The sequence below is a fragment of the Paraburkholderia sp. MM5477-R1 genome (assembly GCF_050436385.1).
GTDB lineage: Bacteria > Pseudomonadota > Gammaproteobacteria > Burkholderiales > Burkholderiaceae > Paraburkholderia > Paraburkholderia tuberum.
Genome location: NZ_JBNDMC010000006.1, coordinates 172,838 through 229,107, shown reverse-complemented (window position 1 = coordinate 229,107; position 56,270 = coordinate 172,838). Strand labels below are relative to the sequence as shown.

51 protein-coding genes and 4 pseudogenes (2 of these 55 running past the window's edge) are annotated in these 56,270 nt (G+C 64.8%); 40 read left to right on the top strand and 15 right to left on the bottom strand.

The window, feature by feature from the left end:
• From OKW35_RS19350 to OKW35_RS19290, 13 genes are all read left to right on the top strand, one after another.
• Positions 1-435 carry the 3' portion of a DUF1348 family protein gene (locus OKW35_RS19350; protein ID WP_184057675.1) on the top strand. 45 nt of this gene lie to the left of the window's left edge, so 435 of the gene's 480 nt are visible here — the last part of the coding sequence; the start codon falls outside the window, past its left edge; its stop codon occupies positions 433-435.
• A gap of 249 nt (positions 436-684) precedes the next feature.
• The gene (locus OKW35_RS19345; protein ID WP_090808157.1) at positions 685-1,203 is read left to right on the top strand and encodes a hypothetical protein; all 519 of its coding nucleotides are present in this window, start codon (positions 685-687) and stop codon (positions 1,201-1,203) included.
• Between the two features lie 634 nt (positions 1,204-1,837).
• Positions 1,838-3,193 carry an MFS transporter gene (locus OKW35_RS19340; protein WP_429552889.1) on the top strand — a complete coding sequence of 452 codons (1,356 nt, stop codon included), beginning with the start codon at positions 1,838-1,840 and terminating at the stop codon, positions 3,191-3,193.
• Between the two features lie 35 nt (positions 3,194-3,228).
• The gene (locus OKW35_RS19335; RefSeq protein ID WP_429552888.1) at positions 3,229-4,446 is read left to right on the top strand and encodes an acyl-CoA dehydrogenase family protein; all 1,218 of its coding nucleotides are present in this window, start codon (positions 3,229-3,231) and stop codon (positions 4,444-4,446) included.
• A gap of 20 nt (positions 4,447-4,466) precedes the next feature.
• Positions 4,467-4,988: a 4-hydroxyphenylacetate 3-monooxygenase, reductase component gene (hpaC, locus tag OKW35_RS19330; RefSeq protein WP_429403879.1), complete on the top strand. Its 522-nt coding sequence runs from the start codon at positions 4,467-4,469 to the stop codon at positions 4,986-4,988.
• A gap of 2 nt (positions 4,989-4,990) precedes the next feature.
• On the top strand, positions 4,991-5,695 hold the full coding sequence (locus tag OKW35_RS19325) for an EthD family reductase (protein WP_429404395.1): 705 nt from the start codon (positions 4,991-4,993) through the stop codon (positions 5,693-5,695).
• Positions 5,696-5,746: 51 nt separating this feature from the next.
• Positions 5,747-6,667 (top strand): LysR family transcriptional regulator, encoded by a 921-nt coding sequence (locus OKW35_RS19320; RefSeq protein WP_184057664.1) that lies wholly within the window; start codon positions 5,747-5,749, stop codon positions 6,665-6,667.
• A gap of 171 nt (positions 6,668-6,838) precedes the next feature.
• Positions 6,839-8,146 (top strand): MFS transporter, encoded by a 1,308-nt coding sequence (locus tag OKW35_RS19315; RefSeq protein WP_184057662.1) that lies wholly within the window; start codon positions 6,839-6,841, stop codon positions 8,144-8,146.
• Between the two features lie 136 nt (positions 8,147-8,282).
• Positions 8,283-9,185: a LysR family transcriptional regulator gene (locus tag OKW35_RS19310; protein ID WP_090808166.1), complete on the top strand. Its 903-nt coding sequence runs from the start codon at positions 8,283-8,285 to the stop codon at positions 9,183-9,185.
• 206 nt (positions 9,186-9,391) lie between these two features.
• A complete protein-coding gene (locus OKW35_RS19305; protein WP_429552887.1) occupies positions 9,392-10,600 on the top strand; it encodes a CaiB/BaiF CoA transferase family protein in 1,209 nt (402 codons plus the stop codon).
• Positions 10,597-11,373: an enoyl-CoA hydratase gene (locus tag OKW35_RS19300; protein ID WP_184004534.1), complete on the top strand. Its 777-nt coding sequence runs from the start codon at positions 10,597-10,599 to the stop codon at positions 11,371-11,373. Before OKW35_RS19305 ends, OKW35_RS19300 begins: the two co-directional genes overlap by 4 nt.
• A gap of 70 nt (positions 11,374-11,443) precedes the next feature.
• Entirely contained in the window at positions 11,444-11,914 is a 471-nt protein-coding gene (locus tag OKW35_RS19295; RefSeq protein WP_429552886.1) for a hypothetical protein, read from the top strand.
• A 120-nt stretch (positions 11,915-12,034) separates the two neighbouring features.
• The gene (locus OKW35_RS19290; RefSeq protein ID WP_429552885.1) at positions 12,035-13,003 is read left to right on the top strand and encodes a PDR/VanB family oxidoreductase; all 969 of its coding nucleotides are present in this window, start codon (positions 12,035-12,037) and stop codon (positions 13,001-13,003) included.
• 15 nt (positions 13,004-13,018) lie between these two features.
• Here OKW35_RS19290 and OKW35_RS19285 read toward each other — a convergent pair whose 3' ends face one another.
• On the bottom strand, positions 13,019-13,939 hold the full coding sequence (locus OKW35_RS19285) for a LysR family transcriptional regulator (RefSeq protein WP_184057656.1): 921 nt from the start codon (positions 13,937-13,939) through the stop codon (positions 13,019-13,021).
• A gap of 175 nt (positions 13,940-14,114) precedes the next feature.
• Between OKW35_RS19285 and OKW35_RS19280 the strand changes: the two genes are divergently transcribed.
• The 6 genes from OKW35_RS19280 to OKW35_RS19255 are packed head-to-tail and all read left to right on the top strand — an operon-like array spanning position 14,115 to position 18,754.
• Entirely contained in the window at positions 14,115-15,398 is a 1,284-nt protein-coding gene (locus OKW35_RS19280; RefSeq protein WP_429552884.1) for an aromatic ring-hydroxylating oxygenase subunit alpha, read from the top strand.
• Positions 15,395-15,895, top strand: coding sequence for an aromatic-ring-hydroxylating dioxygenase subunit beta (locus tag OKW35_RS19275; RefSeq protein ID WP_026226450.1), 501 nt, complete (start codon positions 15,395-15,397; stop codon positions 15,893-15,895). Before OKW35_RS19280 ends, OKW35_RS19275 begins: the two co-directional genes overlap by 4 nt.
• 53 nt (positions 15,896-15,948) lie before the next feature.
• The gene (locus OKW35_RS19270) at positions 15,949-16,326 is read left to right on the top strand and encodes a hypothetical protein (RefSeq protein ID WP_184073051.1); all 378 of its coding nucleotides are present in this window, start codon (positions 15,949-15,951) and stop codon (positions 16,324-16,326) included.
• A 4-nt stretch (positions 16,327-16,330) separates the two neighbouring features.
• A complete protein-coding gene (locus tag OKW35_RS19265) occupies positions 16,331-16,849 on the top strand; it encodes a nuclear transport factor 2 family protein (protein WP_429552883.1) in 519 nt (172 codons plus the stop codon).
• Complete coding sequence (locus tag OKW35_RS19260) at positions 16,846-17,988, top strand: amidase (protein WP_429552882.1); 1,143 nt, start codon at positions 16,846-16,848, stop codon at positions 17,986-17,988. The genes OKW35_RS19265 and OKW35_RS19260 overlap by 4 nt, the downstream gene beginning before the upstream one ends.
• A gap of 22 nt (positions 17,989-18,010) precedes the next feature.
• Entirely contained in the window at positions 18,011-18,754 is a 744-nt protein-coding gene (locus OKW35_RS19255) for an SDR family NAD(P)-dependent oxidoreductase (RefSeq protein WP_429552881.1), read from the top strand.
• A gap of 28 nt (positions 18,755-18,782) precedes the next feature.
• Here the strand turns inward: OKW35_RS19255 and OKW35_RS19250 are convergent.
• Positions 18,783-19,115, bottom strand: a pseudogene (locus OKW35_RS19250) (response regulator transcription factor); the annotation flags it as partial.
• On the opposite strand from OKW35_RS19250, the pseudogene OKW35_RS19245 reads away from it, so the two are divergent.
• Positions 19,107-19,232 (top strand): annotated as a pseudogene (locus OKW35_RS19245) (4-hydroxyphenylacetate 3-monooxygenase reductase subunit); the annotation flags it as partial. The pseudogenes OKW35_RS19250 and OKW35_RS19245 overlap by 9 nt on opposite strands.
• 119 nt (positions 19,233-19,351) lie before the next feature.
• Here OKW35_RS19245 and OKW35_RS19240 read toward each other — a convergent pair.
• From OKW35_RS19240 to OKW35_RS19230, 3 genes are all read right to left on the bottom strand, one after another.
• On the bottom strand, positions 19,352-20,998 hold the full coding sequence (locus OKW35_RS19240; protein WP_429552880.1) for an NRAMP family divalent metal transporter: 1,647 nt from the start codon (positions 20,996-20,998) through the stop codon (positions 19,352-19,354).
• 46 nt (positions 20,999-21,044) lie between these two features.
• The gene (locus OKW35_RS19235) at positions 21,045-21,179 is read right to left on the bottom strand and encodes a hypothetical protein (RefSeq protein WP_429552879.1); all 135 of its coding nucleotides are present in this window, start codon (positions 21,177-21,179) and stop codon (positions 21,045-21,047) included.
• Between the two features lie 733 nt (positions 21,180-21,912).
• A complete protein-coding gene (locus OKW35_RS19230) occupies positions 21,913-22,293 on the bottom strand; it encodes a BON domain-containing protein (protein ID WP_429552878.1) in 381 nt (126 codons plus the stop codon).
• Between the two features lie 352 nt (positions 22,294-22,645).
• On the opposite strand from OKW35_RS19230, the gene OKW35_RS19225 reads away from it, so the two are divergent.
• On the top strand, positions 22,646-22,921 hold the full coding sequence (locus OKW35_RS19225) for a hypothetical protein (RefSeq protein ID WP_429552877.1): 276 nt from the start codon (positions 22,646-22,648) through the stop codon (positions 22,919-22,921).
• A 543-nt stretch (positions 22,922-23,464) separates the two neighbouring features.
• On the opposite strand, the gene OKW35_RS19220 is transcribed toward OKW35_RS19225, so the two are convergent.
• Together OKW35_RS19220 and OKW35_RS19215 are read right to left on the bottom strand one after the other, a co-directional pair.
• The gene (locus tag OKW35_RS19220; RefSeq protein WP_429552876.1) at positions 23,465-24,223 is read right to left on the bottom strand and encodes an SDR family oxidoreductase; all 759 of its coding nucleotides are present in this window, start codon (positions 24,221-24,223) and stop codon (positions 23,465-23,467) included.
• A gap of 53 nt (positions 24,224-24,276) precedes the next feature.
• Positions 24,277-25,239 carry a GlxA family transcriptional regulator gene (locus tag OKW35_RS19215; protein ID WP_429552875.1) on the bottom strand — a complete coding sequence of 321 codons (963 nt, stop codon included), beginning with the start codon at positions 25,237-25,239 and terminating at the stop codon, positions 24,277-24,279.
• A gap of 263 nt (positions 25,240-25,502) precedes the next feature.
• Between OKW35_RS19215 and OKW35_RS19210 the strand changes: the two genes are divergently transcribed.
• From OKW35_RS19210 to OKW35_RS19190, 5 genes and pseudogenes are all read left to right on the top strand, one after another.
• Entirely contained in the window at positions 25,503-26,144 is a 642-nt protein-coding gene (locus tag OKW35_RS19210; protein WP_429552874.1) for an HD domain-containing protein, read from the top strand.
• Positions 26,145-26,211: 67 nt separating this feature from the next.
• Positions 26,212-26,496 (top strand): YlcI/YnfO family protein, encoded by a 285-nt coding sequence (locus OKW35_RS19205; RefSeq protein ID WP_090808191.1) that lies wholly within the window; start codon positions 26,212-26,214, stop codon positions 26,494-26,496.
• Positions 26,493-26,801, top strand: coding sequence for a type II toxin-antitoxin system RelE/ParE family toxin (locus tag OKW35_RS19200; protein WP_184057637.1), 309 nt, complete (start codon positions 26,493-26,495; stop codon positions 26,799-26,801). Before OKW35_RS19205 ends, OKW35_RS19200 begins: the two co-directional genes overlap by 4 nt.
• A gap of 21 nt (positions 26,802-26,822) precedes the next feature.
• Positions 26,823-27,746: pseudogene (locus OKW35_RS19195) on the top strand (LysR family transcriptional regulator); the annotation flags it as partial.
• Positions 27,724-28,143 (top strand): annotated as a pseudogene (locus OKW35_RS19190) (MFS transporter); the annotation flags it as partial. The pseudogenes OKW35_RS19195 and OKW35_RS19190, both read left to right, overlap by 23 nt.
• Positions 28,144-28,536: 393 nt before the next feature.
• Here OKW35_RS19190 and OKW35_RS19185 read toward each other — a convergent pair.
• Positions 28,537-29,268: a GntR family transcriptional regulator gene (locus OKW35_RS19185; protein ID WP_429403864.1), complete on the bottom strand. Its 732-nt coding sequence runs from the start codon at positions 29,266-29,268 to the stop codon at positions 28,537-28,539.
• Positions 29,269-29,438: 170 nt separating this feature from the next.
• On the opposite strand from OKW35_RS19185, the gene OKW35_RS19180 reads away from it, so the two are divergent.
• The 4 genes from OKW35_RS19180 to OKW35_RS19165 all read left to right on the top strand — a co-directional run bounded on the left by OKW35_RS19180 (position 29,439) and on the right by OKW35_RS19165 (position 35,934).
• Positions 29,439-30,659 carry a pyridoxal-phosphate-dependent aminotransferase family protein gene (locus OKW35_RS19180; RefSeq protein WP_429552873.1) on the top strand — a complete coding sequence of 407 codons (1,221 nt, stop codon included), beginning with the start codon at positions 29,439-29,441 and terminating at the stop codon, positions 30,657-30,659.
• Positions 30,660-30,814: 155 nt separating this feature from the next.
• The gene (locus OKW35_RS19175; RefSeq protein ID WP_429552872.1) at positions 30,815-32,101 is read left to right on the top strand and encodes an MFS transporter; all 1,287 of its coding nucleotides are present in this window, start codon (positions 30,815-30,817) and stop codon (positions 32,099-32,101) included.
• Between the two features lie 3 nt (positions 32,102-32,104).
• Positions 32,105-32,854 carry a 2-keto-4-pentenoate hydratase gene (locus OKW35_RS19170; protein WP_429552871.1) on the top strand — a complete coding sequence of 250 codons (750 nt, stop codon included), beginning with the start codon at positions 32,105-32,107 and terminating at the stop codon, positions 32,852-32,854.
• Positions 32,855-32,901: 47 nt separating this feature from the next.
• On the top strand, positions 32,902-35,934 hold the full coding sequence (locus OKW35_RS19165; RefSeq protein ID WP_429552870.1) for an FAD-binding and (Fe-S)-binding domain-containing protein: 3,033 nt from the start codon (positions 32,902-32,904) through the stop codon (positions 35,932-35,934).
• A gap of 39 nt (positions 35,935-35,973) precedes the next feature.
• Here the strand turns inward: OKW35_RS19165 and OKW35_RS19160 are convergent, their stop codons facing one another.
• Positions 35,974-36,849, bottom strand: coding sequence for a helix-turn-helix domain-containing protein (locus tag OKW35_RS19160; protein WP_429354167.1), 876 nt, complete (start codon positions 36,847-36,849; stop codon positions 35,974-35,976).
• Positions 36,850-37,084: 235 nt separating this feature from the next.
• Between OKW35_RS19160 and OKW35_RS19155 the strand changes: the two genes are divergently transcribed.
• The 3 genes from OKW35_RS19155 (at position 37,085) to OKW35_RS19145 (ending at position 40,786) form a co-directional block, all read left to right on the top strand.
• Positions 37,085-37,987: a DMT family transporter gene (locus OKW35_RS19155; RefSeq protein ID WP_429552869.1), complete on the top strand. Its 903-nt coding sequence runs from the start codon at positions 37,085-37,087 to the stop codon at positions 37,985-37,987.
• Between the two features lie 263 nt (positions 37,988-38,250).
• On the top strand, positions 38,251-40,434 hold the full coding sequence (locus OKW35_RS19150; RefSeq protein WP_429552868.1) for a hypothetical protein: 2,184 nt from the start codon (positions 38,251-38,253) through the stop codon (positions 40,432-40,434).
• 94 nt (positions 40,435-40,528) lie between these two features.
• Positions 40,529-40,786: a hypothetical protein gene (locus OKW35_RS19145; protein ID WP_184057620.1), complete on the top strand. Its 258-nt coding sequence runs from the start codon at positions 40,529-40,531 to the stop codon at positions 40,784-40,786.
• A 108-nt stretch (positions 40,787-40,894) separates the two neighbouring features.
• Here the strand turns inward: OKW35_RS19145 and OKW35_RS19140 are convergent, their stop codons facing one another.
• The 4 genes from OKW35_RS19140 to OKW35_RS19125 all read right to left on the bottom strand — a co-directional run bounded on the left by OKW35_RS19140 (position 40,895) and on the right by OKW35_RS19125 (position 46,251).
• Positions 40,895-42,625 (bottom strand): FAD-dependent oxidoreductase, encoded by a 1,731-nt coding sequence (locus OKW35_RS19140; RefSeq protein WP_184057618.1) that lies wholly within the window; start codon positions 42,623-42,625, stop codon positions 40,895-40,897.
• A 118-nt stretch (positions 42,626-42,743) separates the two neighbouring features.
• Positions 42,744-43,736 carry a DedA family protein/thiosulfate sulfurtransferase GlpE gene (locus OKW35_RS19135; RefSeq protein ID WP_184057616.1) on the bottom strand — a complete coding sequence of 331 codons (993 nt, stop codon included), beginning with the start codon at positions 43,734-43,736 and terminating at the stop codon, positions 42,744-42,746.
• Positions 43,737-44,142: 406 nt separating this feature from the next.
• Positions 44,143-44,394 (bottom strand): hypothetical protein, encoded by a 252-nt coding sequence (locus tag OKW35_RS19130; RefSeq protein ID WP_008921056.1) that lies wholly within the window; start codon positions 44,392-44,394, stop codon positions 44,143-44,145.
• A 456-nt stretch (positions 44,395-44,850) separates the two neighbouring features.
• Complete coding sequence (locus tag OKW35_RS19125) at positions 44,851-46,251, bottom strand: GntP family permease (RefSeq protein WP_018424071.1); 1,401 nt, start codon at positions 46,249-46,251, stop codon at positions 44,851-44,853.
• Between the two features lie 327 nt (positions 46,252-46,578).
• On the opposite strand from OKW35_RS19125, the gene OKW35_RS19120 reads away from it, so the two are divergent.
• Both OKW35_RS19120 and OKW35_RS19115 read left to right on the top strand, forming a co-directional pair.
• Positions 46,579-48,045 carry a sigma-54 interaction domain-containing protein gene (locus OKW35_RS19120; protein ID WP_429552867.1) on the top strand — a complete coding sequence of 489 codons (1,467 nt, stop codon included), beginning with the start codon at positions 46,579-46,581 and terminating at the stop codon, positions 48,043-48,045.
• A 99-nt stretch (positions 48,046-48,144) separates the two neighbouring features.
• On the top strand, positions 48,145-48,408 hold the full coding sequence (locus tag OKW35_RS19115; RefSeq protein WP_184057612.1) for a hypothetical protein: 264 nt from the start codon (positions 48,145-48,147) through the stop codon (positions 48,406-48,408).
• A 258-nt stretch (positions 48,409-48,666) separates the two neighbouring features.
• Here OKW35_RS19115 and OKW35_RS19110 read toward each other — a convergent pair whose 3' ends face one another.
• Positions 48,667-48,918: a hypothetical protein gene (locus OKW35_RS19110; RefSeq protein ID WP_184037928.1), complete on the bottom strand. Its 252-nt coding sequence runs from the start codon at positions 48,916-48,918 to the stop codon at positions 48,667-48,669.
• Between the two features lie 29 nt (positions 48,919-48,947).
• On the opposite strand from OKW35_RS19110, the gene OKW35_RS19105 reads away from it, so the two are divergent.
• From OKW35_RS19105 to OKW35_RS19085, 5 genes are all read left to right on the top strand, one after another.
• Positions 48,948-49,151 carry a hypothetical protein gene (locus tag OKW35_RS19105; protein WP_084754379.1) on the top strand — a complete coding sequence of 68 codons (204 nt, stop codon included), beginning with the start codon at positions 48,948-48,950 and terminating at the stop codon, positions 49,149-49,151.
• A 144-nt stretch (positions 49,152-49,295) separates the two neighbouring features.
• Positions 49,296-50,495 (top strand): serine hydrolase domain-containing protein, encoded by a 1,200-nt coding sequence (locus OKW35_RS19100; protein ID WP_429553808.1) that lies wholly within the window; start codon positions 49,296-49,298, stop codon positions 50,493-50,495.
• Positions 50,496-50,620: 125 nt separating this feature from the next.
• A complete protein-coding gene (locus OKW35_RS19095) occupies positions 50,621-50,923 on the top strand; it encodes an H-NS family nucleoid-associated regulatory protein (RefSeq protein ID WP_184057608.1) in 303 nt (100 codons plus the stop codon).
• Between the two features lie 753 nt (positions 50,924-51,676).
• Positions 51,677-53,278, top strand: a complete 1,602-nt coding sequence (locus tag OKW35_RS19090) for a peptide chain release factor 3 (RefSeq protein ID WP_090808225.1) — start codon at positions 51,677-51,679, stop codon at positions 53,276-53,278.
• Between the two features lie 171 nt (positions 53,279-53,449).
• Positions 53,450-55,885, top strand: a complete 2,436-nt coding sequence (locus tag OKW35_RS19085; protein WP_429552866.1) for a GNAT family N-acetyltransferase — start codon at positions 53,450-53,452, stop codon at positions 55,883-55,885.
• A 42-nt stretch (positions 55,886-55,927) separates the two neighbouring features.
• Here OKW35_RS19085 and OKW35_RS19080 read toward each other — a convergent pair whose 3' ends face one another.
• On the bottom strand, positions 55,928-56,270 hold the 3' portion of the coding sequence (locus OKW35_RS19080; protein ID WP_429403855.1) for a hypothetical protein. The gene runs 203 nt beyond the window's last position; 343 of the gene's 546 nt are visible here — the last part of the coding sequence; its start codon lies beyond the right edge, outside the window — the gene reads right to left on this strand; it ends in the stop codon at positions 55,928-55,930.

Sequence of the window (56,270 nt, the reverse complement as noted above, 5' to 3'; positions counted from 1 at the left end):
CGCGATACCGCGATCCAGAAAGTGCGCGCCGCGGAAGATGCGTGGAACACCCGCGAACCCGAGCGCGTATCGCTCGCGTACACGACGGATAGCGTGTGGCGCAACCGCGCCGAATTCGTGCATGGCCGCGCGGAGATCGTCGGCTTTCTGCGCCGCAAGTGGGCGAAGGAGCTCGACTATCGGTTGATCAAGGAACTGTGGGCGTTCACCGACAACCGCATCGCGGTGCGCTTCGCGTACGAATGGCACGACGATTCGAACAACTGGTTCCGCTCGTATGGCAACGAGAACTGGGAGTTCAACGAGCATGGTCTGATGGCGCATCGTCACGCAAGCATCAATGACCTGCCGATCCGCGAAGCCGACCGCTTGTATCGCTGGCCGCTCGGCCGGCGGCCCGACGATCACCCCAGCCTGTCCGATCTCGGTCTGTAGACGTTCCCACCACATTCATCGCCGGCGGCGCACCTGATGCGCGCCGCGAACTTCTTCACCGCTTGTTCATCACGGCGCCATCGGTTCTCCGTTATCGTGGCGGTTCCGGCTGCGGGGGCACGTCGCGTGCCCGGCCGGCCGAACGAGTCCTCGACATCGACCGCACGGCTTCAGATACAGTGCGCGACGGGCGGCACGCGGATCGCCAGAACACCATGACACCGGCGCTCGACCGGTGACGGAGAAGAAATGCACTTCAGGCAGATGAACAAGAATATCCGGCGCGCCGCGGTGGCGCTTTTCGCCAGCTTCGCGGCGCTCTCCGCGGCGCACGCGGGCAACTGGTGTGACGGCGGTGTATGGGTCGACGCGATGCTCGGCTCGTATCACATCAACCCCGATCCCGATACGCACTTCGAGCAGTTCAATCCCGGGCTTGGCGTCGAATGCTGGCTGAACAACCAGTGGGCGCTGACGGCCGGCGGCTTTCGCAACTCGCTGCGTCGGCCGTCCTACTACGGCGGCGGCGTGTGGGCGCCGGAGTTCGCGCATTGGGGAATCGTGCGGATCGCGGCGATCGGCGGGATCATCTCCGGCTATAACTATGGCAACTGGGGGCTTGGCAGCAATCACACGATCGGCCCGGTGGTCGCGCCGATCGTGATGCTCGAATACAAGCGCGTCGGCGCGAACTTCATCGTCATTCCGCCGATCCCATCGGACAATCTGCCCTTTACGATTGGTTTTCAGCTGAAGGTAAAGTTCTGACGGAGCCGTAAGCAACGTGAGCGATCGCCCCAGGTGAGGTTTTTCGGGAGCCAAAGGCTTCCGTTCTACCCGGATTGAGCAATTACCGCGAGCGCGAGGTCTCGAATGCGGGGCCGACCTCCTGGAACTCCTCACCATGGCGCACAAAGCGTCGTTCTCTCGACTCCTGGAAATCCTCACCATCCTGGAAGACCTCACCTCGACAGGCTCGCTTCAACTTTTAGCCCTGCATTCCAGCGTGTTTTTCGCGCACTGGACACCGACGCGCTCCGCGCTCGCTGGTCCGAAACGCAGTCGTTCACCGCAACGCTGAAGCCAGCGAAGCACGCGCTGCGCACTTCGACGCACCTCATCCCAATCGCCGTTCCGACGCACACCGCGTGAGCCGTCGCGCATCCCGCCCACCGCTCCCGTAAACCCTCACCGTAGCGCCACCTCCTGGAACTCCTCACCATTCGCGCGTCGCCCGACCCGGGCCTCGCCCATGCACGCCATTCATATCGATCATTTTTGGCCCGAATTTGACCGCGTTTATCGCCGCTCATATCGTGCAGCCATGTCGTCCGGATGTGATTCGCCCCGCTGCGTAGAGCCATCGTCATGCGGGAACCTCAATCTTCGTTCTCCCTGAGCCATGAACTCTGACGCCGTGAATTCCGATCTGAGCGCCCCGCTCGCATCACGCCGGTCCGCCGCCGCGACGAGCGGCGTACGACGTGCGGTCACGACCGCCGTGCTGGGTCAAATCCTCGAATGGTATGACTTCTTCCTGTATGGAACGGCCGCGGCGCTGGTATTCGGCAAGCTGTTCTTCCCCGTCGGCAGCGATCCGCTCACCGGCACCATCGCCGCGTTCGGCGGCTTCACGGTCGGCTTCATCGCGCGGCCGATCGGCGGTGTGCTGTGCGGACATCTCGGTGACCGCTACGGGCGCAAGCTCGTGACGATGCTGACGCTGTTCGCGATGGGCACGGCGACTATGTTGATGGGCGTGCTGCCCACCTACCAGCAGATCGGCCTCGCCGCGCCGGCGCTGCTCGTGTGTCTGCGCATCGTGCAGGGGCTCGCCGCGGGCGGCGAATGGAGCGGCAGCATCCTGCTGATCCATGAGAACGCGCCGCAGTCGAAGCGCGGCGCGCTCGCCGCATGGAGTCCGTGCGGCGCGGCGCTCGGCTTCGTGCTGTCGACCGGTGCGTTCCTGCTGGTGCAGAACCTGTCGTCTGCCGATTTCCTGAGCTGGGGCTGGCGCATTCCGTTCCTCTGCAGCGCCGCACTCGTCGCACTGGGCTTGTGGATGCGCCGCTCGGTCGGCGAAAGCGCCGCGTTCGCTCGAGCGAAGGCAACGCGTCGCGACACCCGCATGCCGGTGATCGAAGTGTTGCGCCAATGTCCTCGCGAAGTGCTGACGATCTTCGGTTTGCGCTTCGGCGAAGGCGGTGCGTCGTACATCTTCTTCGCGTTCTCGATCGCGTATGGCCAGTTCCTCGGCATCAAATCGAGCTGGATGCTCGGCGGCCTGACTCTTTCGATGCTGCTGATGATTCCGTTCTCGCTGTTCTTCGGCTACCTGACCGACAAGGTCGGACGCAAGCCCGTGTATCTCGCCGGCGCGATTGCGTTGGTGCTTGTCGCATGGCCGTACTTTGCGCTGCTCGGCTCCGGCGAATACTGGAAAGTGATCACGGCCCTCGTGCTGGCGAACAGCCTCACCCTCGGCATCCTCGAAGGCGCGCAGCCCGCGTTCATCAGCGAACTGTTGCCGGTACATCTGCGCTTCTCGGGGCTTGGCATCGGGCGCGAAATCTCCTCGGTGCTCGGCGGCGGCCTGTCGCCGATGATCGCCACGGCGCTGCTCGCGCACTATCGGAACGCGACGCCGGTCGCTCTGTATCTCGGCGTGCTCGGTCTGATCACCGTCATCGCGACGCTGCTCGCCCGGGAGACCTATCCGAAAGCGATGCGCATCGAAGCGCATCAGGAAACCGAATGACATCGTTCACATCACTGAATCAAGAGGTAACGCGCATGCACGCCGTTCATACCGCCAGCGCCCGCGCTTGCACCGCCGACGCACCCATCATCGACACGCAGGAGGACTACCCCGAATACACGGGCCCGCTGTCGCTCGATGACCTGATCACCGAAGTCGAGCGTCGCCGCGACGAGTTCGATGCGGTTTCACACGTCCCGCGCGACATGATCGTGAAGATGAAGCGCGCGGGCATCTTCCGCGCGAGCACGCCGAAACGCTTCGGTGGCGACGCGCTGCCGCCGCCACAGTTTCTGGCGATGCTCGAACGCATCGCGATCGCCGATGGTTCGACCGCATGGGTCGCGGCCTTTGGCTCCGCGAACACGTATCTTGCGTCGCTGCCGGTTGAGACTCAGGCCCGCATCTACGCGTCCGGTCCGGACCAGGTTTTCGCGGGCGGCCTGTATCCCCTGCAACCGGCCGAGCGTGCGCCCGGCGGCTACGTCGTGTCGGGTCAATGGCGTTTCGCGAGCGGCTGCAAGGGCGCGGACTGGCTCGGCGTCGGCATCGGTGGCGCGCCGGGCAAGGTCGGCGACGCGAACGCGGGCAAGCCGTTCACGGCCGTGTTTCCGGCGAACGAAGTCGAGATCGTCGACAACTGGAACGTGGTCGGCATGCAAGGCACCGGGAGCCACGATCTGCGCCTGAAAAACAAGTTCGTCGACGAGCAATGGACCTTCGTGCGCGGCGGTGCGCCGCTGATCGACGAGCCGCTCTACCGCTACCCCGCCGTCGCATATCAGGCTCAGGTGCATGCGGCTGTGAACCTCGGGCTCGCGCGCGCGGCGCTCGACCTGCTGGCCGGTATGTCCGGCGTAACCAGAACGACGACCGGCGCGCCGCGTCTTGCCGACCGCGCGTACTATCGCTCGGGTCTCGCGCAGGCCGAAGCGAATCTGCGCAGCGCGCGCGCGTTCTTCTTCGAGTCGGCGCAAACTTCGTGGCGCACGGTCATGGCGGGCGACCCCGTGTCGCCCAGCGAGGCCAATCTGCTGCGGCTCTCCGCGACGCATGCCGCGCATACGTGCGCCGAGGTGGTCATGCAGGCGTACAAGATGGCTGGCATCGGCGCGATCTATCGCGAGAGCCGCATGCAGCGGATGGTGCGCGATTCGATCGTCGTCACGCAGCATGCGTTTCTCGGCGAAGGCACCTACGACGCGTCGGGCGCGCTGTTCGTCGGCATACCGCCGGTCACGCCCTATCCCTGAGCGACATAGGAGCGACTGTCATGACGCACGACGAAACGCGCACGCACTTCCGCGACGCGATGGCTTGCCTCGGCGCGGCCGTCAACATCATCACGACCGATGGTCCGCGCGGGCGCTGCGGCATCACCGCGAGCGCTGTCTGTTCGGTGACCGATACGCCACCGACCATGCTGGTGTGCATCAATCAATCGAGCTATGTGCATGACGTGATGCACGAAAACGCGAACCTGTGCATCAACATCCTTGGCGCGCACTGCCAGGACCTGGCGCGCGTGTTCGCGGGCATGACGGGTTGCTCGATGGACGCGCGTTTCGATCAATGCGCGTGGCAGCCGGGAGCGCTCGGCGCTCCGGTGCTTGGCGACGCGCTCGCGAGCCTCGAAGGACAGATCGTCGACAGCAAGACGGTGGGCTCGCACTCGGTGATGTTCGTGCGGATCGAGCGGATCGCCACGCGCGATGACGGCGATGGCCTCGTCTACTTCGGCAGGCAGTTCCACCGGCTTGCGCGTGCCGGTGTCGCGGCTTGCGAGGCGGCATGACGATGCAGGTCTGTCTCTTTCTGATCGGCACGAGCGACGCGCGGCAATCGCTCACGGACCCGCCCGCGCTGCTGCGGGCCGCCACGCAAGTCGCGGGGCTGCGCAAGCTGATCGTGCACGAGCCGATCGCGGGACAGGTCGATGCGCGTATCGCGCCGGCGGCCGATGCGCCGTCGTGCGTGCTGCAGTGGTACTTCGACGAACTCGAGCCGCTCGAAGCCGCGCTCGAACCTGACGGCGCGATCGCGCACGCGTTGCATTCGGCCATGCGCGCCGAATACAGCCCGCAAAGCTTCTCGCAGCAGGTGATGGCCGTGCGCATCTTCGCGCCACCGCAGGCTGCGTCGGTCGAAGACAACGCGCAACGCTGCACCTATCTGGTCGCATACGAAGGCGTCGCGCAAGACTTCAACGCGTGGCTTACGCACTATCTGGCGCATCATCCGCCGTTGATGCTGCAATTGCCGGCGCTGCGCGAAATGGAGATCTACACGCGCATCGACAGCCGCAGCGGTTTGCCGTTTGCGCGCGTGAGCGCGATGCAACGCAACAAGGTCGTGTTCGACGATGCGAGCGCGCTCACCGATGCGCTCGCGTCGCCGGTGCGCGATGCGATGCGCCGCGACTTCCAGGCGCTGCCGCCGTACAGCGGGGCGACGCCGCATTTTGCAATGCGCAGCATCTACGGTAACCTCGCCGCATATTGACCGGCGCGTCGCGCGGCCCCAGCGACGTGCCTTAGTTTGCGAGAGCTGCGCATGAACAAGCTGAATCCCGGCATCGCCGATCTGAATCTTCTGCGCGTGTTCCTCGCGATCTGGGACCTGCGCAGTCTGACGGCGGCCGGCGATCGGCTCGGTCTCACGCAACCGGCGGTCAGTCATGCGCTGCGCCGTCTGCGCACTCTGTTCGAAGACCCGCTGTTTTCGCGCACGCCCAACGGCATGGTCCCCACCGATGCCGCGTACCGCCTCTATCCGCCGCTCGCGCAAGCGTTCGCGATCATCAACGAAGCCGTGCAGCAGCTGGCGAAGTTCGAGCCGTCGACCGCGCGACGGGTGTTTCGCGTGTCGATGTCGGACATGTCGGAGTTCTACTTCTTGCCCCCGCTCGCCGCGCTGCTCGATCGGGAAGCGCGCGGCATCCGCATCGAGGTTGCCAACGTGCCGGTCGAGTCGGTCAGCGCGGCGATGCGCGCCGGCGAAGTCGATCTCGCGCTCGGCTATGTGCCGGGTCTCGACGCGGGCTGCGTGAGCCGGACGCTGTTCGTCGACGAGCACGTGTGCGTGGTGCGCGCCGGTCATCCGCTGCGCAAGACGAGGCCGAGCCGCGAAGATCTGAGCGCGCTACGCTACGTGTACGCGAGTACCAATGCGACCGGGCATCGGATGGTCGAGCAATGGCTCGACGAGCTGAACCTGAAGCGCGAGGTCGTGCTGCGGCTGCCGCATTTCGTCGTCGCGCCCGAGATCGTGATGAATACCGATCTTGCCGTGATCTTTCCGAAAAGCATCGCGAAGCGCTTCAACCGCGGCAAGGCGTTCCGGATTCTGCCGCTGCCGTTTCCGCTGCCGCCGATCGAAATTCAGGTGCACTCCCACTCGCAGTTCGCGGCGGACCCCGGCATCGCGTGGCTGCGCGAGACCATCCATACGATGTTTCATCAGCCGGCACGCTGAGCGCCCGTGAGCTTGCCCGCGGGTGCCCGGGCACGCCGGGCATATTAGCTGCACTGATACCCGCCCTGCTTTTCGGCTAATTTGACGCCACTATCTGTCGCCTCGACACTGCGTATCGTGCGAAGCCTTTTCTGAAAGGCCGCCATCCCCCCACTTCAGATGCGAGCAGACATGTCCTCCGTTCAATCCCCGATCGCGGCCGGGCGCGCCACAGCAGAGTCGGATCGCGCACTCAGGAAAATCATCATTGCGTCGGTGGCCGGCAACGCGATGGAGTGGTACGACTTTTTCGTGTACGGCACCGCGGCTGCGCTCGTGCTCGGGCAACTGTTCTTTCCCGCGCACGCGGACCCGTTGATCGGCACGATCGGGGCGTTTGCCGCGTTTGCGATCGGCTTCGTCGCGCGTCCGCTGGGCGGCATCGTGTTCGGGCATATCGGCGACCGCTATGGACGCCGCGCGTCGCTCGTCTGGACGCTGCTGATCATGGGCTTTGCGACCTTCGGCATCGGGCTGTTGCCGACCTATGAGCACGTCGGTCTGGCCGCCCCCGCGGCGCTCGCGGGCTTGCGCTTGCTGCAAGGCATCGCATCAGGTGGCGAATGGGGCGGCGGCGTGCTGATGATCAGCGAGAACGCTCCGCCCGAAAAACGCGGCTATTTCGCGGCGTGGAGTCAGCTCGGCGTGGGCGGCGGCTTCGTGCTGTCGGCGGGCGCGTTCCTCGCGGTGCAAGCGCTGCCGCACGATCAGTTCATGTCATGGGGATGGCGTCTGCCGTTTCTCGCGAGCATCGTGATTTTCGCGCTCGGCGTGTACATCCGTCACAACCTGCCGGAGAGCCGCGACTTCGAGAACGCGGAGAAAGCCGGCAAGACCGCGCATATGCCGGTGCTCGAAGCGATCAAGCGTCACCCGAAAGAGATCCTGATGGCGATGGGTCTGCGGGTCGCGGAAAACGGCGGCGCCTATATCTTTCTCGCGTTCTCGCTCGTGTACGGCAAGTTCGTCGGCATTTCGAATTCGGTGATGCTGACCGGCGTGATGCTCGCGATGGTCGTCGAAATGGGCGCGATGCTCGCGTGGGGCAAGCTGTCGGACCGCATCGGGCGCAAGCCGGTGTATATGATCGGCGCGGTGTCGCTCGTGGTGATGGCGTTTCCGTTCTTCTGGCTGCTCAACACGCAGTCCACGCCGCTGATCTGGCTCGCGCTTTTGCTCGGCACGGCCGTCTGCCACGGCGCGATGATCGGCACGCTGCCCGCGCTCGTCGGCGAACTGTTCAGCACCGAAGTCCGCTATTCCGGCGTGGCGCTCGGTCACGAAGTCGCGTCGATCTTCGCGGGCGGCCTGTCGCCGCTGATCGCGACCGCGCTGCTCGCGCACTACCAGGCCTACTGGCCGGTTGCCGTGTTCCTGATCTTCCTCGGTCTCGTTACCGTCGTCACGCTGAAGTTCACGCACGAAACGCGTCAGCCGTAATGCTTCGCCTGCCTGGCGTGCAAGCCTTCGCGCGGTGACGTGTATCGCGCGAAGGCTTCGCTTTGGCCCGCGCAGTATGAGGTAAAGGAGTGCGGTAACATGGCACTCCCCCAAGACCCGGTCCTCATGTCAGCGCATGAAAGTCGACACCACCACCGTTCGTCTCGTCGTCGCGATGGTCGAAGAGGGCAGCATCTCGCGGGCGGCCAACCGGCTGGGGCTCGCGGTGGCGGCGGCGTCGCGGCGCGTGTCGGATCTCGAGGAGCAACTCGGCACGAAGCTCTTCAGGCGCGTACCGCACGGCGTGGAAATGACCGAGTCGGGTGGCAAGCTGCTCGGCTATCTGCAGCAGGTCGACACGCTGGTGGACCGGCTCGCGAGCGAGGCGCAGGCACTCGTGAGCGGGTTCGACGGACGCATCGTGATCGGCGCGCCGAAAGCCGTGATCATCGAGTTTCTCGCCGCGGATATCGCCGCGATCCGGAATGCCTATCCGGGCATCTCGCTGAAGATCGTCGAAGAGAACAGCCGCATCGTGCAGCAGATGTTGCGCGACAAGATGATCGACATCGGCATCTACGAAAAGAAGAGCGGCTTTCTCGATCTGCCGCAAATGCGCTATCGCGAGGACCGGCTGGTGCTCGTTTATAGCCGCGCACATTTCCATCTTGATCCGCAGCCGATCACGCTCGACGCCTTGCTCGAGCTTCCGCTCGTCAGCCTCGGCAAGGGCTCGGCAATCCTTGCCGCCGTGCAGCGCGCGTTTCACAGCCGCGGCCGCCGCTTCGATTGCGACTATCTGGTCAATGGTTTCGACACGATGCTCGCCGTCGTGCGCCACGGGCTCGGCGTGGGTCTGATGCCGCCCGACGTGCTGCGCAGCTTCCATCCCGAGGACGGCCTCGGCGTCGTCGAGCTCGCGGGTGACTGGCATCAACGTAGCTACGTACTGTCTTGTGTGGAAGGACATGCGCAGGCGCAGACGCTGCGCAACGTCGAAGCCGCGCTCACGGCCGGACGGCGCGTGGCCGGCCGCTGAAGCGCGGGCGCAGCAGTTCCTGCGCTCGACGCCCTCGACTGCAAAGCACCCCCTTCGTCTTTTGCGAAACCAGGTATGACCGTCGCATTCTTGCGGCGGCACCCTCGCGTGCGCGACAGTTGACGCACGCCAACACGGTGCTGCAACGGCCGGCCGCGCGACGCGCTTCGCGCGACAGCGGCCCGGCAGGAAAAACAGGGGACGACATGACGCAAAACCACGCACAAACACCATCCAGCGACGACGCGGAAACGAACAACCGGCCTTTGCCGCTGCAGGGCATCCGTGTGCTCGACGTCAGCCAGGTGATGGCCGGCCCGTTCGCCTGCATGATGCTCGCCGATCTCGGCGCTGACGTCATCAAGGTCGAACCCCTCGAAGGCGACCAGACGCGCGGCGCCATGGGCTTCAAGATGAAAGGCCCGGACAGCATGGGCTTTCTGAACATGAACCGCAACAAGCGCTCGGTCGCGCTGGACCTGAAGACCGACGAAGGGCGCGAGTTTTTCTACAAGCTGGCCAGGACCGCCGACGTGATCGTCGAGAACTATCGGCCCGGCGTGGTTCAGCGGCTGCGGATCGATTACGGGACGATCCGTGAAATCAACCCGAAGATCGTCTACGCGAGCATCTCGGGCTTCGGTCAGAGCGGCCCGTGGTCGCAGCGCCCCGGCTTCGACCTGATGGCGCAGGCCATGTCCGGCGTCATGAGCGTGACGGGCTACAAAGGCGGCAAGCCCGTGAAGGCCGGCGTGCCGGTGGCGGACATCGGCTGTGCGCTGTTCGCCGTGTACGGCGTGCTTTCCGCTTATATCGGCGCGCAGAAGACCGGGCAGGGGCAACACGTCGACGCGTCTCTGTTCGATTCGGCGATGGCCTTCTCGATCTGGGATATGTCGGATTACTGGGGAACGGGTGTCGAGCCGACGCCGCTTGGCACAAGCAACAAGATGAGCGCGCCGTATCAGGCCGTGAAGGCGCGCGACGGTTACTTCGTGATGGGCGCAACCAACCAGAAGCTGTGGTCGCGTCTTTGCGAACTGCTGGAGCGGACCGATCTGCTGACGAATCCCGAGTTCGAGACCGTTTCGCTGCGCCTGAAGAACCGCGAGGCGCTGATCGAATCGCTCGAGAAGTCGTTCGGCCAGCGCGACTGCGAGGCATGGATCGAGACGATGCTGGCCGCGGGCATTCCCGCCGGACCGATCCTGTCGTATCCGCAAGCCTTCAGCAGCGAACATGCGCAGTATCGCCGCATGTGCATGGAGATCGACCATCCGGTTGAAGGCAAGGTCAAGAACATCGGCTTTCCGGTCAAGATGCTCGGTACGCCGCAGCGCGTGCGACGCCATCCGCCGCGGCTGGGCGAGCACAACGACGAGCTTTACGCAGAGATCAACGGGGCCGCGAAATGAGCGAAGCGACGAGTGAGAAAGTCAGGCTCGAACGTCTGACGGAGTCGGTCGCGCAGATCGTGATCGACCGCCCCGAGCGGCACAACGCGATGTCGATTCCGATGTACGAGACCTTGCTGGCATTGATCGACCAATGCCGCGCGGACGAAACCGTAGGTTGCATTGTTCTACGCGGCGCGGGCGGCAAGTCCTTTATCTCGGGCACCGACATCGACTACTTCCGCGACTTTACGGCAGGCTCGCAGGGCGTCGAATACGAAGCGCTCGTCGAACAGGTGATCGACGCGGTCGAACGCATTGCGGTGCCCACCGTCGCCGCGATCGACGGTTGGGCCGTGGGTGGCGGACTCGCCATCGCTACCGCGTGTGACTTCCGCATCTGTGCGGAGGGCTCGCGCTTCGGCGCGCCGATCGCAAAGACGTTATCGAACACGCTGTCGTCACGCAATCTCGCGAGGCTCGTGGCGGCATTCGGCGTGCCGCGCGTGAAGAAGATGCTGCTGCTCTCCGATTTCCTCAGCGCCGCCGAAGCGCACGCGTGCGGCTATGTGTATGACGTCACGGCGAAGGAACAGGTCGGCAACGCGGCGTGCGCGCTCGCCGAGCGGCTCGTTGCGCTATCGCCCGTGACGCAGCATGCGGTCAAGGAGAGCTTGCGGCGCATCGTGATCGATCAAAGCCTCGCAGACGAGGATCTCGTCGAGCAGGTGTACGGCAGCCAGCGGTTCCGCGACGCCGTCGCGGCCTTCGGCTCGGGAACGCCGAAAGGCTGAGCGTCCCGGATCGCACGCGCTAGTCGCGTGGCTTCACCACAAAAAATAAACCGCATCTGGAGGACGACACATGAAACGCCTGTCGCTGAAGGCCACCACCACCGCGCTGGTGATGTTGTGCCTGATTTATTTCATCACCTATGTGGATCGCGTCAACATCAGTACGGCAGCGGGGCAGTTCAAGAGCGAGCTCGGCCTCAGCAATACGCTGATCTTCCTTGCCGCGGCGATGTTCTTCAACGAAATGAACGTCGGCCCGATGTGGGCGATTCCGATGGACGTCGCCTACGACCGCTCCGGCACGGCCAGCGGCATCATGAGCGGCACCGGCTTCACTGCGGCGATCGCGAGCCCAGTCATCGCCGGGTTGGTCGCCGACCGGTTGCACAGCTGGGATCTGACGTTCGTACTGTCGATCGGCGTGATGCTCTTCGGCATCGTGCTGAGCTTCTTCATGAAGCCGAACATACCGTTTTCGAATGACGCGACGCAGCCGCGCAGCGAATCGCAACGCAAGGAGGACGCGCTGTCGGGCGCTTGACACTTCAGCATAAAATAAATCGCATTGATGCAAGCACGGTTTTTTAATCTATTTTGCTTATTCGATGCGGGGCGCTAATCTCGGCATATCGTCCCCCCAGGAATACATCGGAAGGCAATCATGCAAGCGCAAACCCTGAAGGTTCGGGTCGATGCCTTGTGCGAAGAAGCGCACGGCGTCCGCTCGTTCAGCATTTCGCGGCTCGACGGGCTGCCGTTCGAGCGCTACGAACCCGGCGCACATATCGACGTCACGAGTCCTTCGGGCGTCACGCGGCAATACTCGTTGTGCGGCGACCCGGAGTGTATCGAGTCGCAGATTTTCGCGGTGAAGAAGGAGGAGCAATCGCGCGGCGGCTCGCGCTCGCTTCATGAAGAGGTGAGCGTCGGCACCGAACTGTCGGTCGGCGCGCCGCGCAACCTTTTTCGTCTCGAAGAAAGCGCGGACGAGCACATCCTGATCGGCGCGGGCATCGGCATTACGCCGTTGCTGTCGATGGCTTATCGGCTCGCCGCGCGGCACGCGCGCTTCACGCTGCACTATTTCGCCCGCAGCGAGGCGCACGCGGCCTTCATGACGCTGCTCACGCGCGAGCCGTTCGCACGGCACGTGGAGCTGCATTTCGGCGTGCAGCCCGAGGAGCTGAAACCCGCGCTCGATGCGTGCCTGCTCGATGCAGGCGCGAACGCGCATGTCTACACGTGCGGTCCCTCGCCGTTCATGGATTTTGTCGTAGCGAGCGCTCAGCAACGCTTGCCCCCGGAAGCGATTCATCTCGAACGCTTCAAGGCGGAGCCGGCTCCCGTGGCCGAAGCGTTGCTCGATAGCTTCGACGTGCAGCTCGCGAGCAGCGGTCAGACGGTGCGAGTCGATGCGAACACGTCGATCGTCGACGCGCTCGCGTCGATCGGTATCGAAGTGGACACGTCGTGCGGCGAAGGCGTGTGCGGTACCTGCATGGTCGATGTGGTCAGCGGCGAGCCCGAGCATCGCGATCACTGCCTGAGCAAGGCCGAGCGCGCGAGCAATAGCGTGATCTGCTGCTGTGTGTCGCGCTCGCGCACTCCCGTGCTCGTGCTCGACCTCTGATTTGCCTCCGCGCAATCACATCTTCTCGAAGCCCGCGAGGATCTCGGTGATGAGGCCGCGCATCCACGCGATGCCTTCGTCTTCGTGGAAGTGCTCGTGCCAGTGCATCGTCACGGCGGCCTTCGGCAGCGGCACGGGCAGTGCATAGATCCGGAACGCGTCGCCGCGATTGAGGATATGCGCGAGCCGTTCGGGCAGCGTCGCGAACAGATCCGTCGCGGCCAGCACGCCAGGCACCGCGACGAAGTGCGGCAACGCGAACGCGATATTGCGGCCGACGCGTTGCGCGCGCAGCGCGTCGTCGAGCGCATGGTGGCTATGTTCGAGCGAGCGCACCTGGATGTGCGACGCGGCCAGAAACCGGTCGAGCTTCAGCGTGTCACCGCTCGGCAGGTCGCGGCGCTTGCGCGTCATGCACACATACGATTCCTCGAACAGTAGGCTATGCCGCGTGCGCGGCAGCAGCGACGGCAGATTGCCGATCGCGAAGTCCAACCGGCTCGAGCGCAGCGCCTCTTCGATCTCCTCCACAGGCAATGGCTCGACGACCAGCTTCACGCGCGGCGCGGACTTCTGCAGCGCCGCGCACAGCGCGGGCAGATAGGCCATTTCGCCCGCATCCGATAGCGACAGACGAAACGTGCGCGTGCTCGTTGCCGGATCGAAACGTTCCGCGTAACGCAGCGCCTGACGCACGGTGTCGAGCGCGTGGCCAACGATTTCCGCCAGCTCGAGCGCGACGGGGGTCGGCTGCATACCCGCGCGCGTGCGGATAAAGAGCGGATCGTCGAACATCGTGCGCAGACGGCCGAGCGAGTAGCTGACCGCGGGCTGCGACAGCGCGAGGCGTTCGCCCGCTTTCGTCAGGCTGCGCTCCTCGACGATCGCCTGAAACACTCTCAGCAGATTGAGATCGACGTGGTCGATGGAGGTCATGGGGTCTCTTGTGATATCAGCCGAACTTATTCGGCAACCTGTTTTTAATCGATTTGACGCATGATCGTCGCAAAGCGAGACTGATGTCAACGAGAGGATGCGCTGATGTGTTGCACGCGACTCGTCGCGTCGATGTGCGTCTTCATTCCAACCACGCAACCGTTCCCCGCATACGATGAGTACGCCGATCTATCAAACCATCGACACCAGCGCTTTAGCCAGGCGCGCCGAGGCCGATCGCATCGCGCCTTCCCTCTACTACGATCCCGAGCTGTTCGAAGTCGAACTGGAGCGCATTTTCTACAAGACGTGGATCTGGGTCGCGCATGACAGCGAGCTGCCGAAGCCCGGCGATTTCATCACGACGACGATCGGCCGGCAGCCGGTGATCGTCGTGCGCGACAAGAGCGGCGCGGTCAACGTACTGCAAAACCGCTGCCGGCATCGCGGCGCGACCGTGTGCGAAGAGCACAAGGGCAATGCGAAGGGCTTCACGTGCCCGTATCACAGCTGGTCTTATGCGCTCGACGGCACGCTGCGCGCTCTGCCGTACGGCGACGGTTACGAAGGCGTATGCGAAAAGGGCGATCTGCCGCTGAAGAAGCTGCGCGTGGGCGTCTATCAGGGCCTCATTTTCGCGAGCTTCAACGAAACGATCGAACCGCTCGAAGACTTCCTCGGCGGCGCGAAGCCGTGGATCGACCTGTTCATGAAGCAGGGCGCGGGCTATCCGATCAAGGCCAACGGCGAGCACAAGTTCAAGTTCAAGGGCAACTGGAAGATCCAGCTCGAGAACACGACGGACCTGTACCACTTCCCGGTCGTGCACAAGTCATGGATGAAGTCCATCGACGACGAAACCGCCGCCGCGATCACCAGCTTCATGACGAGCGACCAGGCGTTCTGCCGCTCGCTCGGCAACGGTCACAGCCTCGCGGTGCTGATGCCCGAGATCGTCGATCTGGACCGCGACGATGGCGCGCCGCTGCCCGAGCGCTTCAGCGAACTCGCCGCGCAACTCGCGCAAAAGCACCCGCCGGAAGAAGTGCGCCGCATCGTGCGCTCGCTGATGGGCGTCGGCTTCAACCTGAACCTGTTCCCGAATCTCGCGCTGTCGATGGCGTTCTTCCGCGTGCTGCGGCCGATTTCCGCCGAGGAAACGGAGATTCGCCACGTCGCGCTCGCGATGGACGGCGGTCCTGAAGAAGCGAACCGCGTGCGCCTGCGCATTCACGAGCACTTCCAGGGCCCCTTCGGCTTCGGCAGTCCCGACGACGCCGAAGCGTGGGAGCGCGTGCAGCGCGGCTCGCATGCGGGACCGGAAGTACCGATCCTCGTCAATCGCGGTCTGAATCGCGAAACGACCGCCGCGAACGGCGAGAAAACCGCCCACGCAACCGATGAAACCGGCATGCGCGAAGCCTACAAGCAATGGCGCGCAATGATGGAGCAGGCATGATGGACGACAGAAACGCACTCTTTTCCCACCAGACCTTTGCGCGCGCGATCGAGTTCATCTGGCGCGAAGCCGAATTGCTCGATCGACGCGACTATCGCGAGTGGCTCGAGTTGTGGGACCCGGCGGGCCACTACGTGGTGCCGATCGATCCGAACACGACCGATTACGCGGCAACGCTGAACTACGCGTACGACGATCAGCATATGCGCGAGCTGCGCGTGCAGCGCATGACGTCGGGCTATTCGGCATCCGCGTCGGATGCCGCGCGCACGGTGCGCACGGTGTCGCGCTTCACGCTCGCGAGCGATAGCGCGGACGTGGTCGAAGTGAAGTCGTCGCAGATCATCATCGCGTACAAGCGCGGCACGTCGACGATCTTCGCGGCCGATCTGACGCACAAGATCAGCATGGCGAGCGGCGAGCCGCGTCTCGTCGAGAAAGTGATCCGCCTGATCGATTCCACCGATGCGCTGAGCGCGATCGGCTTCCTGCTCTGACCGGTCATCATGCCGACACTCGAAGGCTATCAACCGAACCAAGGAACGTTCCCATGAGCGACAACCGAAACCTGCCTTTGCGTGTGCTGTTCTGCTGCGGCGTCTCGCAGAACTTCTTCGACTTGCCGCGCGAACAGATCGGCGAAGTGTGGCAAGCGTACGGCAAGATGCTGAACGCGATCGAAGCGATGGAAAACGTGCGCGTGCTGGGCGTGATGGACGACGATCGGCTCGTGGTCGGCAACGCCGATGGCGCGCCGTGGACGTTCTACATCATGGCCGACGTCGCCGACTTCGATACCGCGGTGGCCGTGTGCAATCTGTATCGGACGACGCCGGTCGGCGACTACAACCTGTGGCGCTACGGCAAGATCGAGGCGCGCGTGGGCCGTGCGCTGACGGTGCCGCCAGCGGTCGCCAACCATGCGTGACGCGATGACCGATCCGGCTATCGACGCGCTGCTCGCGCGCGTCAAAGCGCTAGAAGCACAGAACGCGGTGCGTAAGACGATCGCACGCTACATGGCGCTGTGCGATGTGCCCATGCGCGCGCTCGAGGGCGAGGCGCTCGCCGCGCTGTTCGCCGAAGACGCGATCTGGGAAGGCATCGGCCCGCAGTACGCGAACAAGTTCGGGCGTCTCGAAGGGCCGGCGCAGATCGTCGCGATGCTGCAGCGTTATCTGCCGCCCACGCCGCACTTCGCGACCAATGTCCACTTTCTGACTGCGGAGCACATCGAGGTGAACGGCGACACGGCGAAGGGTCGCTGGATCATGTTGCAGGCTTCGGGTTATGTCGATGCGAAAGCGGAACTGATCGCGGCGCGCCTCGAAGTCGACTTCGTGCCCGCCACTCACGATGCGAGCGCGACATGGCTGATCCGCCATTTCCGTACCGAGCGTCTTTTCGATGCACCGTGGCAAGTCAACCCGGCCCAGGGAGTTTCGGCATGAGCGCATTTCTGCAGACATTCGATCTGAGCGCGACGGACAGCGCCGACGCGCCGACGATCGCGATCAAGGACAGCATCGACGTCGCCGGCTACGCGACGACAGCGGCAAGCCGTGCGCTTGCCGACGCACCGCTTGCATCGGAGCACGCCGAAGTCGTGCGGCGTTTGCTCGACGCCGGCTGGCGCGTCACTGGCAAAACCAACATGCACGAACTCGCGTTCGGCATGACCGGCATCAACGACTTTTCCGGCACGCCGGTCAATCCGCAGGACGCGGCACGCATTCCGGGCGGATCGTCGAGCGGGTCCGCGTCGGCGGTCGGGCAGAAGTTCGTGGACGCCGCGCTCGGTACCGACACCGGTGGCTCGGTCCGCGGCCCGGCCGCATGCTGCGGCGTTATCGGCCTGAAGCCGACGTTCGGCCGCGTGTCGCGGCTCGGCGTGGCGCCGCGCGTCACGACACTCGACTGCGTTGGACCATTCACGCGCGAGACGGACACGCTGATTCGCGTGATGACGGCGATCGATCCTTCGTTTCGCGCTGACGATGCGCGTCGAGACGTTTCGCAGTTGCGCATTGGCATGGTCGCAGTCGACGCGGATGACGACATCGCCAAAGCAATCGCCGACGCGGTCGGAAAGTCCGAACTCGCCACGCAAGCGATCGAACTCGCGTCGCTGAAGGACGCATTCACGGCCGGCCTCGCGGTGATCAACGCGGAGACATCGCGCGCATTCGGCCATCTGGTGGCAAGCGGCAAGCTCGGCGCCGATATCGAAGCGCGCCTGCGCGCGGCCGCGGCCACGAGCGCCGCCGATCTCGACGCGGCGGAACGCGTGCGCCGCACCTTCACCGACGAAGTGGACCGCGCGCTCGACCGGGTCGACGTACTCGTGCTGCCGACGCTGCCCTCATTGCCGATCACGCTCGAAGCGGCACGCGCCGGCACGTCGGTGATCGGCATGTCGTCGTTGATCCGGCCGTTCAACCTGAGCGGGCATCCGGCGCTGAGCCTGCCCGTTCCGATCGAACGCTCGACGCTGAAGGCGGGCCTGCAAATCATCGGTCGCAAGAACGACGACGAAACGGCGTGCGCGGTCGCCGCGCACCTCGAAGCGCGCCTCGCGCAATCCGTCTGAACGCAATCCAGGAGTCAGCAACATGTGGAACAGAGTCGCGCTCGTGACGGGCGCCGCGCGCGGACTTGGCGCCGTTGTCGCGCGTCGTTTTCACGAGGCAGGCTACAGGGTCGCGCTGGCCGATATCGCGATCGAACCCGCGCAAGCGCTCGCGCGTGAACTCAGCAGCGACGGCTCGAGCGCCTGCGCAATCCGGCTCGACGTCACGCGCAAGGCGGACTTCGAGGCAGCGCGCGACGCGTTGCTCGAACGTTGGGGCGGCGTGGACGCGCTCGTCAACAATGCGGGCGCCTCGAAGGTCGTGCCCGTGATGGACATTACCGCCGAGCAGTTCGATCAGGTCATCAACGTGAATCTGCGCAGCGTGCTGTTCGGCTGCCAGGTATTCGGGCAGTACTTCGCGCAGCGCGGCGTGGGCCGCATCGTCAATATCGCGTCGCTGGCGGGGCAGAATGGCGGCTCGGCAACGGGCGCGCACTATGCGGCCGCGAAGGGCGGCGTGCTGACGCTGACCAAGGTCTTCGCGCGCGATCTCGCCGCGTGCGGTGTGACAGTCAACGCGATCTCGCCGGGGCCGCTCGATTTGCCGATCGTTCACGAGAGCGTGGCGGCGGACAAGCTGGCAAAAGTGATCGAAGCGATACCGGTCGGCAAGCTCGGGGCCGCGTCGTATGTTGCCGATGTCGCGGTGATGCTCGCTTCCGGTGACGCTTATTTCGCCAATGGCGCGTGCTGGGACGTCAACGGAGGCCTGTACATGCGCTGATGCGTCTGCAAGGGCCGAGGCGGCCGGGTCATTCCGGCCGCTCGTCCGACGGGCCCCATACTTCGGGCACGCGGCGCACGAGGGTCGGAGTAGACGAAGCGCCGAGCTTTTCCCTGATGCTCGCGCGATGCACGTCCACGGTTTTCACACTGATCGACAGGTCCGCCGCAATGACCTTGCTCGGCTTCCCCTCGATCAAACCGTGCAGCACTTCCTTCTCGCGCGACGTGAGCGAGTTGATCCGCTCACGCAGTTCGAGTTGGCGCATGTGTTTCGCGTGACGCTGGGACGCGAGTTTCATCGCGCGTTGAATGCGCTCGAGCATCTGCTGCGAGTTGTACGGCTTCTCGACGAAGTCGACTCGCACTCGGTCATGTTCGTGAAGACCACGCAGATTCGCGTGCGCGCCGACGGCGACAGCCTGATTTACTTCGACCGGAATTTTCTCCGGGTGCCGCGCGCGTGGAAGGGGCAATGAGTCATTTGAAGCGCTGCCGGCCAGCTCGGGCTCCGGCAGCGCTTACGTTGTCGCTCCGGACATGGCTCCCGTAAAACCTCACCATTGCCCGGACCTCCTGGAACTCCTCACCATTCGCACTACTTCAGCAACGCCATCTGCACGACCTTGACGATCACGAGCGCGATCGCGAGCAGCAGATAGCCGCGCAGCACGCCCATCCATACGCGTTTGGCGAGCGTCAGACGCGGCGGCGGCAGTTCGTCGAGCGGCGGCATGCGCCACGTGTTGCGCGCGTCCTTCGCATAGACCGGAGCCGGCTCGGCCGCGGACTCGCCGCGCAGCTTGCGCATCCCGAAGCTCGCCACATACCCGACGACCGCGAGCAACGTGCCGCCCGCCAGGACTTCGATGATCGTTTCCGCCGCGATGTCCGGATAGATCACCGACGCGGTCAGGACGATCGACAGCATCACGAGCACCCAGATCACCGCGCCGGTAAACAGATTGAGCTTCTTCGAATTGGCCCACGGACCGAGCACCGCGCGATCGTTGCACAGCAGCAGCAGGAACACGGTCGCGCTCGGCAGCAGTACCCCGGCGAGCGTCTGCACCGCTTCTGTCAACAGACCGAGCGGGCTGCCTGGAATCAGCACCAATGCCGCGGCGGCCGCGACGATCGCGAAGTACACGACGTAGAAGCCCTTCGCATCCGACACGCTACGGTGCAGCGAATGGCGGATCTTGAACACGTCGCCGATCGCATAGGCGGTCGATAGCGACACAGCCGCCGCGCCGATCACGCACGCGTCGAACAGCGCGATCGCGAACAGCACGGCCGAGGTACGCCCCGCGTATCTCTCGAGACCAGCGATCACACCGCCCGCGTCCGTGAAGTTGCCGAACCCGGGCCGTCCGTCGAACAGCGCCGCGCTGAACGAGATCATCGCGACCGCGCCGATCAGTACGAACACGATGCCGATCCACAGGTCGGCTTTTTCGTAGTTCATGAAGCGCGGCGTGATGCGCTTGTCGACCACATAGCTCTGCTGGAAGAACAGCTGCCACGGAGCAACCGTCGTGCCGACGATGCCGATTACGAGCAGCATCACGTCGGACAGCTTCGAGTGCGCGGGCCAGTTCGGAATGAAGAAGTCGCGCGCGATCTGGCCGACCGGCGGATGAATCGACACGAGCACCGGCACGAGCAGCAGGCTCAACACGCACAGCGCGACCGCGAAACGCTCGAAGCGGCGGAAGTCGCCGGTGCTGACGGCGGCCATCGTCAGCGCCGCGGCGATACACACGCCCGCGATCTTCGAGACGCCGAAGAAGTCGAGCACGAACGTGATGCCGATGAATTCCGTCACGATGGTTAGCGCGTTCAGCAGGAACAGATCGACGACGCTGAACGCGCCCCAGAACTTGCCGAAGCGCTCGAAAATAAGCCGCGCGTGGCCCACGCCCGTGACCGCACCGAGCCGCAACACCATCTCCTGATTGACGAACAGCACCGGCACCAGCAACAGCATGGTCCACAGCAACGTGGTGCCGTAGTTCTGTCCGGCCTGCGTGTAGATGCCGAATGCGCCCGCGTCGTTGTCGCCGACCATCACGATCAGACCGGGGCCGAGGATCGCGAGCAGCGTGCGCAGGCGTGCCCACCAGCTCGTGCGTGGCGCGATGTCATGGTGAGCGATCGTGCCGAGCGCGCCCTTGATATCGCCGACGTGTGCCGAATCGAGCACGGCGCTGCGCGCGGAGGAAATGTTCGTCGGAGTAGACATGTCGTTCTCTCCTGGTTGTATTTGTCGAAGGTCGGATCGCGAAACGCTATGCCACGCGCGACATCACGCGACGGCAGAAGGCGATGAACGGATGCGGTGCGTGTAGCACGAGCATGCCGTCGTAATGGGTGCGCGATTCCTGCACACGCGGGAACTGCGAAAGAAGGAGGCCGAATTGCATGAGGGATCTCCGTGCGCCGGTTTCGACGCGCTGGTGGAAAGCCAGCAGACACGGAGGCCGCGTATGTCCGGGCGCGGCGGTGGAGGTCTACTCGCTTTCCTCAGTTGATAGAACGGGGAAGCGGCATAAGGGATAACTGTCACTGTCGGGCATGGCGGCTCCTTGTCGGTGTGTAGCGGGGACTGCGTTCGAGCGTCTGAAGCGTTCGCTACGCACGTTCGCTACACACGTTCGCTACGCATGTGTTTATCCACGCGTTCGCGCGCATTGCGTTGAACGGTTTGCGTTGACTGACAACGCGCGCGCAAACGCGACCGCAAGCGCAAGGCTCGCGATGCGACGCCGTATCGGCGCGGGAACGCGCGTGAACGCGGCGTTCCTGTCATGCGGATACGACGTTACTTTAGGTGCACGGGAAGAAACTGCGGCGCGCACCGTCTGCCAACTGGCAAGACGGCGGCTGATGAAGAGAGCGCGGACGTCCTGCCGGTCAGGCAGCGAATCTGTTCGAAAGTCGGCTACTGCAGGTGTCCAAGGCATGAGCCCCATTGGTGATGATTTTTGAATTCTAGGGTTCGCCTTCCGCCGAGGTCAACCTGTTTCTTAAGCAGAGCAGAAAAAATGTGCGGCGCGCGACGGTGGGCACTTTGAATGACATGTGGGTCGAGGCCGATTTAGGGGGGAGGTCGAACAGGCGGCACCGATCCGTCCGGCCGATGCCACCACGCCGTGCTCACTGATTGGCGCGCCGTCGCTCGGTCAGCCGGTTATGCACGCTTCTGACGCCGCGAACCGATCGCGCGGCGTTGCCGGCTTGCGCGATTTGCGATTGCCGCGGCACGGTGCCGGTCAGCGTAACGACGCCGTGACGCGCTTCGACACGGATGTTCGCCGAATTGAGGTTCGTGGTGCGCGTGAAAGCGCGGCGGACGTCGCGGACGATTGCGCTGTCGGACCGGTTGTTGTTCCGGTTCGAAGCCGCCGGGACCGACTGGCTTTGCATCGACGCATCGTTCGGCATCTCGCGCGTCTGTGCGTTTGCATAGGTCGCGCAAGTCGCGATGGCCACCGCGAACAGTGCACCGAGGATTCTGCTCGCGCCGTTTGTTTTCATTCTTCCTCCTTTGCCGGTTTGTCAGGAACTGCCGTTCGAGCCGCGTGCTGCCAGCGGGGAAGAGGCGGTGCAACGCACTACCGCCTCGCGACGAGTCATCGACCGTCGGCCCCGATTATATTCTGCGGCGCACGCGCCGATACTGATAGGTGAGAAGATTCGGGAGCCGCCGAGGTGAGAATATGCGCACCTGTACGCGCACTTCAAAATTGAAGGTGAGGGAATTCGGGAGTCGCCCGGACGGCGCTACAAATTGCGAATGGTTTCCTGAGAAACTAATATCGCATTCCCAACCTTGCTTCCTTTTCGTCAGGTTTGCCCACGTCGATGCAACGTTTCCGTCAGAGGCGTCATGCGGTCAGACCGTCTGGCCGGAAGCCGGCGAAGGCGGCGCGCACAAGAGACAAAGGCGCTGCTCGAACCCGAGACGGTCGACGAAGACCGTCGCAATCATCTGATCGCGTTAAGCGATGCCGCACAGGCGCTCGTCCCCGAACTCGCGCAATTGGACGATCAGAACGACGACGAATTTTGCGGCCATCTGCCCGTGCAGGTTAGAACGGCGGTCGTCGACGCGATGAAGAACGTCGTAGCGGTGCGTGAGCTGAAGTACGTGCCGATCGAATGAACGTGGCGCGTGCATCGCGTCAAAGGTGAGGACTTTCGGGAGTCGCGCGCGGGCGGTTCTTTTGCAACTAACCGGCCGGGCCAGGAACGGCACAAACCGCGCGGCAAGAGGCTCGCGGGAATGCGCGCATTTATGCCTGTCAGCCATAGGTGAGGATATTCGGGAGCCGTCGATGCTGTATCGGGCGACGGCCTGTCGTGCGACGCACAAAACGCGCTTCATGCAGTCGCCAATCATGGCATCCGTCGCGGTGACCGTGCGCCGGCTGTGTAACGTAAGTCGTTGAATGTCCAGGCGATCTGCCGCGTACGCGGCCGGCATCGGCGAAGCGATCCGGCTGCGTTCGATCAAAGGTGAGGGATTTCGGGAGCGGTGTGTGAGCGCCGCAATGCGCTCGCTGAAATGCCTCCTCGAGTCCTCTTTTCACCTCAAAGGTGAGGCTTTTCGGGAGAAATGACGACGGTAGCAGGCGCCGATCCGCCACTGCTCCGTGCTTGAGGTGAGGATTTTCGGGAGCGCAAATACCCGACAGCAATAGCCCGTTCAGGCCGATTTCGCGATCTCGCGAATGTCCGCGACCGGCGTCTGCCCGAACGCATCGCTGAGCGCATAGTCGATCAGCTGCGCCGCGCATTGCTCGGGCGTCGACAGTTGGCCGTTGCGCTTCAGGTCGTCGAAGCGCTGGCGCATCGGGAACTGCTCTTCGCCGCTACCGCGAATTTGCGCCTGCATGTCCGTATCGATCACACCCGGCGCGAGGCTGCAGATGCGCAGCGCGCGATTCGCGTCGAGCGCGACGGCGCGCGCGTGATGATCGAGCGCGGCCTTGGTTGCGCAGTAGATGCTCCAGCCCGGATACGCGTTGCGCGCCGCGCCGCTCGAAATATGCACGATGCGGCGGTCGGTTGCGTCGACGGCCGCGGCGGCGAGCGCGCTCGCGAGCATCAGCGGCGTCGCGACGTTCAGGCTCACCGCGTCCGCGACGCTCGCGGCGTCCTGTCCTTCGATGGGCCCGATCGGCTGCATCATGCCCGCATTGTTGATCAGCAGCACCGTCTGCGCGCCGCGCACGAAGTTGCTCAGTGCGTCGGTGGCGATCCATTGCGCGACGCGTGCGGGCTCGGCCAGCGGCAGCTCGATCTCTTCGAGCCGCGCGGCAAAGCGCGCCTTCAGCGCGCCATGCCGCGAGCGCGACAGACCCAGCACCGTGACGTTGCGCGCGAGCAGTTGTTCGGCGAGCGCCGCGCCCAGGCCGCGCGTATGGCCGGTGACGATCGCGCGAATCGGAGAAGAGGAGGTCATGTCGTTCCTGGTGATCGTTGACGTGCAGAGTCGACGATTTTCTCACGCCGTATTCACAGCGGGCGAAAGCGCTCGCGATACCGCATCGGCGTCACGCCAAGCCGCTTCGTAAACACGATGCGCATGCGGTCGGCGGTGCCGAAGCCGCAATCGTAGGCGATCGTCTTCAGCGCCGCGGCGCTGCTTTCGAGCAGCTTGCGTGCGGCATCCACGCGCGCGCGTTCGACGAATTCATGCGGCGTCACGCCGGTTTCGTGCACGAACACGCGCGCGAAGTTACGCGCGCTCATGCCCGCGACGTCGGCGAGCTGCTTGACGGTGAAGCTGTCATGGATACGCGCCATCACGTGCGCCTGCACTTTCGCGGCGGGCGAGGTGTCGTCGGCGGGCGCGGTCAGATAGGGGCTGAATTGCGACTGACCGCCTTGCCGCTGCGCGAACACGACGAGCCGCTTGGCGACCGCGAGCGCGGTATGCGGACCGTGATCCTCGGCCACCAGCGCGAGCGACAGATCGATGCCGGCCGTCACGCCCGCAGAGGTGACCAGCGGCCCGTCGCGCAGATAGATGCGATCGAAGTCGACCCGCGCGCGCGAAAACTGCGCGGCGAGTTGCGCGGCGTGCTGCCAGTGCGTCGTCACGTGGCGCCCATCGAGCAGGCCCGCGTGACCGAGCGCGAAAGCGCCGGTGCAGATCGAGCCGTAGCGGGCGCAACGTGTCGCGACGTTGGCGAGCCAGTCGAGCAGGCGCGCGTCCGGCACTTCGTTGCGCGGTAGCGCGGGGCCGCCGGCGACGAGCGCGAGATCGAACGGTTCGCGCGACTGCTCGAAGGTCGCGTCCGCCACCAGCGTCATCCCGTTCGATGCGCGCAGCGGCGCCGGGTCCGCGGCCAGCAGCTTGACCTCGTAGTGCCGCGTGGGCGCGACGAAGCGGTTCGCTTCGGAGAACACGTCGACGGGACCGGCGACGTCGAGTGCCTGCACTCCTGGGAAGATCGCGATCGCGACGGTGGGCATCGGATGACTTCCTCTGACGGGGAACGTGAAGGGCACGCCGCGGCAGTCAACGCTGTGCGTTTGGCAGTGTTCAACGGCTCGCGGCAATTGTTCGCGGCGCCGCGCTGGCCAATACTGGATCGGTCGGACGCGCGGTCTCACAGGCAGGCGACAGGCATTGACATCACGGCGCGGACCAGCATACCAAAACGCGCTCTGAAGCCGCGGCGCGCGTCCGGTGGATTACTTTCACATTCACGTTCGCATATGAAGGAGTACGCCGCATGACTACGACGATCGCAGGTATCCAGATTCCCGACAGCATGATGGCGCGTGAAGCCACCGAGCTCGTGGGCGACACCGAAACGGAGTTGCTGTATCACCATTCGCGGCGCGTGTTTCTGTTCGGCGCGCTGGCCGGGCAACGCAAGCAGCTGAAGTACGACCCCGAACTGCTGTACATCGGCGCGATGTTTCACGACATGGGCCTCATCGCGCCATACAGCAGCGAGCAGGAGCGCTTCGAAGTGGACGGCGCGAATGCCGCGCGTGAATATCTGCGGCGGCATCGGATCGACGAGGACGACATCGAGCAGGTGTGGACCGCGATCGCGCTGCACACGACACCAGGCATTCCGCAGCATATGAAGCCGGTGATCGCGCTCGTCACGGCGGGCGTCGAAATGGACGTGCTCGGCCTCGCCTACGACGAATTCAGCGAACAGCAACGGGAGGAAGTCACGCATGCGCATCCGCGCGGCGCGCACTTCAAGGAAGGTATCATCGATGCGTTCGCGCACGGCACGATCCACAAGCCGCACACGACGTTCGGCAACGTGAAGGCCGACGTGCTCGCGCTGGAAGACCCGCATTATCATCGCGAGAATTTCTGCACGATGATTCTGGGTTCGGTGTGGAAGACGTGAAGGGCTGCTTGCGGCAGAAATGAGGTAGCGCGATAATGCATCGCTAATGCGATGCGTGGAGAGAACGATGAAAAGCGCTACTTTCCCGTCGGTTCGGGTCAAGCCCGAGCTGCGGGCCGCGGCCGAGGACGTGCTGCAGGACGGCGAAAGCCTGTCCAGTTTCGTCGAGCAGGCGATCCGCGACAACATCGCGCGGCGCCTGAATGTGCGTGAATTCGTCGTGCGAGGGCTCGAGTCGCGTGCTGAAGCGAAGCAAAGCGGCGACTACGTATCGGCCGACGACGTGCTCGCCGGTCTCGAAACGCGGCTCCGCGAAGCAAAAACGAAGGCCCGCGCGAAGAAGCACCGATGACGTATCAGGTTCGTTTCACACGCGCAGCGGCGGCGGACCTGCAGAGACTGTACGATTTCATCCTCGAGCGGGACGACGGGGATTTCCCGCTCGCCGAACGCGCGTTGCAAGCCATCCGCGATGGTATCGCCACGCTGCGCACATCGCCGTTCACTTGCCGAAAGGTTCAGCGCGATACGCCGTTTTTGCGCGAGCTGCTGATCCCATTCGGTCGGGCGGGCTACGTCGCGCTGTTCGAGATCGACGACAACCAAACCGTGACCGTGCTGGCGGTGCGCCATCAGCTAGAGGATGATTATCACTGACCGAACTTTCGTCGCCGCGCCATGGTCATCAAAAACCTTCTCCGTAAGCTCGACCTCACCACGCTGCAGCTCTTTCTCGCCGTCTTCGAAGAAGGTACGCTCACGCGTGCCGCCGAGCGCGAGGCGATCGCCGTGTCGGCCGCCAGCAAGCGGCTGGTCGAACTCGAACAGGCGGTCGGCGCGTCGCTATTCCAGCGCAACGCGCGCGGCATGACACTGACGCCGGCCGGCGAAACGCTGTTGCATCACGCGCGCCGGGTGCTGCGCGACATCGAGAGCATCGGCATCGAACTGGCCGGTCATGCTAGCAGCGTGCTCGGCTATGTGCGGATGATGGCGAACCTGTCGGCGATCGTCGAATTTCTGCCTGAAGATCTGCGCGCGTTCCAGTCGTTGCACGAGCGCGTGAAGGTCGATCTCGAGGAGCGGCCGAGCGGCGGCGTCGTCAAAGCCATCGACGAAAGCCTCGCCGATCTCGGCATCTGTTCCGGCGACGCCGATACGCGCGAGCTGCACGTCGAGCACTACCTACGCGATTCGCTCGTGATCGTGATGCGCGACGATCATCCGCTCGCGGCACGCACGAGCATCGCGTTCGCCGAAACGCTCGATGGCGATCACGTCGGCCTGCATTCGGCGAGCTCGATCAACGCGCGCACCCACCTCGCGGCGCGCCAGGCCGGCAAGCCGCTGCGCCTGCGCATCCACGTGCCGGGCTTCGATGCGGTGTGCCGGATGGTTCAGGCTGGCATGGGCGTCGGCGTGCTGCCGCAAAAGGTGTATCAACTGATGGGCCGCCCGCTCGGCCTCGTCGGCATGCCGCTCGACGACGATTGGGCCGAGCGCAGCCTCGTGCTCGTCGCGCGCGACGTCGATGCGTTATCGCCGGTGAGCCGGCTGCTGTTCGATCATCTGCGTTCGGTGCATGGTGGTGGTCGGGCGCCTGTCGGACGCCAGCAGCGAGCGGCGCAAGTTCGTGTTCGGGCTGCTGTTGATGTCGGCGCTCGGCTTCTTCGCCGCGGGATTCTTCGACAAGCAGACCACCTTGCTGGTGGTCGCGCTTGCCGTGATGGGCGCGGGCGTGGTCGCGTCCATCCCGGCATTCTGGGCGCTGCCGCCAAAGCGGCTGACGGGCGCGGGCGCCGCGGGCGGTATCGCGTTGATCAACACGCTCGGGCAACTCGGCGGGATCGTGAGCCCGGTGATGGTCGGACGTGTGAAGGATCTGACCGGCAGCACGACGCCCGCGCTGTATGTGATCGGCGCGATGAGCGTGGTGCGCGCGCTGATCGTGCTGTATGGGTTGCCGGAGTCGTTGCGCAGTCGTGAAACGACGCAGTGAAATCGAGGGTGGAGGGCGCGGCCGTTGGTTTGCATCGCGTGAGGTGCCGCGCCGCTGCCCGCTCCCGCATCCGCGCACGATAGGCCTGCCGTATCAAACACTTGGCTGGCCTGTGCGCAGGTTGTCCACAAGCTTGTTCCCAAATTATGTGGACAACTGGACTTCGAGGTCGGCGCGAGTGAAACGGCATCCTTGCGAAGCCCACTCGCCAGTATCACGGACTCCATAGCGACGCTCACTGCCTACGCGTGCACCGCGCGCGGATAGTTCTCATGCTTCAAGCACTTAAGCTCGCTGTGCGAAGGTTGTCCACAGGCTTGCCAACAATTTAGGTGGACAAGTTTTGTTGCCGACGGAGTGGCGAGGAGCGGGATTCGGCATCAGTTGTCCGCATCACGCCTTCAACCCGGAGGCCGAAGCGACCACCTCCTCCTGCACCTGCACCTGCAAAACCGCATCCCGCTTATCGAGCAGATGCTGCCGCAAAATCGCGCTGAGCTTCTTGCCGTCGCGAGCCTCGAGCGCCTTCAGCATTTCATCGTGATCGTGAATCGCGCGGTCCCACTTCGGCGTCTGATAGTTCGAGCGAAAGCGCAGCGCCTGCAGCCGCCGGTTGACCGACACATACGTCTGCCGCAGCGCCGAATTTCTCGCCGCTTCGTTGATCTTGTCGTGGATCGCCTGGTTGCGACTGTAGTAGCCCGGCAGATCGTTCTGCGCACGGCACGCCAGCATCGCGTAATGCAGCGCCTTGATCTCTGCGAGTTCGGCCGCGGTGATGCGCTCGGCCGCGAGTTCGCCGGAAAACGCTTCGAGGCCGCTCATTAGCTCGAAGGTCTCACGCACCTCCGCTTCCGACATCTTCGATACCGACGCGCCCCGGTTCGGCGAAATCTCGATCAGACCTTCGGAAGCCAGCACCTTCAGCGCCTCGCGCAGCGGCGTGCGCGAAATGCCGAGCGTTTCGCACAACTCCCGCTCGTTCAGTTTCTTGCCGGGCTCCAGCGCTCCCTCGACGATAAAGCGGCGGATGTGCTCCACCACCGTGTCGTGCAGGCGCTGACGCTCGACCTTCGGCATCAGCGGGGCAGCGGTCAGACCCGCGTCGAGATCCGAATTTTGCATACAAAAATCCTCAGCTTCACATGGATTGGATTTTATCGGAACCATATCGATTAGTTAATCCATGCGCACACGCGGGTAAACACGGGCCTTAGAGGCCAATTTTCGTCTTGGGAGCGTCACGGTTCATCTGATATAGTTTTTTGCATGCAAAATTCAATTGGAGGACTCTGATGCTGAAGCTAGATTTTCATCCCGCTGGCCGTCACTTCCTGCAGATTCCGGGGCCGAGTCCGGTGCCGGATCGCATCCTTCGCGCGATGAGCTATCCGACCATCGACCATCGCGGACCCGAATTCGGCGAGCTGGGTCTCAAGGTGCTCGACGGCATCAAGAAGATCTTCAAGACGCAGCAGCCGGTCGTCATCTATCCGGCGTCCGGCACGGGCGCATGGGAAGCCGCACTGTCGAATACGCTGAGCCCCGGCGATCACGTGCTGATGTTCGAGACCGGCCACTTCGCGACGTTGTGGAAAAAGATGGCCGAGAAGCTCGGCCTGAAGCCCGAATTCCTGGGGCTGCCAGGCATCGAAGGCTGGCGGCGCGGCGTGCAGCCGCAGATGATCGAAGAGCGTCTGCGCGCCGACACGCAGCATGCGATCAAGGCGGTCTGCGTGGTGCACAACGAAACCTCGACCGGCGTCACGTCCGACATCGCCGCCGTGCGTCGCGCGATCGACGCCGCGGACCATCCGGCGCTGCTGCTCGTCGACACGATCTCCGGTCTCGCGTGCGCTGATTATCGTCATGACGAATGGGGTGTCGACGTGACCGTGTCGGGCTCGCAAAAGGGCTTGATGCTGCCGCCGGGCATCAGCTTCAACGCGATCTCGCCGAAGGCGATGGCCGCCAGCCAGCACGCGAAGCTGCCGCGCAGCTTCTGGGACTGGGCGGAAATCGTCGACATGAACAAATCCGGCTACTGGCCGTACACGCCGAACACGAACCTGCTGTACGGGCTGCATGAAGCGATCGAAATGATTCTCGGCGAAGGGCTGGACAACGTGTTCGCGCGTCACGAGCGGCTTGCCGAAGCGACGCGCCGCGCGGTGCGCGCGTGGGGGCTCGAAATCCAGTGCGCCGATCCCGCCGTCTATAGCCCGGTGCTGACGGGCGTGATGACGCCCGACGGTGTCGATGCCGATGCGGTGCGCAAGCTGATCTACGAACGCTTCGACATGTCGCTCGGCACGGGCCTCGGCAAGATGAAAGGCCGCATGTTCCGCATCGGCCATCTTGGCGATTGCAACGATCTGATGCTGCTCGCGACACTGGCTGGCTGCGAAATGGGTCTGCGGCTTGCTGGCGTGCCGCTCAAGGAAAGCGGCATGCCGGCCGCGATGGAGTGGCTGAGCCAGGCACCGAAGACGTCGGGATTGAAGGCCGCGGCCTGATTGTCGGGCGCAGGGAGCGCTTCCCTCATCGAGCCGCGCGCAGAACGCGGCCAGAACAACATGCAATGCGTCCATAGCGGCTCTCGCGGCCGACGGGCGACGGACGCAGCGCGCCACTTCAGGCGCGCCGTCGACACATGCCATGGAGAGAGACGATGAAGCGGTTTCGTTTGACCAGTGCGACCAGTATCGTTCTAGTGATGCTCTGCATCATGTACTTCATCACGTACCTCGATCGCGTGAACGTCAGCACCGCGGCGGCGGGTTTCGGCAAGGAATTCAATCTCACGCATACGCAGGTCGGGCTCGTGTTCTCGGCCTTCGCGTATCCGTATCTGCTGTTTCAGGTGATCGGCGGCTGGGTCAGCGATCGCTTCGGCGCGCGACGCACGCTGCTGTTCTGCGGCGCCATCTGGGGTCTCGCGACGGTGCTCACGGGCTTCGCGGGCGGGCTCGCTTCGTTGCTCGCCGCGCGGCTCGTGCTCGGTTTCGGTGAAGGCGCGACGTTCCCGGCCGCAACGTCGGCGATGTCGCGCTGGGTCGCGAAAGAAAAGCGCGGCTTCGCGCAGGGCATCACGCACGCGGCGTCGCGAGTCGGCAACGCGGTCGCGCCGGCGCTCATCGTGATCGTGATGACCAACTGGGGCTGGCGCGAATCGTTCTTTATCTGCGGCGCGCTGAGTCTGGTGTGGGTGGTCACGTGGGCGCTCACGTTCACCGAGCATCCGAAAGATCATCCGCGCATCACGGCCGAGGAACTCGCGGTGCTGCCCACGCCGAAGCCGAAAGTCTCCGGCCTGCCGTGGGGCAAGCTGTTTCGCCGCATGACGCCGGTCACGATCGTCTACTTCTGCTACGGCTGGACGCTGTGGCTGTTCCTGAGCTGGATTCCGCTGTACTTCCTGCATAACCACAATCTGCAATTGAAGAAGTCGGCGATCTTCGCGTCGGTCGTGTTCTTCGCGGGCGTGATCGGCGACACGCTCGGCGGCATCGTCACCGATGCGATCTTCAAGCGCACCGGCAGCCTCAAACGCGCGCGCAGCTGGATGGTGTCGGTGTGCATGCTGTTCTGCCTGCTGTCGCTGATTCCTCTGATGTTCACGCATGACCTGACGCTGTCGATCGCCTGTCTCGCGTCGGGCTTCTTCTTCGCCGAGATGACGATCGGCCCGATGTGGGCGATCCCGATGGATATCGCGCCGGAATTCTCCGGCACCGCGAGCGGCATGATGAACACGGGCTCGGCGCTCGCCGCGATCATCTCGCCGGTGATGGGCGGCTTTCTGATCGACCGCTTTGGCAACTGGGATCTGCCGTTCGTGGGCAGCATGTTGCTGATGGGCATCGGCGTCGTGCTCGCGTTCCGCATGCAGCCCGAGAGCCGCTTCGAAGTTGGCGCGTCGGAGAAGGCGCACGTTTCCACCCGGATGGGCGTGTAAAACATGACTTCATCATTGAGTCAGCTGCTTGCCGATGCGCGTCGCAATCGCACGGTGCTCGATACGTTGCCGCCGGAGCTGCTTCCTTCCGATGCCGACGCGGCCTACGCAATCCAGCACGAAATCTTGAGCGCGTGCGGCGCGCGAATCGGCGGTTGGAAGATCGGCGCGAAATCGGCGAGCGGACCGATTCAAGGCGCGCCATTGCCCGACACCGATCTGCACGCCGACGGCGCGCGTCTGTCGCGCGAAGGCTTCGCGCCGCTCGGGCTCGAACTCGAAGTCGCGTTCCGTTTCGGCCGGCGTTTCGAGCCGTCCACGAAACCGTACCGCGAGGACGAAGTGCTCGCGGGCATCGGCTCGATCGGCGCGACCATCGAGATCGTCGCGAGCCGCCATGCCGCGTGGCCCGCCATCGACAAACTCGCGCAGCTTGCGGACCTGCAAAATCACGGCGCGCTGATCGTCGGTGAATTCACACGGTATCGCGAGGATTTTCCGTTCGTCGCGCCGTCGCTGCGCTTCGCGTTCAACGGAGGCAATGTCGTCGAAACGACGCCCGCGAATCCGGCCGGCGATCCGCGGCGGCTGTTGACGTGGCTCGTCAATCACGCGAGTTCGCGCGGCATTGCGGTGACGCCGGAGATGGTGATCACCGCCGGTTCGTACACCGGCATGTTCTTTCCGCGCGAGGCGGGCGAGGTGAGCGGGCATATCGAAGGACTCGCGCCCGTGCATCTGACGCTGTACTAGGTAATTCGAGCTGCGTGGTTCAGGCGCGCTCCTCACAGGCCGACGAAATGACGAATCCCACTGCGGGCTTGCTCGTCAAGCCGATCCATCTGGTCCCCTCCGCCGCGCGCGCAACGAGTCCGCTCGCGCAGCATCTGCGCAAAGCGCTGCGCGGCGACGTGCTGTTCGATCTCGCCAGCCGCGGCCGCTACGCGACCGATGCGTCGATCTATCAGATCACGCCGGTCGGCGTCGTGGTGCCGCGCGATCAGGACGATCTGCGCATCGCGCTCGAGATCGCGCGCAGCGAGAAAGTACCGCTGCTCGCGCGCGGCGCGGGCACGAGCCAGTGTGGGCAGACGGTCGGCGAAGCGCTGGTGGTCGATACGAGCAAGTGGCTCAACAACATCGTCGCGTTCGATGCCGACGCGCGCACCGTGACGGTCGAGCCCGGCGTCGTGCTCGATCATCTGAACGCGTGGCTGAAGCCGCATGGACTGTGGTTCCCGGTCGATGTATCGACGGCTGCCCAGTGCACGATCGGCGGCATGGCCGGCAACAACTCGTGTGGCTCGCGCTCGATCGAGTACGGCAACATGGTGCACAACGTCGACGCGATCGACGCGATTCTCGCCGACGGCAGCGAAGCGCGCTTCGCGTCGCTGCGCGAGCCGCTGCAAGGTGAGCGCTTGCAGCAGATCGTTGCGGGCGTCACGCGGATCGCGCAGCGCGAGCGTGACGAAATCATCGCGCGCGTGCCGAAGGTGCTGCGCCGCGTCGCGGGCTACAACATCGATCTGTTCGATTGCCAGAATCCGCGCGCCTATACCGATGACGGCAGCGCGAACCTCGCGCATCTGCTGGTCGGCTCGGAAGGCACGCTCGCATTCAGCCGGCAGATCACGTTGAAGCTCGCGCCGCTGCCCGCGCACAAGGCGCTTGGCGTGGTCAACTTTCCGACCTTCCGGCAGTCGATGGCGCTCACGCAGCACATCGTCAAGCTGAAGCCGGTCGCTGTCGAACTCGTCGATCGCACGATGATCGATCTCGCGTTGAGCAATCCCGCGTTTCGGCCGGTGATCGGGAAGGCGCTGGTCGGCGAGCCGCAGGCGATTCTGCTCGTCGAATTCGCGGGCGAGGATCGCGACGCGCAGCTCGCGTCGCTGAAGCAGCTCACGGAGTTGATGGGCGAGTTGGGCCTGCCCGATGCGGTCGTCGAGATGCCGGACGCAAATGCGCAAAAAGCGCTGTGGGAAGTGCGCAAGGCTGGTCTCAACATCATGATGAGCATGAAGGGCGACGGCAAGCCGGTGTCCTTCATCGAAGATTGCGCGGTGCCGCTCGAACATCTGGCCGACTACACGAGCCGGCTGACCGACGTGTTTCATCGCCACGGCACCGAAGGCACGTGGTACGCGCATGCGAGCGTCGGTACGCTGCACGTGCGGCCGATTCTCGACATGCGCCGCGACGGCGCGACGAAGATGCGCGCGATCGCCGAGGAAGCGGCCGCGCTCGTGCGTGAGTACAAGGGCGCGTATTCCGGCGAGCATGGCGATGGGCTATGCCGTGGCGAATGGGTTGCGTGGCAATACGGGCCGCGGCTCAACCAGGCGTTCAGCGAGATCAAGGCGTTGTTCGATCCGGACAACCGCTTCAATCCCGACAGGATCGTGCGTCCGCCGAAGATGGACGACGCGCGCAATTTCCGCTTTGCGCCGGGCTATCGCGAACAGCGCATCGAAACGGCGCTCGACTGGTCGACGTGGAACGTGAAGCGCGACCCGCTGACGGGAGAAGAAAGCGCGCCCGGCAGCGGCGACGATCTGAGCGGCGGCCTCGCGAAAGCGGTCGAGATGTGCAACAACAACGGCCACTGTCGCAAGTTCGACGCGGGCACGATGTGCCCGAGCTATCGCGTGACGAAGGACGAGCAACATTTGACGCGCGGGCGGGCCAACACGTTGCGGCTCGCTATTTCGGGGCAGCTCGGCGAAAGCGGGCTCGCGAGCGATGACGTGAAGGAAACGCTCGACCTGTGCGTATCGTGCAAGGGCTGCAAGCGCGATTGCCCGACCGGCATCGATATGGCGAAGTTCAAGATCGAGGCGCGGGCGGCGCGTGTCAAGACGCATGGGGTGCGGCTGCGCGACAGGCTCGTCGCGTTCATGCCGCGCTATGCGGGCGCGGCGAGCCGCATGCCGAGGCTGCTGGCGCTCGCGGACAACGTGCCGGTGCTGTCGACGTGGTTCAAGCGCTCGGTCGGCTTCGCGACCGAGCGGAGTTTGCCGCGGTTCAAGAAGGCGTTTCTGGCCGATGCGGTGTCCGCGAAGCCTGCACGCAACGCCGCGCAGGCGTCCGCGCTGAAAGAAGTCCTGCTGTTCGTCGATACTTTCAACAATCACCTCGAGCCCGACAACGCGCGCGCCGCGCAACAGGTGCTCGAAGCGGCGGGCTACACGGTCCACTTCAATGCACGCCCGGGAGAGCGTCCCGTGTGTTGCGGCCGCACGTTTCTGGCGGCGGGTCTCGTCGACGAAGCGAAAGAGGAAGCGCGGCGCATGCTCGAGCTGTTCAGGCCGTTCGTCGAACGTGGCGTGCCGGTGGTGGGGTTGGAGCCATCGTGTCTGCTGTCGTTGCGCGATGAATTCCTGCAGTACGGTTTCGGCGAAGAGGCGCAGCGCCTCGCGCAGCACGCGTTTCTATTCGAGGAATTCCTCGTGCGCGAAGAAAAGGCCGGACGATTGCAGCTCGAATTGAAGCCGCTGCCGATGCAGCAGGCACTCGTGCACGGCCACTGCCATCAGAAGGCGTTCGACGCATTCACGCCGGTGCAGACCGTGCTGGAGTGGATTCCCGAATTGAAGGTATCGACGGTCGAATCGTCGTGCTGCGGCATGGCCGGCAGCTTCGGCTATGAAGCGGAGCACTACGCGAGCTCGCAGGCGATGGCCGAGCTGTCGCTGCTACCCGCGGTGCGCAAGCTGGACGCGGCCACGCTGATGGTCGCCGACGGCACTAGCTGCCGGCATCAGATTCACGACGGCGCGGGCGTCGACGCGATCCACGTCGCGCGCGTGCTGGCGATGGCGCTGCGATGACACGGAGCTAACCGCAAAAGCGAAACTCAAACGCGAATCTCAAACACCGATAGCCTGCCGGAAGCCACTCGGCGTCACCCCGACAGCCTCGCGAAACCGGTGACTAAAGTGACTCGCGTTTGCATAGCCACACTGCCCGGCGATCTGCGTGAGCGGCAACGTCGTCGTGCGCAGCAGCGTGCGCGCGCGATCGAGCCGCTGCCGCGCGATCCAGGCGGCGGGCGGCAACCCGAACGACTCGCGAAACATCCGCGCAAGATGAAACTCCGACAGCGCCGCGACACCCGACAGCTCCCCAAGCGTCAACGGCTGCGCAAGATGAATGTCGATATAGTCGCGCAGGCGGCGCCGCGTCGCGGCCGACAGCCCGCCTTTCAGCGCCACGTTCGCGCGCCGTACGCCCTGGCCGCGCAATAGCAGGCTCAGCACTTCGTGCGCGGTCTCGTTGGTGCGCAGCAGACCGTCGGGACTTTTCCACTCCTCGTTGACGAGCGACTGACACAGACTCGCAATGCGCGGGTCCTCGAAATAGGTGCGATCGGCGAGCGTCAGTTCGCGCGGTTCGCGGTCGAGCTCCTGCACCGCGCGTCGCGTGAAGTGCTCGGGCAGGAAGTACAGATGCATGAAGTGCATGTGGCCGCGCACCCACCAGCGCGATTCGTGATCGCCGGGCAGTGCGCACAGCCGCGACGGCGCGCCGTAGTGGCCCGGCATTTTCTGGCGCTCGGTGCGATAGCCGCCGTCCAGATAGCACGACAGCGTGTGATGGCCGGGCCGTTCGTAGACGGTCTCGTCCTCCTTCGTGTCGCGAGTCCATAGCGCGATCGCGAGTCCGTCGCCGAGCCACGCGAAGCGGTCCAGATGCGCGTTCGCACTGGCGAGCGTGTGACAGACCGACTGCAGGCCAAAAGGCATGCCGGCGGTGGATATCACGGGGACGGACGGGGTGGGGTTCACGGCGGCGCGCGGAGGTTTTCCGGTGTACGGTGGTGGTTGAGCGGCCAGTATACGGCGCGTCCCGTCAGCCCGCGCATCGGCGCGAAAAAGTGCGCAATTTTGGACAATTGCGGGCGGCGGCGCGGTTCCATAGTCGGGCTTTCTTCCATGCTGCGCGTCATCGCAGTCCGTCATTGCAGTCTGAGGCCCGACCATGAATCTCCTCCTTTATGCCATCACCGTGCTGATCTGGGGCACCACGTGGATCGCAATCAAATGGCAACTCGGCGCGGTGCCGCCACCGGTATCGATTGCATGGCGTTTCTGGATCGCCGCGCTGCTGATGTTCGCACTGGCGCGCATCATGCGCCGCCCGATCTGGCCGCCGCGCGACGCCTGGCGCTACCTCGCCGCGCAGGGTCTCGCGCTGTTCTGCCTGAATTTCCTGTGCTTCTACTACGCCGAACAGCTCGTGCCGAGCGGGCTCGTCGCGGTGGTGTTCTCGACCGCGCCGCTGCTGAACTCGATCAACGGGCGGCTGTTCATGGGCCGGCCTCTGCCGCCGAGCGCGATTGCGGGTGCGTTGCTCGGGCTCGTCGGCATCGTCTGTCTGTTCGTGCAGCAGATGGCCGGGCATCTCGGCGATCACACCGCATGGCTCGGGCTCGGCGTCGCGTTTCTCGGCACGCTGTGCTTCTCGGCCGGCAACCTGCTGTCGAGCCGCATGCAGTCGATGGGCCTGCATCCGTTCGCGACCAACAGCTGGGCGATGCTGATCGGTGCTGCCGTCCTGACGCTCGGTAGTCTGTTCGCCGGCTATTCGTTCGCGGTGGAACCGTCGGCGCGCTATCTCGGTGCGCTCGCGTATCTCGTGGTGTTCGGCTCGGTGATCGGCTTTACGGCGTACCTGATGCTCGTCGGCCGTATGGGCCCGGAGCGGGCCGCCTATTGCACGGTGCTGTTTCCGATCGTCGCGCTCGCGGCATCGACGCTGTTCGAGGGCTATCGGTGGTCAGCGCTCGCGGTGGTCGGTCTAATGCTCGTGGTGGCCGGCAATCTGGTGGCGTTCGATCTGACGCGGCGGATTTTCGAGCGTCGCCGGGCGGCGCGTACATGATGAGCGTCTCGCTCAAGGTGAGGATTTACAGGAGCAGAAAAAAGCAACTGAATCGCTGATCGGTGAGTCTTTACGGGAACCGGTTTTTACCGGTTTCGTGAAGGAAAGATTGTGTCGGAAACATGATTCGATGCAAATGGAATGAATTGGACGAATCGGCATTCGATAATCATTTTTTCATCAATAAATTTACTATTTTTATATGAGAGGATAAAACGCCAAATCTGATGTGCGCGTCTCGCGCCTCGCAAGGACCGACTGCCGTGAAGCCTTTCTCCCGCCTTGGCTTGGCCGTGGTGTTAATCCACAGCCTGATCTCGCCGAATGTTTCCGCGCAATCTCAATTGAATTACACGACCTCATGGATCGGTAATAGTTTCGGATTCGGCGACGGCAAATGGATGCAGCAGGATATTCAGGCCATTAGCGTCGGCGCCAATGGCACCGTTTATACGAATGCGCCGTGGGACGAAAGCGGCAGTGAAATCGCCGCCTATCGCGCGGGCGACAAGCTCGCGGTGGCCGGTTCGACGCATGGCTGGGGCGCGGCCGGCGGCGACGCGGTGGCCGTCAACCAGACGTACCTCTATGCGGCGATGTCGATCGGCAATGAGAACAATGCGCTGGTCGGCGCCGACTATCCGCCGGCCAATCAGACCTGGTACGGCATCACGCGACGCACGCTTGCGAATCTCGCGACCGGCGCGCCGTTTTCCGGCGGCATCGGCAATAGCGCGAACGCGACGAAGAACAGTTTCGTCGCGATCGATACGGTGAAGACTGGCACCGACGCGAGCATTCGCGGCCTCGCCGCAACCGACAGCGAGCTCTACGTGGCCGACACGTACGGCAACCGGATCGCCGTGTACGACGCGCAGTCCATGCAGCCGCTGCGTTCGTGGAGCGTCGCGTCGCCGGCCCGCATCGCGATCGACACCGACTCGACGCTGTGGATCATCAGCGCCTTCGGCACAGCCAATCTGAGCATCCTGCACTACCGCGCCGACGGCACCGCGCTCGCCGGTCCATTGACGCTGCCCGCCGGCACCGTGCCGAGCGACCTCACAGTGACGCCATCCGGCCAACTGCTGGTCGCCGACAACGGCGTTTCGCAGCAGATCCTCGTGTTCAACAAGGGCGCTGGCGGCCAGATGCAGGCGGGCACGTCGATCGGCACGCGCAACGGCATTTTCCACCCGGTGCGCGGCGTGCCCGGCGATACGCGTTTCAACGGCATCACCGGCATCGGCGTCGACGCGGCCGGCAATCTGTACGTCGCGCAAAACGGCGAGGGACCGCGCGCGCTCGGCTCTGCATCCGTAGGGCAGGGCGCAGTGCTGGAGAGCTACGTGTACGGCACGCGCGTGCTCAACTGGCGGCTCTACGGTCTGAGCTTCGTCGATAGCGGCGCGTTCGACCCGGCCACGCCCGCTTCCATCTACACGGGCTCGAAGCGCTTCACGCTCGATTACAGGCAGCCGGTCGGCCACGAATGGTCATATGAGGCGTTCACGCTCGATCGCTTCGATTACCCCGACGATCCCGCCTTTCACGAGCCGCGCGGCGTGCGTGGCGAACCGATGGTGCGCAGATTCGATGGCCAGCGCTTTCTCTATACGCTCGATCCGGGCGCGCACTATCTGAACGTCTATCGCTTCGATGCCGCGCATGGCGAGATCGCGATACCGTCGGGGATGCTCGCGCAGAATCCGCTGCCCGGCGCATGGCCCGCCGCGCAACCGACGTACGGCGAATGGCTGTGGCGCGACAGCAATGGCAATGGCGCCGTCGACGCGAGCGAGATCAGCGGCAATCCGTCGACCGGCAGCACGGTCGGCGACGGCTTCTGGTGGGTCGACGAACCCGGCAACGTGTGGCTTGCCACGCCATTGAGCGGCGTGCGCGAGATGCCGCTGCAAGGTCTCGACTCCGCCGGCAATCCGATCTACACGTACGCGAGTGCGAAGATGTTCGCGATGCCCGCGCCATTCACGCGGCTCGCGCGGCTCGTCTACGTCGCAGCGACCGACACGATGTATCTGTCCGGTTTCACGAGTGCGATTCCGTGGGACCCGACGCACTGGAAGGAAGCGGGTCCGGTGCTGGCCCGCTACGACAACTGGAGCAGCGGCAACCCGACGCTGACATACACGGTCTCGTTGCCGTGGAACACGCAAAGCGATCCGCAGACCACCACGGTCGGCGTCGCGGTGGCGGGCAACTATATCTTCGTTGCCGAGCTGTACACCGATCGCATCGACGTCTACGACGCGCGCAACGGCACGGCGGTCGGTTACATGACGCCGGGCGCGAGCGTCGGCGGCACGAGCGGCTGGGTCGACGTGTATCTCGGCATCAGCGCGGTGCAGCGCGATAACGGCGAGTACGTGGTGCTGGTCGAAGACGACGCGCGCGCGAAGCTGCTGATGTATCGCTGGACGCCTTGACGTGGATCGCTGTCGCGCCGAACACGAATAGACGGCGGCGCACGATCGGTATATAACAACTTTACCGATGCACTCAATGGAGCGATGTTCGATCATGACGCAAGACGTTTCTCCCAAGCCGCCCTCCGACGATCGTCCCGAGATCGAGCAGCTCGACGCGGCGCTCAGTCACGTCGATCAACAGGTGTCGTCAGGCGGCATTGCATCGGGCGCCGCGAAAGGCATTGTGTACAGTCTGATCGAAACGCTCGGCGCGCTGGTCGGCGATCCCGATCTGCCGGAGCACGCACGTTCGGGTTACGAGGGACTGCTGGAGGCCGCGCGCGAGTTGCGCGCGAAGTTGGAGCGCTGAGTGGACCGCTGAACGCGCGGGTCCGCGCCGGCGCAGCCATCGTGCCGTCTGCTATACAAAAGCGCACTGTGTAACTCACCGTGCGCTTTTTTTCATGCTCTCTGAGGCTCACGCCCCGAGCGCCACCTCTTCACCGCTCGTCTGCGCCAGCAACTGGTGAATCTGCGCGACCACGGCCGCGCCTTCGCCGACCGCCGCGGCCACGCGTTTCGTCGACCCGGCACGCGCATCGCCGATCGCATAGACTCCTTCGACCGTGGTCCCGAGGTCGCACGCGGTGGCCGAGCCATCCGCGCTGATGCCGGTCAGCACGAAGCCTTTCGCGTCGAGCTGCACGCCGCAGGTACGCAGCCATTCAGTGTTCGGGTCCGCGCCGGTGAACAGAAACAGATGCCGGGTGTCGAAGTGATCGACGCCGCCGGGCAGCGGCCGCTTCAGCGCGACCGACACGAGCCCGTCCTCATCGCCTTCGAGCCGGCCGACTTCCGAATTCGGATGCACGAACACGTTCGGCAGCGAGCGGATGCGGTCGATCAGATAGCGCGACATGGTCGCCTCGAAACCGCTGCGGCGGATCAGTACGTGAACCTTGGCCGCGTGCGTCGCCAGATAGACAATCGCCTGGCCGGCCGAATTGCCGCCGCCAACCAGCACGACCTCCTGGCGCTTGCACAGCTTCGCCTCGACCGGCGACGCCCAGTAGTAGACGCCGCGTCCGTCGAAGCGCTCGAGCCCGTCGAGCGCCGGGCGCCGGTACACGGCGCCGCTCGCGATCACGATCGCCTGCGCGCTGATGTGGCCGCCGCATTTCAGCTCGAGCCGATACGGCGACTGCCCGCAATGCAGCGCTTTCACGTTGACTGGGATCGCCACGTGCGCGCCGAACTTCTGCGCCTGCACGAACGCGCGGCCGGCGAGCGCCTGGCCCGAGATGCCGGTCGGAAAGCCGAGGTAGTTTTCGATGCGCGAGCTCGCGCCCGCCTGGCCGCCCGGCGCGCGGCTGTCGAGCACGATCACCGAAAGCCCTTCGGAGGCCGCGTACACCGCGGCGGCAAGTCCCGCCGGCCCCGCGCCGACGATCGCGACGTCGTACACGTACGTGTCGTCGAGATCGGGCAGCATACCTAAGCGAGTGGCAAGCTCGGGCATGCTCGGATGACGCAGCACCGAGCCGTCCGGGCAGATCACGAGCGGCAGGTCCTCGCGCTGCGCGGCGAACTGCTCGATCAGACGCAGCGCGTCTTCGTCGCGTTCGTCGAGTACCGAATGAGGATGGCCGTTGCGCGACAGGAAGCCTTGCAGCATCACGAGCCGCGCGTCGCTGCTATCGCCGACGAGGATCGGCCCGCCCGCGCCCTTTTCGATCAGCGACACGCGCCGCAGAATCAGCGCGCGCATGATGCGCTCGCCGAGTTCCGCTTCGGCGACGAGCAGCGCGCGCAGGCGGTCGGGCGGAATCAGCAGCGCTTCGACGGCGCCGATCGCGAGGCCGTTCACGAGCGCGGGCTTGCCCGACAGTTGCCCGACCTCGGCCAGAAAATGTCCGGCGCCATGCTCGCCGATCAAGACTTCGCGGCCGATGCCGTCACGCTGATAGACCTTCACGCGTCCTTCGAGCAGAACGAACATGCCGGGCCCGGTGCGCCCGGTCTCGAACAGCAGTTCGCCGGACTTCCAGTGACCGACCTCGCCGAAGCGGCGCAGCCGGTCGATCTCCGCGCAGCTGAGCGCGGGAAACATCTGGTGCATGCGCGTCGACAGCGACGAAAACGGCGCGTCGGCGACGACCCCCTGCTGTCCTTCCACCTCTTGAGTCGAAACGTCCTGAGTCGAAAGCATTGAACCGCTCCTTCGATATTCATTGCACGATTGAACGCGAGGCAACGCGATGCGCGCTCGCACGCCGGGACGAGCCGTGCCGCGCGCGTCAGGCGGACGATGCCGCCGCTGATTACGGCTAAACGGCTTTGGGCGCGATGTCGTCGACCGCGACTTCCGGCGGCGGCATCGCGGGCAGCGCGTCGACCGGCTTGCCCGAATCGCGCCAGGCTTCCATGCCGCCGCGCAGCGGCAGCACGTCGGAGAAGCCGGCTTCGTTGAGCTGCTTGGCCATCCATGCCGCGGAAATCTCGTTCGGGCAGGAGCAGTAGATCACGAGCTTCTGATCGTGCGCGTAGGTGGCGACGATGTCGTCGAGTTGCCGTTCATCGGCGAATTGCGCGCCGGGGATCACGAACGGATCGAGCTTGCGCTTCTCCTCCGAACGGATGTCGAACACGACCGGCGCCCGGTCAGCCGCGAACAGCTTCTCGAGTTCGTCGACCTCGATGCGCGCGGACGCGAGCTTCGCGATCAACTGACGGCGCCGGATCCACCGGTACACCGCGTACAGCACCAGCAACGCGACGACGACGAGCGCCGCCGTGCGCCCGAGCCGCCCGGCAATCGCGAACAGCATGTCGATCTGCCGCGCGAACAGCGCGCCGATGATCAGCCCGGTGCCGGACCACAGCGCGGCGCCGACGCCGTCATAGGTGAGGAAGATGCGGTAGCGCGTGCCCATCGCGCCGGCCATCGGGATCGACACGATCGACAGCCCCGGCACGAACTTCGCGACCGCGAGCACGCGCACGCCCCAGCGGCCGAAGAAGCGCTCGGTCTTTTTCACGCAGGTGTCACGCGACAGCGACAGCCGGCAGATCGTCTTCAGCGTATTGCCGCCGTAGATGCGGCCCGCGACGTACCACGCGCTGTCGCCGATCAGCGTCGCGAAGATCGACAGCACGAGGACCGGCAGCAGTTGCGTGCCGACCGAGCCGGGGTGCATCGCGGCCATCGCGCCGAACAGCACGAGCGACGGCATGGCCGGCACCGGCAGCCCGAGCGCGGCAGCCAGCACATTGAGGAAGACGAGCGCCGGTCCATATTGCGCGACGAGGTCATGTAGCATCGGTTTAACATCCGCGGCCCTTGCGGGCGCAGCGCGGTAAGGAATGCAAAGGGGAATGCAAGGATTATGGACGTATTTTCGAGACGTGCAACCGGCCCGGAAATTGGCCCGTCTTCTGGCTGCGATCAGGTCGCCCTATGTGGCCGCATGCCTCGATACACAAGCGTGGCAACCGCTTGTGACAAGTTGCTGAAGGCCGGGTAAGCGCGCTCGACGAGACGCGAAGACGCTTGCAAAAACCCGTAGGAAAGCGGGGATTGGCGGCGTGAACGGAACAAGCGGAAGCACGGCGACGCGCGCAGGCGCGCCCAATGCGAATAATCCCCCGCTGACGCGTCGAAGCGCGACGCAACCGGCGCGAGAGGCTGACGAGTCGCGCGACGGTCACATCCGCCGCGCGCCTGTTTCACTGACGATGATTGTGCTGCTCGCCCGGCAACTCGGCGCCATGCGCGCGGATCGCGGCGATCAGCTCCGCGGGCGTGATTTCGTAGCGCACTTCGCGATGTATGCCCGGCTTGCGCTCATCGACCTCGATCAGCAGGATGCCTTTGCCGTCTTCGGTCGATTCGAGGCGCAGCGAGCGAAGTTCGCGCGCCGTTGCGTCGTCGTATTCGGTGAGCAGGGCCATTGACCCGGAGGACCCGGTGATGCGCATCGAAGTTGTCCTTGTTGCGTTGGTGATGGAACCATTGTACGGGGCGGACGGCGTGCCGTCTGCCGCGTCGTCGTGCCGTGTCGCGTCTGCCTCTGTCTCGCCGGGGTTTTAGTCGGGTGTGACGCTGCCGCTAGCGGATTCGCGGTTGCGGAGCGAGCAACCAGTTTAACGCGACTCCTCGTCGCGACGGACGCATTTTTCATGCCCCGCGGTGGCGCGACGTGCGTTCGGGTTTTGTCATGCGGGTGACGCGGGGGCGGGCTAGGAAGCGTTGGGCGCGCGCAAAAAAATAGCCCGTCCGGACAGGGACGGGCCGTTAAACGCCGTTGTTACTCGGGTCAGCCTGCCTTGCAACATTGGGCGCTGACGACTCCATCCTCGTGCTTCGTTGGCCGGCTGTCGAGGTGGGGGTAATGCGGATCTATCAGATCAAAGTACTGTTTTCCGGTTCGGCGTTCACACGAGGCCGGTCGCGTAATACACCGCGATCACGAAGAACACCGCGAGCGTCTTGATCACGGTGACCGCGAAGATGTCGCGATACGACTGCCGGTGCGTGAGACCCGTCACGGCGAGCAGCGTAATCACCGCGCCGTTGTGCGGTAGCGTATCCATGCCGCCGCTCGCCATTGCGACCACGCGATGCAGTACTTCGAGCGGAATATGCGCGGCTTCCGCACCCTTGATGAACGTATCCGACATCGCGGCGAGCGCAATGCTCATACCGCCCGATGCCGAACCCGTGATGCCCGCCAGCGTGCTGACCGACACCGCGGCGTTGACGAGCGGATTCGGAATGCTTTTCAGCGCGTTGCTGACGACGAGAAAGCCCGGCAGCGCCGCGATCACACCGCCGAAGCCATATTCCGACGCGGTGTTGAGCGACGCCAGCAGCGCGCCCGCCACTGCCGCCTTGGTGCCCACCGCGAAGCGCTGGCTGACGCGACTGAACGCCGTCACGACGACCATCACGATGCCAAGCAGCAGCGCGCCCAGCACGGCCCAAATCCCCACGAGAGCCTTGACGCTCGTTTCGACCGGTGCATGCAGCCCCGGCAGGATGTCCGGGGTGACCGTGAAGGACGGACCGTACCAGGTCGGAATCCAGCGCGTCAGCAGGAAGTTCGCGACGCCGACCATGACGAGCGGCGCGACCGCCAGCAGCGGATGCGGCAGCTGCTTCGACTCGACGCGCTCCGGCTCGTTGACGAGGTCGGTGCCGTAACCCTCGCCGGTCGCCATCGCGGCGCGGCGTCGCCATTCCAGATACGACAGACCGACCACGATGATGAACAGCGAGCCGAGCACGCCGAGCGTCGGCGCGGCCCACGAGGTGGTCTTGAAGAACGTCGTCGGGATGATGTTCTGGATCTGCGGCGTGCCGGGCAGCGAGTCCATCGTGAACGAGAACGCGCCGAGCGCGATCGCGCCGGGCATCAGCCGCTTCGGAATGTTGCTCTGGCGATACAGCTCGGCCGCGAACGGATAGACCGCGAACACGACGACGAACAGCGACACGCCGCCGTAGGTGAGCAGCGCGCACACCGCGACGATCACCGCGTTAGCGCGCGAGCGGCCGATATAGCGGATCGCGGCCGCGACGATGGACTCCGAGAAGCCCGACAGCTCGATCACCTTGCCGAATACGGCGCCGAGCAGAAACACCGGGAAGTACAGCTTCACGAAGCCGACCATCTTGTCCATGAAGATGCTCGTGAAGACCGGCGCGACGGCGGCGGGCTCGGTGAGCAGGACGGCGGCGAGCGCCGCGATCGGCGCGAACAGGATCACGCTGTAGCCGCGATACGCTGCGAACATCAGAAACGCCAGCGCGGCGATAACGATGAGAAAGGTCATTGAGTCTCCATAGCCCGGTTGTTCTACATGTTTGCCTTCCCGATCGAGCGACGGCGCGGCGCGGTCGGAACGCAGGTTCCATGCCATGCCTGCCGTTTTGCTGCTGGCCCGCCGTGGCGCATGGCGCGGCCGCGCAGCGGCGGGCCGAGGCATCGTTGGCGGATTGTACCCAAGCGTCTCCGAAACGGGACTTCCATCCGCTGAAGAACACCTGAAACCAGGGTAAGTCATGATGCATAAGGCCTATCGGGTGTCTCAATTTGGAGATAAATTCATCCACCGATTGAGATTGATGCAATCAAAACGATAAGCGGAGACAGCGACAGCATGTTGACCGACTGGACGGGCTTGCCCGCCACCTATGACGACGTGCTTCGTCGGGCGATGGATTCGCTGTTTCGCACGTTCGAAAACTTCAGCGAAGGCACCTTCATCGTCGATGGGCAGGCGCGCGTCGTCTGGATCAACAAGCGGTATGCGGCGCGCTTCGGCTTTGCTGACCCGCAGCAGGCGATCGGCCGGGATTGCGAAGCGGTGATTCCAAACAGTCTGATGCGCGAGGTCGTCAACACCGGCAAGCCGATCCTGCTCGACATCATGGAGACCGATCGCGAGTCGCTCGTCGTCACGCGCCTGCCGCTCAAGGACGATGCCGGCGTGACGATCGGCGCGGTCGGCTTCGCGCTGTTCGACGAGCTGAAAGCGCTGTCGCCCCTCTTTTCGCAGTACTCGCGGTTGCAGCAGGAGTTGATCGCGACGCGTCAGTCGCTTGCGCAGGCGCGCCGCGCGCGCTATACGTTCGGCAGCTTCGTCGGCACCAGCGCGGCGTCGCTCGAAGTGAAGCGCCAGGCGCGGCGTGCGGCGCAACTCGAAGCGCCGGTGCTGCTGCTGGGTGAAACCGGCACCGGCAAGGAGCTGCTCGCGCATGCGATTCACGGCGGCTCGGCGCGCGCGCACAAGCCGCTCGTCAGCGTCAACGTCGCGGCGATTCCCGACACGCTGCTCGAAGTCGAGTTCTTCGGCGCCGCACCCGGCGCGTACACCGGCGCGGATCGCAGGGGGCGGGTCGGCAAGTTCGAGCTCGCCAACGGCGGCACGCTGTTTCTCGACGAAATGGGCGACATGCCGCTGCCGTTGCAGGGCAAGCTGCTGCGCGTGCTGCAGGACAAGGAATTCGAGCCGCTCGGCTCGAATCGGATCGTGCGCGCGGATGTGCGGATCATCGCGGCGACATCGGCCGATCTGCCGGCGCTCGTCGCGGCCGGGCGCTTTCGCGCGGACCTGTTCTACCGGCTCAACGTGCTGACGATCCATGCGCCGGCGCTGCGCGAGCGTCCGTCCGACATCGAGGCGCTTGCCTACGCGATGCTCGAGGAGCTGGCCGCGCAGGCAGGCGGCGGCAGCCACTTCGAATTGCACGACGACGCGTTGCGCGTGCTGTGCGCGTACGACTGGCCCGGCAACGTGCGCGAACTGCGCAACACATTGGAGCGCGCCGTGATGCTGTCCGACAGCGAGCGCATCGATGCGCGTGTGCTCGCGCCGTTCATCGGCTCGGGGCACGGCGGTGCGATGGCACCGGCGCGGACCCCGACTGTCGCGGCCGCCAGCGTGGACGTGGCCGCCACCGCCGAACCCACCTCGTGGAGCGACGCGATGGCCGCGTTCGAAAAGCGCTTTCTCTGCGACGCGTTGCGCGCGAACGGCGGCCGCGTCATTGACACTGCGAAACAGATCGGCATGGGCCGCGCGACGCTGTACAAGAAGATCGCCGCGCACGGCATCGACGTTTGACTCGCCGCGCCCGGCCAGCCGCACCACGCCAACTGACGCAGCACGAGAGCAGCGTGGCACAATCGCGAGATCGAAAAACAAGACGTGACCGGGGTCTCCATGAAATGCCATTCCTTCTTCGCGCGCCGCTCGCGCGGCATACTGGCCGTCGCCGCGATCGTCGCGCTTGGCGGTTGCAGCAGCAGCGCGCCGCTGTTCCTGCCGGACGGCCGTGCGACCACGCTCGTGCAATGCCCGGTCGGTTCCGACTCGTGCTCGCAACAGGCGGCCGCCAGTTGCAACGGCGCGTTCGACGTCGTGCGCCAGTCGAGCGAGGGCGGTACGTTGAGCCTGATCTACGCCTGCCGCGCGACCGCGAAGTAAGCACCTGATGCCGTGCCGGTGCAATGCCGGCGCGCGCGGCTGGCCGATCCGTTGGCGGCCTTCGGTTTTTTTCACCTGTTCGCAGTTATTCCCTGCCAGTTCCCGATACGCTCGCTGACCACGCTCGTGCCATTCCGGTTACCACATGGCCGTCATAAATTCATGCGCCTAATGCGTGTCCGATAAGCGGTTTGCATGCGAATTGGGATAAGTAGGCCGCATGCGGCATTTTTACAACGTTGAGTCACCTCGCACCGATTATCCTTTGCGCCCCGACCATGATTTATCTTTACCTTCGGGGCGTCGAACGCAGTCAGTGCGGCAGGCAACGGAACGTGAAATTTGACGGCAGTATTCTTTTTTAAACCGTTGGGATTTAACCCGGCGAGCAGAAATTGCCGGTTTTTTCCGACGCAGAAGAAGTTCAGGAAGGTTTTTCCGCTGCTGGCGGGCATTACTTTGGGCCGCGCGGGCCAACGCGGCTTCATGCTTTCGATTTTTTTGCTTCAACACTAATTCAATAGAATCCGGGGAAAGCAATGAATCATCAGCAACTCGAAAAAGACATCGAGCATCTCGAGCACATAATTTCCCATATTTCCGCAGAAGACCGTATTCCTTTGTCTTACTGGCGTAACCGCCTTCAGCACGTTTCCGGCGCGGTTCTCGTGCCGGCGCAGGCAACCCGCGTCAAACGCCTCGATGCCGCGCTTTGCGCATTGGAAAAACGGCAGAAAGCCTGAATGTCGTCATTGTGTCCGCCAATCGGGATCGGCAATTAGGAAAGCCGTCGTGTGCGCTTTCGCCGGACAGGTTCTATCTTTCGGTTTGATCGCCCAAAGCGACCTGGGCGCGCGCACGTTTTCTTTTACCGACACAGGGTGAACATGCAGATAGCAGGACTTGCCGCGACCCGCCTCGCGACGCTGACCAACGCGATGCAGGGCTACGTGGAGAGGGGCGAAGTGGCGGGGGTGGTGTCGCTCGTATGGCGGCGCGGCGAAATCGGCTACTTCGAACCGGCAGGCCTACGCGACGAAGCCGCGCAATTGCCGATGGAGCGCGACACGCTGTTTCGCATCGCGTCGATGACGAAGCCGGTGACGAGCGCCGCGATCATGATGCTGATCGAGGAAGACCGCCTCGCGCTCGATGCGCCCATCTCGCGGTGGCTGCCCGAGCTTGCCGCGCCGCGCGTGCTGCGTGACCCGACCGGCCCGCTCGACCAGACCGATCCGTTACGCGCGCCGATTACGGTGCTCGACCTGCTCACGCATCGCGCGGGCTTCGCGTATGACTTCACGGCAACGGGGCCGCTCGCCGAAGCCTACGCAGCCGCGTTCAACGGCTTCGAGGCGAGCGGCGGCAACAGCGCGTGCCTTGCGCGCATCGCCGCGTTGCCGCTGATGTTCCAGCCCGGCTCGCGCTGGCACTACGGCGTGGCGACCGACGTGCTCGGCGTGCTGATAGAACGCGTGAGCGGCATGACTCTTGGGGAATTTTTCCGCACGCGTATTTTCGCGCCTCTCGGCATGCGCGACACCGCGTTCTGGGTGCCCGACGCACAGCTTGCGCGCCTCGCCACCGCATACAACATCGATCCCGGCACGCGGCGACGTGTGGTCGAGGATCATGCGGCGGCGAGCCGCTGGGCCAATCCGCGACGCTTCCAGAGCGGCGGCGGCGGGTTGGTCTCGACCGCCGAGGATTATCTGCGATTCGCGCAACTGCTGCTCGGGCGCGGCCGCGTCGGCGACACGCGGCTGCTGTCGCATCGCTCGGTCGACCTGATGCGCAGCAATTTCCTGAGCCGCGACCAGCGCCGCCTGCCTGCCTTCGGTCACGTGATCTGGGCGGGTCAAGGCTTCGGCCTCGGCCTGTCGATCGTCGATGATCCGGCGCAGCAATTGCCGCTCGGCTACCGCTCGCTCGGCTCGTTCGGTTGGCCCGGCGCGTACGGCACGAGCTGGTTCGCCGATCCGGTCGAGAACATGATCGGCCTGATGCTGATCCAGCGCCGCTCGATCGACCCCTTCCCGATGGCCATCGACTTCGAACGCCGCGTCTACGATGCGATCGACGATTGAGCGGGGCCGCCGCGCATGCGCTCGGCCGCGCGATTCACTATCCTGTGATTTATTCGTCTGATAGTGTCCGCCAACCATTCATCGCGATTCATCGCAGTGCGTCCAACCGAGGGGGGAACACCGGCATGGCCTCTTACAAACAGCTGACTGCGCAACTCGAAAAACTCCACAAGGAAGTCGCAGCCGCGCGCGAAAAAGAAGTCTCGCAAGCTATCGCCGATATCAAGCAGAAGATTGCCGAATACGACCTGACCGCCGAAGAACTCGGCTTGACGAGCGCCTCGCCGAAGCCGCGCCGCAAGTCGTCGACGACGACGTCCGTCGCCAAGTACCGCAATCCGAAGACCGGCGAAACCTGGAGCGGCCGTGGGCGCTCGCCGGCCTGGCTCGTCGGCAAAAATCGCGAGCGGTTTCTGATCGAAGGTTGAGCTTCGTCGTGGGTGCCGATGCGTCCGTGTTCTCTGAAGTGATGCGTGGTTTGATCCGTGCCGCACCGTTGCAAAGGTCCCGAAAACGCTCACCTTTGCGTGACGCCTGAACGTACACGGCGATATTCACCGATGCATTCGAACCTCGCGGGATGCTTCGGTGAGCCAGGCTTTGTCGCGCGACGCACCTCCGCGGGTGCGAATCGCCATCGTGCCGCCCCGCCGCGCGCCGCTCGCCGAAAACCCGCGACAGCCTTTGCTGGCGGGCGTTTCCAGGCGTCGAGCCGGAACCTGTTCATAGCGGCGCGAAGCTTTATCGCCGTTTTCCCGCGCATCGCGGTGGTGGCGCCCGCGACCTGGCAGGTGCGTGCACGCGTTTCGCGATCCTCACCTTTGACCGCAAATCGATATTCGCCGCCGTAAGTCCCGAAAACGCTCACCTTTGCCAGAAGCATGCGCGGCGCGCCGACGCTCGCGCCGTCGCCCCGTCCGGCGCCGGGGCCCTTTCCGCCAGCCGTCGCGCCAGACGTGTATCATTCGCACCTTGCGCCGTTTTTGCGCCAGCGATTCCCGCATTGTCGAACGCTGGGTCGTGACCCGTTCGCCACCCGTTTTCGGACGCGGCGCGAGCGCCGGCCGATCCGGGCCCGCGCCCGATTCTCGCAGCCCGACGCCGCCGCGCCACGCGCGGCATACCGGCCGCCCACGGCCGCCGGGAACCGCCTGAACCCCTTTCCGTGACCGCCAGACCCGATGTCAGTCTCCGAACTCAAACGCCGCCGCACGTTCGCGGTCATTTCCCACCCGGACGCGGGTAAAACCACGCTCACCGAAAAACTGCTGCTGTTCTCGGGCGCGATCCAGATCGCCGGTACCGTGAAGGGCCGCAAGAGCAACCGCTACGCGACGTCCGACTGGATGGAAATCGAAAAGCAACGCGGCATTTCGGTCGCGAGCTCGGTGATGCAGTTCGAGTACGGCGATTGCGTGATCAACCTGCTCGACACGCCGGGCCACGAAGACTTCTCCGAGGACACCTACCGTGTGCTGACCGCGGTCGACGCCGCCGTGATGGTGATCGACGGCGCGAACGGCGTCGAAGCGCAGACGCTGAAGCTGCTGGAAGTCTGCCGCAGCCGTAAGACGCCGATCGTCACGTTCATCAACAAGCTCGACCGCGAAGTGCGCGAGCCGCTCGAACTGCTCGATGAGATCGAGCAGCACCTCGGCGTGGCGGCGGTGCCTTTCACATGGCCGATCGGCATGGGCAAGGATTTCCAAGGCGTCTACGACGTCCAGCGCGATCAGGTGCGCGTGTTCCGCGCCGGTCAGGACACGGCCGGCGGCGCGGTCGAAACGCTGCAGGCACTGAGCAACGAGGAAGGCGAGCGCCGTTTCGGCCATGCGTGGGTGCGTGCGAAGGAAGAAATCGATCTGATCAGCGGCGCGACGCCCGAGTTCGACCGTGAGCAGTTCCTCGCCGGCCAGCAGTCCCCGGTGCTGTTCGGTTCGGCGATCAACAACTTCGGCGTGAAGGAGATTCTCGACGCGCTGGTCGACCTCGCGCCGCCGCCGTCGATGCGCATGACCGTACAGCGTCCGGTGCAGCCGGAAGAGTCGAAGTTCACCGGCGTCGTGTTCAAGGTACAGGCGAACATGGACCTCGCGCACCGCGACCGCGTCGCGTTCATCCGCGTGTGCTCGGGACGTTTCGAGCGCGGCATGGCGGTGAAGGTCACGCGCTCGAACAAGACGTTCCGCGCAAACAATGTGGTCACGTTCCTGTCGCAGCGTCGCGAGACGGTGAGCGAGGCGTATCCGGGCGACATCATCGGTATTCCGAACCATGGCACGCTGAGTCTCGGCGATACGCTGACCGAAGGCGAGCAGCTGCAGTTCGTCGGCCTGCCGTTCTTCGCGCCGGAAATTTTTCAGACCGTCGAAGTGGTCGATCCGATGCGCGCGAAGCAGCTCGGCGAAGCGCTGAAGCAGCTCGGCGAGGAAGGCGCGATCCAGGTGTTCCGTCCCGAAGCCGGCGGTCTGATGATTCTCGGCGCGGTCGGGCAACTGCAGTTCGAAGTGGTGTCGCACCGTCTGTCGACGGAATACAAGGTCGTCGTGCGCATGGCGCCGGCGCGTTACCGGCTGTCGCGCTGGGTGACCTGCGACGATGCGGCCGAACTGCGCCGCTTCACCGACTCGTACTCGGCGCGAATCGCGCTCGATGCGTCCGATGCGCCGACTTATCTGGCCTCGCACGTATCGGAGATCGAAGTCGCGCAGAAGGCGTGGCCGAAGATCGTGTTCAACGAGTTGCGCGAGCACTCGGGGGCGCCGTTCAGAAAGGCGATGTAAAACCGCGAGTCCGCTGGTTTCGAAGCAAAAAAGCCGCGTCGTTCGACGCGGCTTTTTACTTTTCCGCCGCAACAACGTCCCGCGCCAGCGCGCGACTTCGCCTATGCTGACGGAACCACCCGCCTCGCCGCGAAGCCGGCTCCAATTCCTGTCCAACCGCATGGAGCGCCCGTGACCGTTCGCAACCTCGACGCCTTGTTTCGCCCGAAATCCGTCGCCGTGATCGGCGCGTCCGAGCGGCCGGGCAGCACCGGCGCGATGGTCTGGGCGCGTGTGCTGGAAGGCGGCTTCGACGGCCCGCTGTGGCCGGTCAATCCGAAGCACGCGACGCTCGGCGTCCACCCGGTGATTCCCGACGTCGGCGATCTGCCGCAGGCGCCCACCGTCGCGGTGATCTGCACGCCGCCCGCGACGTGGCCCTCGCTGATCCATAAGCTCGGTGGCATGGGCACGCGCGCCGTAATCATCGTCGGCGAGGTGCGCAGCGATGAAGACCGGCTCGAACTGCGGCACGCGCTGGCGGCGGCGCGGCCGCATCTGTTGCGCATCGTCGGACCCGGCAGTCTCGGCGTGGTGTCGCCGGCGCTCGGCGCGCATCTGGGCGCGCCGTCGTGCACGGTCAAGGCGGGCGGCGTCGCGTGGGTGTCGCAGTCGAATGCGCTGACCAACGCAGTGCTCGGCTGGGCACGAGCGCGCGGGCTCGGTTTTTCGCACGCGGTGGCGCTCGGAGCGGAGGCCGACGTCGATGCCGGCGACGTGCTCGATTACCTCGCGAGCGACCCCGGCACCCGCGCGATCCTGCTCGAACTCGACAGCGTGCGGGCGGCGCGCAAGTTCATGTCGGCCGCGCGCGCGGCGGCGCGCAACAAGCCGGTGCTCGCGCTGCGCTCCGGCCGCGACGATCCCGCCGACGGTCTCTACACAGCGGCGTTCCGGCGCGCGGGCCTCGTGCGCGTCGACGCGCTCGACGATCTGCTCGACGAAATCGAAACGCTCGGCGTCGGCCGCGTGGCGGCGGGCGCCACCGCCACGCTGATCACTAGCGACCGCGGTCTCGCGACGCTCGCGCGCGACGCGTTCACCGCCGCCGGCGGCCTGCTCGCGCCGTGGCCGGCCGCGGCGTCGGACGCGCTGCGCGAGGCGCTGCCGCTCGCGGTCGGCGGCAATCCGCTGCTGCTCGGCGACGGCGCGCGTCCTGAGCACTTCGGCACCGCGCTGAAGCTGCTCGGCGAGTATCGCGAGACCGGCACCGCCGTCGTGGTGCACGCGTCGACGCATGGCGCGCCCGTCGACGACGTCGCGCAGGCGCTGATCGAGCATCAGCGCTTTGCGTATCGCGGGCTGCTCGCGTGCTTTTTCGGCGGTGTCGATGCGACGAGGCGCGACGCGCTGCATGCGCAGGGCATCCCGGTGCACACGACGCCGCAGCGGCTCGCGCGCGCCTTCGCCCGTCTGGTCGATTACCGGCTGGGCCGCGAACTGCTGATGCAAACGCCGGAAGGCCTGCCTGCGCAGATTCCCGAGTCGATCGACGCCGCCCAGGCGCAGGCTCGCGAAGCGGTGGCGGCGGGCGCGAGCGAGCTGGCCGGGGCGGCGGCGGCGCGGTTTCTGTCGCGGTTCGGGTTGCGGGTGGAGGGTGCGCAAGGAGGGGGCGCCCACGCGTCGGGCGCCGATGCCGACGGCGCCGCAAAACCCATCGTCGACGTCGCCGTCGAACTGCACGACGACGACAACTTCGGCCCCGTGTTCCGCTTCGCCGCACCGCCGATCGACGGCGTTTCCAGCGGGTTGCACGTGTACGGCCTGCCGCCGCTCAATCCGATGCTCGCGCGCGATATCGTCACGCGTTCGCACTACGCGAGGCTGGTCGCGCCGGAGCCGACGCTCGCGGCGTTGACGGCGGTGTCGCAGGCGGTTTGCGACGTGCGCGAGATCGTCGGCCTGTCGTTGAAGCTCAGGGTCTACCGGGACCGCGTGACGGTGGTCGAGCCCGTGTTGCGGCTCGGCGCGCAGCGCAGCCGTCTCGCGATCGTGCCGTATCCGCGCCGCTTCGAGGAAACGATCGACTGGCAGGGGATGCGTGTAACGGTGCGGCCGATTCGCCCCGAAGACGAAAATGCGCATCGCGAGTTCGTGCAGGCGATGACGCCGGAAGATTTGCGGCTGCGTTTTTTCGCTTCAGTCGGCGCGTTCGACCACTCGCAACTCGCGCGCATGACGCAGATCGACTACGACCGGGAAATGGCGCTGATCGCGACGGTCGACAACGAAGACGGCGTCGCGCAGACGCTCGGCGTGGTGCGTGCGGTGGCCGATCCCGACAACGAGACGGCCGAATTCGCGGTGACCGTGCGCTCGGATCAGAAAGGGCGGCGCCTCGGCCAGTTGCTGGTGCAGCGGATCATCGCGTACGCGCGGGCGCGCGACACGCACTGGCTGATCGGTGAAGCGTTGCGCGAGAACACCGCGATGATCGCGCTCGCGAAGGCCAGCGGCTTCACGATCACGCGGACCGATGACCCCGGTGTGGTCGGCTTGCGGATGGCGCTCGACGAAACGGCGGGGGCGGACCCGAAGTCCGCCGCGCAGAACCAGCCGGCGCGTTGAGCGGCTGACGTCGCGAGCCGCTCAACGCATGGCTTCACCGCCTCACGCCGCCAGCTTCTGTGCCGCCTCATCGACCTGCGCGCGCGTGACCGACAGCTCGTCGAGCCATGCCTGCGCATACACGGCGCCGGTTTCGCGTTCGAGCCGCGCGATCGTCGCGGCGCAGCGGTTCGCGTCCTTCAGCGTCGAAATGAACGCTTTCACCGACTCACCGCCCTTGAACGCGTCGAACAGCGGCACGCGAATTTCGTCGGGCAGCGCACGGGTGGTCCATTGGTACGGCTTGCCGTTGAACGTCAGCGACGGCGGCAGCACGCGCTCCTTGCGCACGGCCGGAATCAGGCCGTAGGTGCGCGCCGCTTCGCCGATCTGCTCGGGCGAAAAC

What these genes read in the sequence shown, in the direction of transcription:
- OKW35_RS19345 (WP_090808157.1), top strand. Translation starts at nt 685, where the DNA reads ATGCACTTCAGGCAGATGAACAAGAATATCCGGCGCGCCGCGGTGGCG.
- OKW35_RS19340 (WP_429552889.1), top strand. Translation starts at nt 1,838, where the DNA reads ATGAACTCTGACGCCGTGAATTCCGATCTGAGCGCCCCGCTCGCATCA.
- OKW35_RS19335 (WP_429552888.1), top strand. Translation starts at nt 3,229, where the DNA reads ATGCACGCCGTTCATACCGCCAGCGCCCGCGCTTGCACCGCCGACGCA.
- hpaC (WP_429403879.1), top strand. Translation starts at nt 4,467, where the DNA reads ATGACGCACGACGAAACGCGCACGCACTTCCGCGACGCGATGGCTTGC.
- OKW35_RS19325 (WP_429404395.1), top strand. Translation starts at nt 4,991, where the DNA reads ATGCAGGTCTGTCTCTTTCTGATCGGCACGAGCGACGCGCGGCAATCG.
- OKW35_RS19320 (WP_184057664.1), top strand. Translation starts at nt 5,747, where the DNA reads ATGAACAAGCTGAATCCCGGCATCGCCGATCTGAATCTTCTGCGCGTG.
- OKW35_RS19315 (WP_184057662.1), top strand. Translation starts at nt 6,839, where the DNA reads ATGTCCTCCGTTCAATCCCCGATCGCGGCCGGGCGCGCCACAGCAGAG.
- OKW35_RS19310 (WP_090808166.1), top strand. Translation starts at nt 8,283, where the DNA reads ATGAAAGTCGACACCACCACCGTTCGTCTCGTCGTCGCGATGGTCGAA.
- OKW35_RS19305 (WP_429552887.1), top strand. Translation starts at nt 9,392, where the DNA reads ATGACGCAAAACCACGCACAAACACCATCCAGCGACGACGCGGAAACG.
- OKW35_RS19300 (WP_184004534.1), top strand. Translation starts at nt 10,597, where the DNA reads ATGAGCGAAGCGACGAGTGAGAAAGTCAGGCTCGAACGTCTGACGGAG.
- OKW35_RS19295 (WP_429552886.1), top strand. Translation starts at nt 11,444, where the DNA reads ATGAAACGCCTGTCGCTGAAGGCCACCACCACCGCGCTGGTGATGTTG.
- OKW35_RS19290 (WP_429552885.1), top strand. Translation starts at nt 12,035, where the DNA reads ATGCAAGCGCAAACCCTGAAGGTTCGGGTCGATGCCTTGTGCGAAGAA.
- OKW35_RS19285 (WP_184057656.1), bottom strand. Translation starts at nt 13,939, where the DNA reads ATGACCTCCATCGACCACGTCGATCTCAATCTGCTGAGAGTGTTTCAG.
- OKW35_RS19280 (WP_429552884.1), top strand. Translation starts at nt 14,115, where the DNA reads ATGAGTACGCCGATCTATCAAACCATCGACACCAGCGCTTTAGCCAGG.
- OKW35_RS19275 (WP_026226450.1), top strand. Translation starts at nt 15,395, where the DNA reads ATGATGGACGACAGAAACGCACTCTTTTCCCACCAGACCTTTGCGCGC.
- OKW35_RS19270 (WP_184073051.1), top strand. Translation starts at nt 15,949, where the DNA reads ATGAGCGACAACCGAAACCTGCCTTTGCGTGTGCTGTTCTGCTGCGGC.
- OKW35_RS19265 (WP_429552883.1), top strand. Translation starts at nt 16,331, where the DNA reads ATGACCGATCCGGCTATCGACGCGCTGCTCGCGCGCGTCAAAGCGCTA.
- OKW35_RS19260 (WP_429552882.1), top strand. Translation starts at nt 16,846, where the DNA reads ATGAGCGCATTTCTGCAGACATTCGATCTGAGCGCGACGGACAGCGCC.
- OKW35_RS19255 (WP_429552881.1), top strand. Translation starts at nt 18,011, where the DNA reads ATGTGGAACAGAGTCGCGCTCGTGACGGGCGCCGCGCGCGGACTTGGC.
- OKW35_RS19240 (WP_429552880.1), bottom strand. Translation starts at nt 20,998, where the DNA reads ATGTCTACTCCGACGAACATTTCCTCCGCGCGCAGCGCCGTGCTCGAT.
- OKW35_RS19235 (WP_429552879.1), bottom strand. Translation starts at nt 21,179, where the DNA reads ATGCAATTCGGCCTCCTTCTTTCGCAGTTCCCGCGTGTGCAGGAATCG.
- OKW35_RS19230 (WP_429552878.1), bottom strand. Translation starts at nt 22,293, where the DNA reads ATGAAAACAAACGGCGCGAGCAGAATCCTCGGTGCACTGTTCGCGGTG.
- OKW35_RS19225 (WP_429552877.1), top strand. Translation starts at nt 22,646, where the DNA reads ATGCGGTCAGACCGTCTGGCCGGAAGCCGGCGAAGGCGGCGCGCACAA.
- OKW35_RS19220 (WP_429552876.1), bottom strand. Translation starts at nt 24,223, where the DNA reads ATGACCTCCTCTTCTCCGATTCGCGCGATCGTCACCGGCCATACGCGC.
- OKW35_RS19215 (WP_429552875.1), bottom strand. Translation starts at nt 25,239, where the DNA reads ATGCCCACCGTCGCGATCGCGATCTTCCCAGGAGTGCAGGCACTCGAC.
- OKW35_RS19210 (WP_429552874.1), top strand. Translation starts at nt 25,503, where the DNA reads ATGACTACGACGATCGCAGGTATCCAGATTCCCGACAGCATGATGGCG.
- OKW35_RS19205 (WP_090808191.1), top strand. Translation starts at nt 26,212, where the DNA reads ATGAAAAGCGCTACTTTCCCGTCGGTTCGGGTCAAGCCCGAGCTGCGG.
- OKW35_RS19200 (WP_184057637.1), top strand. Translation starts at nt 26,493, where the DNA reads ATGACGTATCAGGTTCGTTTCACACGCGCAGCGGCGGCGGACCTGCAG.
- OKW35_RS19185 (WP_429403864.1), bottom strand. Translation starts at nt 29,268, where the DNA reads ATGCAAAATTCGGATCTCGACGCGGGTCTGACCGCTGCCCCGCTGATG.
- OKW35_RS19180 (WP_429552873.1), top strand. Translation starts at nt 29,439, where the DNA reads ATGCTGAAGCTAGATTTTCATCCCGCTGGCCGTCACTTCCTGCAGATT.
- OKW35_RS19175 (WP_429552872.1), top strand. Translation starts at nt 30,815, where the DNA reads ATGAAGCGGTTTCGTTTGACCAGTGCGACCAGTATCGTTCTAGTGATG.
- OKW35_RS19170 (WP_429552871.1), top strand. Translation starts at nt 32,105, where the DNA reads ATGACTTCATCATTGAGTCAGCTGCTTGCCGATGCGCGTCGCAATCGC.
- OKW35_RS19165 (WP_429552870.1), top strand. Translation starts at nt 32,902, where the DNA reads ATGACGAATCCCACTGCGGGCTTGCTCGTCAAGCCGATCCATCTGGTC.
- OKW35_RS19160 (WP_429354167.1), bottom strand. Translation starts at nt 36,849, where the DNA reads ATGCCTTTTGGCCTGCAGTCGGTCTGTCACACGCTCGCCAGTGCGAAC.
- OKW35_RS19155 (WP_429552869.1), top strand. Translation starts at nt 37,085, where the DNA reads ATGAATCTCCTCCTTTATGCCATCACCGTGCTGATCTGGGGCACCACG.
- OKW35_RS19145 (WP_184057620.1), top strand. Translation starts at nt 40,529, where the DNA reads ATGACGCAAGACGTTTCTCCCAAGCCGCCCTCCGACGATCGTCCCGAG.
- OKW35_RS19140 (WP_184057618.1), bottom strand. Translation starts at nt 42,625, where the DNA reads ATGCTTTCGACTCAGGACGTTTCGACTCAAGAGGTGGAAGGACAGCAG.
- OKW35_RS19135 (WP_184057616.1), bottom strand. Translation starts at nt 43,736, where the DNA reads ATGCTACATGACCTCGTCGCGCAATATGGACCGGCGCTCGTCTTCCTC.
- OKW35_RS19130 (WP_008921056.1), bottom strand. Translation starts at nt 44,394, where the DNA reads ATGCGCATCACCGGGTCCTCCGGGTCAATGGCCCTGCTCACCGAATAC.
- OKW35_RS19125 (WP_018424071.1), bottom strand. Translation starts at nt 46,251, where the DNA reads ATGACCTTTCTCATCGTTATCGCCGCGCTGGCGTTTCTGATGTTCGCA.
- OKW35_RS19120 (WP_429552867.1), top strand. Translation starts at nt 46,579, where the DNA reads ATGTTGACCGACTGGACGGGCTTGCCCGCCACCTATGACGACGTGCTT.
- OKW35_RS19115 (WP_184057612.1), top strand. Translation starts at nt 48,145, where the DNA reads ATGAAATGCCATTCCTTCTTCGCGCGCCGCTCGCGCGGCATACTGGCC.
- OKW35_RS19105 (WP_084754379.1), top strand. Translation starts at nt 48,948, where the DNA reads ATGAATCATCAGCAACTCGAAAAAGACATCGAGCATCTCGAGCACATA.
- OKW35_RS19100 (WP_429553808.1), top strand. Translation starts at nt 49,296, where the DNA reads ATGCAGATAGCAGGACTTGCCGCGACCCGCCTCGCGACGCTGACCAAC.
- OKW35_RS19095 (WP_184057608.1), top strand. Translation starts at nt 50,621, where the DNA reads ATGGCCTCTTACAAACAGCTGACTGCGCAACTCGAAAAACTCCACAAG.
- OKW35_RS19090 (WP_090808225.1), top strand. Translation starts at nt 51,677, where the DNA reads ATGTCAGTCTCCGAACTCAAACGCCGCCGCACGTTCGCGGTCATTTCC.